This window comes from Paraliomyxa miuraensis (genome assembly GCF_026337845.1).
Lineage (GTDB): Bacteria > Myxococcota_A > Polyangia > Nannocystales > Nannocystaceae > Paraliomyxa > Paraliomyxa miuraensis.
Genome location: NZ_JAOVZF010000152.1, coordinates 287,270 through 344,940, shown reverse-complemented (window position 1 = coordinate 344,940; position 57,671 = coordinate 287,270). Strand labels below are relative to the sequence as shown.

The window sequence follows — 57,671 nt, the reverse complement described above, 5'->3', positions numbered from 1 at the left end:
CTCCCGACTGGGCGGTCATCCACCACGCCACCAGGGCACCCACCAAGAGCAGCCCCCCGAGCAGCCATGGCCACGCCCGACCGACACCCAACCCCGTGGCGATGGGCTCGGAGACCGACTCGTGCATCGGCACCGGCGTGAAGCCGCCGCTGGCCTCCACGGGAGCCACCTCGGTGCGACCGACCGCGGCCGCGCTCCAGTCGTCGGCGCTCGCCACCGCCGGCAGGGTGCCGCCTGCCGCCACGACCGGCTCGGAGGGCTGGCTCATGGTCACCGCGGGTGGATCGTCGCTGCCCACTTGCTGCAGCGCTCGAGCCATCGCCGCCATGGTGGGGAAGCGATCTTCACGGTCCTTGGCCAGCGCCCGCATCACCACCGCCTCGAGGCCCGGCGGCAGCTCCTCGGGCAGCAGCCGCCCCGACAGCGGCGGCGGCGGCTCGTTCATGTGCAGCAGCGCCACGTCGAGGAAGCCCTCGCCCTCGAAGGGCGGGATCCCGGCCAGCAGCTCGTAGAGCATCACGCCGAGCGCATAGATGTCGACGCGATGATCGACGCGCTTGCCTCGACACAGCTCGGGCGCCATGTAGACGGGCGTGCCCAGCGTGGCTCCGGTATTGGTCAAGCGCCCGCCCTGATCCACGGCAGGCCCGAGCAGCTTGGCCACCCCGAAGTCGAGGATCTTGATGAAGTCGCGGTCGTCCCCGCGGGTCACGCGAAAGCAGTTCTCGAGCTTGAGGTCGCGGTGCACCACCCCGGCCTCGTGCGTGGCCTGGAGCGCGCTGCAGATCTGCAGCCCGAGGTGCTGGACCCTCCACCACGGCAGCGGCCCCTCGCGCTCGAGCGTGGTCGCGAGCTCTTCGCCGTCGAGGTACTCCATCACGTAGTAGAGCCCCCCGCGCGGGCCCTGGGCCACGTCGCTCACCTTCACCACGTTCTCGTGCTCGATGCGCGCAATGCTCTGGGCCTCTCGCTCGAAGCGCTCGGTCGCCTTGGGAATGAAGCGATCGTCGACGAGCACCTTCACCGCCACCGGGTCTCCGGTCGTCTCGTCGTCGGCGAGGTACACGCGACCCATGCCGCCCTCGCCGAGCAAGCGGATCAAGCGATAGCGCTCCCCAAGCACCATACCGGGGCCGATGTCCGGCGCCTCGACGGCCTCGGCCTCCGTGGTCGTCATCGCCCCGCGATGGTAGCAGCCTGCGGTCCATTGCCGCGAGGAGGACCCCGCCCGTGAGCCCATTCGGATCGCTGCTGCTCTTCGCCCACGCGACCCTGGCCGCTGGAACCGCGTGGATCGGTCCCCCCCCGACCCACGACGCGCCCGTCGAGCTCGAGGGGGCCTCGGGCGAGGGCGTCGATCCGGGCGCCCCCGCCGACGGCTCCAAAGGGCCGAATCCCGAGGATCCAACGCCAGCCGAACCCGCACCGGACTTCGATCCTCTCATCCACCTCGACCGCGCCCAGGCTCTCGCGGCTGCCGGCGATCTCACCTCGGCCGAGGCCGAGGTCTCGGTGGCGATCTCGCTTGCGCCCCAAGAAGCCGCGGCCTACCTCGAGCGGGCTCAGATCCGGGTCGCGCTCGCCGAGCAGTCCGGCCGCGAGGACGCGGCCCAACGCCGGGTCCACGCCGAGCTCCTGCGACTGGCCGCGACCGACGTGAGCGCCTACCTCGAGCTCGCGGCGCTCGAGCCCGAGGGCCGGACCTGGTTCGAGGCGCGACGCGACGCCCTCCTCCGCGAAGCGGATGCCCTCGATCCCCCCGTGGTGGTCCAACGAGAGCCCGAGCCCACCGAGGATCAGACCCAGACGACGACGCCGGTGACCACCCCGAGCGGCCATGACGATCACGTCCGCCGTCCGGGCCGACGCAGCGTGGCCCTGCTGAGCATGGGTGCGCTCACCGGGGCAACCGGCGTGGCTCTGGCCACGGCCAGCCTCCAGATCGAGCAGCACTGCCCTCCCGGTGAGCCCTGCACCGCCAGCTGGCGCGCTCGTCCCTCGCTGCTGGCACCGGCGGTCGTGCTCGCGGGGGCGAGCTCCGCCGCGGTCGTGCTCGCGCTCGCCGAGGCCCCGAGCCTCGACCGCAGGCACGTGCGGGCCGGGGTGATCGGCACCACGATGGCCCTCGGCTCCGCGGCCGTGGTGTTCGGCACGCTCACCGGAGCGCTCGCCGCCTCGCGCTGGGGCTCGCTGTCCCCCTCCAACGACCATGCGCTCGGCACCGTCCAGACCCTGGGCAACACCTCCGTCGCCAGCTTCACCGCGGCGCTCCCCCTGCTGAGCGCGGGCGTGACCGCGTGGCTCCGCGGCCGCTGGTCCCAACGCACGGCCGACCGCGCCACCGCACGCCGCCAGTCCCCCTGACGGCTCACAGGCCCAGCGCGCGCCGTAGCCTACGCGCCGTCTGACGGGACACCGGGACTTCCTCGCCCGCATGGGTGACCGCCAGGTATCCCCCCGAGTCGGTCGGTCGCAAGATCGCGACCTCGTGCAGGTTGAGCAGCGCGCGACGATGCGCCCGCACGAAGCGATCGGCGGGCAGCCGCGCCCCCAGCTCCTGCAAGCTGGCGTCGGTCAGGTGCCGGCGACCATCGCGGGTGAACAGGGTGACCAACGTGCCATCGAACACCGCGTGGCTCAGCGTCATCGGGTCGAGCAGCACCACGCCCTCGCGGGTGGTCACGGGCAGCCGCGGCAGGGTGACGTCGCGCTCGCCCCCCACGTCGCTCCCGAGGCCACCCATCCCGACGGCGATCGCAGCCCCGGAGGACGCCGAGGCTCGCCGGGTCCGTACCACCGCGCGCGCACGCTCGATCGCCTTGCCCAGCCGACCCGCCTCGATGGGCTTGAGCACGTAGTCCACCGCGCCCAGCTCGAACGCCTGCACCGCGTGCTCGGGATGGGCGGTGGCGAAGATCACATAGGGCGCGGGCTGGGGCAGCAGCGCGTGCAGCTCGAGCCCCGTCAGCCCCGGCATCTGGATGTCGAGCACAAGCACGTCCACGGGCTGCTCGGCCACCGCACGCAGCACCGCATCGGCCTCGGCGTGGCACTCGAGCAGCTCCACCCCGGGCATGGCACCGAGCAAGCGAGCCAGACGCTTGCGTGCCACCAGCTCGTCGTCGGCTGCGATCACGCGCAGGGCCAAGGAGGTGTCGTCGAGGGTCTCGGTCATGATCATGGTCATCATCGCTGAGAACGAGCCGATGAGGCTCAGGTATTGGCACGCGGCCCCTCCACGTCGAGCGGCAGCTCGATGCATGCGACCGTTCGCTCGCCATGCGCGCGTACGTGGAGCGACGCCGCGGCCCCGTAGGCATGGGCCAGGCGCCGCCGAACCTGCCGCAGCCCCTCCCCGCCGACCCGCTCGCCATCGAAGCGCCCGGGGTTGTCCACCTCGATCCGTAGCCGCTCGGCTTCGGTTCGCACCCGCAGCGCGATCGGCCCGCGATGCCCCGCGTTCGGCCCGTGCTTGGCGGCGTTCTCCACCAGCGGCAGCAGGATCATCGGCGGCACGCGAACCTGGGGTGGATCATCGGCGCCCTCGATCTGCAGCGTGAAGCGCTCGGGGTCGCGGATCCGGTGGAGGTCGAGCAGCGTACGCGACAGCTCGAGCTCGCGACGCAGCGGCCAGCTCGGCTGTCGCGTCGCCTCCAGCACCGTGCGCAGCATGTCCGAGAGCCGCAGCGTGGCCTGCTCGGCCACCTCGCCATCCTCGCGACACCACTCGGCGATGGCATTGAGGGTATTGAACAGGAAGTGTGGATCGAGGTGGCTGCGCAGCGCCAGCAGCTGGGCGCGCTCGGCCTCGGCCGCCAGCCGGCGCACCCGCGCTCGCTCGAGGGCCAGGCTCGACTCGAGATCGATGTCGCGACCCAGGCCATAGCCGCCCACCCAGAACAGCGCCAGCGAGACCAACAGGCTCACGTCGGAGGTCATGAAGGTCGGGCCGATCCCCAGCCGCTGCGGCAGCGCCCACCCCACCAGCAGCACGGTGCCGGCGCCCGTGAGGCCATAGACCAAGAGGCGTCCGAACGGAGCGGCAAACGTGGGCGGGGCGTCGAGCGAGGGCGGAAACAGAGCCCGCCACGACACGGGCGCCACCAGCAGGAACACCAGGCACATCAGCGCGCCCAGGGGTGCGGCCGCCGGGTCGCGGGAGAATCGATCCTGGGCGACCACCAGCACCGCGCCCAGCAGCACGATCGGCACGAGCCGACGCGGATGGATCAACGCCCGCAGGGTGCTGCGCAGCAGCGAGCGATCCGGTGAGTCGTCCGGGGCATCCCCCGGACCAGCGAGGGAGTCGGCAGCGGCTTCGGTCGCGAGGGTCAAGGGCCAGTCACCTGCCCCATCATGCCCGCGACCGCGGACGGGTGGGACCGGGGTGGCTGCGAGCGGTCGCCGCACGCGCGCCAACGGTCGCGGACCCCCCGCCGACCGTCGCACACGTTGTTCGCCCCGCTCGCGTGCGGCATCCTGGGTCGGCGGGCGATGGGACCACACGAGCAGCAAGGGCCGTCGTCGGGCGACGACGCCGACCTCGAGGCCACCGCGCCCAGCGGCGTCGAGGACGTGTCGCCGGAGCCCGACCAGGAGGAGGTGCTGCAAAGTGGCACCAAGGCCGGCCGCTACATGGTGCTCGATCGCGTGGGCTCCGGCGGAATGGGCGTGGTCTACGCGGCCTTCGACGCGGAGCTCGATCGCAAGGTCGCGCTCAAGGTGCTGCACGCGCGGGCCAAGCCCGGGACCAACACCGACGGATACAAGCGGCTGATGCGAGAGGCCCAGGCCATGGGCAAGCTCTCGCACCCCAACGTCATCACCGTGTACGACGTGGGCACGTTCGAGGGCCGGGTGTTCATCGCCATGGAGTTCATCGACGGCCCGACCCTGCGGGGCTGGCTCGCGCAGAACCCCCGCGAGTGGACCGAGATCGTCGACGTGTTCGTGAAGGCGGGCCGAGGACTCGCGGCCGCGCACGCGGCCGGCCTGGTGCACCGCGACTTCAAGCCCGACAACGTGCTCATCGGTCGCGACGGACGCGTGTTGGTGATGGACTTCGGCCTGGCCCGCCAGGCGGCCGACAAGATCACCGACGCCCAGTCCCCGAGGGCACCCGACGACTCGACCCGGGACTCGACCCGGGACCCGGCCCGGGACTCGGCCCGAGCCGACGTCGTCCTCACCCGCACGGGCGCGGTGGTGGGCACGCCGGCCTACATGGCACCCGAGCAGCACGAGGGGTCCGCCGCCGATCCCCTCGTCGATCAATTCGGGTTCTGCGTCGCGCTCTACGAGGCGCTCTACGGCCAGCGCCCGTTCGCGGGCACCAGCGTCGCGACGCTGGCCATGAACGTGCTCGAGGGCAAGGTGCGCGCCCCTCCCAGGCACACCCGCGTGCCATCATGGCTGCACGCGGTCGTCATGCGCGGGCTCTCGGTCGATCCGCTCGACCGCTACCCCTCGATGGACGCGCTGCTCGCCGAGCTCCAGCGCGATCCTCCCCAGAACCGCCGACCGTGGCTCGGCGTGGCGGTGGCGGTGGCGATGCTCGTGGCCGTGGCGGGGGTGGGGTTGGCCACTCGCCCCCCGCCCTCCGATCCGTGCGAAGACGATGACGCGCACCTCGTCGAGGGCTGGGGCTCGGCCCAGCGCGAGAGGCTTCGGGAGGCGTTCTCGACCACCAGCCTGCCCTACGCAGACACCTCGGGTCAGACCACCGTACGCCTGCTCGATGCATGGACCGTGCGCTGGTCCCAGCACTGGCTCGACGTGTGTCACACGGAGCTGCCCGAGCCCTCGGCGGCTCCCGAGGCGCTGCCGGGCATTCGCTGCCTCGACGTGCAGCGTCGCGATCTCGACGCGCTCGTGGTACGCCTGCTCGAGGCCGACGCCGCGACGGTGACCTCGGCCGTGTCCGCCGCCTCCGCGCTCCCCGACCCTTCGCGCTGCAAGCATCCCGAGCTCGAGCTGTCGCTGTCGGACCGCAGCCCTCCCGAGTCTCTCGACGCGCGCCAGCGGCTCGAGACCTTGCGTAGCACGATGGCCCAGGCTCGGGCCCTGCTCCACACCGGCGCCGCCGCCGAGGCCGCCCGCATCGCCGAGCCCCTGCGCAAGTCGGTGGCCGCGCTCGCCGATCCGGGGCTCGAGGCCGAGGCCAGCCTCGTGCTCGCCCTCGCCCTCGACCGGCAGGACGAGCCCGGTCGCGCGGAGCGGAGTCTACGGCCGGTCGTCTTGCAGGCGGCCTCGGGCCGACGCCCCGCGCTCGAGGCCGAGGCCTGGGTCGAGATGACGAGGGTGGTCGGCGAGCGCCTCGAACAGTACGACGAGGGGCACCGGGCCGGCCTCGCCGCCGAGACCGCCATCGTGCGCGCTCACGAGCCGCCGGGGATGCGCGCGCGCCTGGCCACGTGGCGCGCCTCGATCGAGCTCGATCAGGGCCGCTTCGACGAGGCCCGCGAGCACCTCGAGCGTGCGCTCGAGCTGCTGCGCGAGCACGAGGACGATCCCGCATCCGCGCTGGCGCTGGCGCTGGCCTGGCAGAGCCTCGGCTCCGCGCTCCACGGTCTGGGCCGCTTCGACGAGGCTCAGCCCGCGTTCGAGAAGGCGCTGGCGCTGCACGAGCAGACGCTGGGCGCCCAGCACCCATGGGTGGGGGCCACCCTCGCCCGCATGGGAGGGACCATGCTCGGCGCCGGCCTGTCCCTGCAGGCCGAGGCGACCCTGCTGCGCGCGCGCTGGCTCCTCGATCCCACCCGCGCCACCGACGAGCCCCAGGGCGCGCCACCGCCGGACACCAGCCGTTGGCAGCGCAGGGAGCTCGCCGCGGTGCTCGATCGCCAGGGATTGCTCGCGCGCCAGCAGGAGGAGCTCGATCGCGCCGAGGCCCTGCACCGACATGCGCTGGCACTGCTCGAGGACACCGTCGGACAGGGCCATCGAGATCTCGGCTATCCGCTGGTCAACCTCGGGGTTGCGCTGGCGGAGCAAGAGCGGCCGCTCGATGCCATCGCCCACCTGCGGCGCGCCTACGAGATCTGGACCGACGAGCTCGATCCCGAGCACCCCGACGTGGGCATCGTCGCCCTCGACCTCGCCAACGTGCTGTGGACGCTCTCCGATCCGGCCAAGGCCCGCCAGCACTACGCCGAGGCGCTGGCGATCTGGGAGGAGGTCCTGCCCGAGGATCACCCCATGCTCGCCTATGCACTCACGGGCCTGGGCCGCTGCGACCTGGCCCTCGGCGCTCACGCGGCGGCCATCGAGTCGCTCGAGCGGGCCTACGAGCTGCGGGCACGCGAAGGCATCGACGACCTCGACGAAGCCGAGACCAGCCTCGTGCTGGCCCGTGCGCTGTGGGCCACCGGCGAGGATCCCAGCCGCGCCCGTGGGCTCGCCATGCGAGCACGCGAGCTCGTGGGTGCCGTCGAGCCATCCGACGAGGCAGGGTGGCTGCGGCTGCTCTCCGGGCAGGAGATCCCACGCCTGACCGACCAGCTCGGCCCTGCGAGCCTCGGTGCCACCAACCACGACACGCGCGGACGCTGACGAGCCGAGCGCCAGCTGGTCGAGCGCGCCATCGGCGTCGCGCCGCCCGTCGATCGCCACCTCGACGGTGCCTTGGTACGATGCGGCCGCGATGCACGAACGAGAGCTCGGCACCTTCGAGATGCTGTGGGACTGTTCCGCCTGCGGCACGCCCAAGCTGCTGGGCATCCAGCACCGCCACTGCCCCGCCTGCGGGTCCCCCCAGGATCCCTCGGCTCGCTACTACCCGAGCGACGAGGACAAGATCGCGGTGCAGAACCACGTGTATCAGGGCGCCGACCTGATCTGCCCGGCCTGCACCACGGCCAACGCCGGCACGGCCCAGTTCTGCGTGGGCTGTGGCTCGCCGCTGGGCTCCGACGCCAAGCAAGCAGCCGCTCGGACCGAGCAGCAGGCCGCGCACGGTCAGGGCTTCTCGGGCGAGTCCGTCAAGGACGCACGCGCCGAGGCCCGTGCGCGACGCGACGCCCAAGCCCAGCAAGCCCGAGCCAAGCCCGCCGCCCCTGGCATGTCCAGGGGCCTCAAGATCGGTCTCATCGTCGGCGGCGGGGTGCTCTTGCTCGGCATCATCGTGTTCGTGCTGTTCTTCTGGAAGCGCGAGGCCGCGGTCGAGGTCGAGGGCCACCGCTGGGCTCGCACCATCGACATCGAGGTCTTCGACGACGTTCGCGACTCGGAGTGGTGCGACCAGATGCCCCGCAAGGCCCGCAACGTGTCACGCCGCAAGGAGCAGCGCTCGACCAAGAAGGTCCAGGACGGCGAGGAGTGCGTCAAGAAGCGCAAGGACAACCGCGACGGCACCTTCAAGGAGGTCCAGGAGTGCAAGCCCAAGTACCGCGAAGAGCCCGTCTACGATCAGAAGTGCTACTTCGAGATCGAGAAGTGGGCCGTGCGGCGCACCGAGAAGGCCGAGGGGCAGAGCAAGGATCCCGAGCCCGCCTGGCCCGCCGTCACCCTGAGCAAGCCCGGCACCTGCAAGGGCTGCGAGCGCGAAGGCAAGCGCGTGGAGACCTACTGGCTCCGCCTGCTGCGCAAGGAAGAGGGGCAGGCCGACGAGTGCGAGGTCGAGCGCGCGCGATGGGATGGCGCCGAGGTGGGCTCGCGCTTCATGGTGAAGGTCGGCGTGGTGGGCGACGGGATCGATTGCGACTCGCTGCAACCGGCACCGTGACGCCCGGCCGAGGACGCGTGGCTAGAAGCGACCGTTGAGGCTGAGGCCGGTGTAGTCCCAGCCGAGCTGCGGAGCCAGCCGTAGCTGCGCGATGCCGGCGGCCTTGCGAAGATCGTCCTGGGACTTGCGGTGCTTCTTGTACGTCAGCCCGTACGACAGCATCCCCGCACCGCCCTGGATCGACGCCGCGGACAGCTGGGCCAGCACGAAGTGGGCCGTGAGCGGATACTTGCCGAACAGTCGCTCGATGTTCAGCTGCCGCCAGAACACCACGATGGTGGCGAGGCGACCCACCACGCCCGCGCCCAGCAAGCCCGCGCCCACCCCCACCAGCACCGGGGCATTGCGCTCCGGTGCTCCATCCCAGGCCGCCCGCACGCCGTCGTACTTGCCACGCACCGCTCCGGCCGCCGGCGCGAGCCCGTAGGTGGCCGAGTTGAGCCCGTACCCCAACAAGGTGAGCCCGAACATCGAGCCCGCGCTGCGCAGGCACTCGCCGAACGCATTGAAGGCACCGCCTCCGCCGATCACCGCCGTGCCCACCGCGTCCTGACAGCGATCGATCGCAGCCAGGCGCCCGAACACCGTGAGCCACGCCAGCCCTCCCGTCACGCCGGCACCGACCATCAACCCGATGCCCTTGCTCGGCTCCGGTCGCATGACGGGCATGAGTCCCACCGCCGGTGGCACCACACCCGGCTCGGCGGACTCGGCTGTGGGCTCGGCGGGCTCGGTGCTCGGCTCGGGTGCCGGCGCCAGCGCATCGGCGGGATCGCCCACGTCGTCGGTGGGCTCGGCCTCGGTGGTCTCGGCCTCCGTCGGTTCAGCCTCGTTCCAGCTCGGATCGGGCTGGGGTCCCGCCGACCCCGCCAGCGCCGAGCCGAAGGGATGGAACGCCAGCAAGCCGGCAACGACCAACGACGAGGCACCGAGCAGCATCGAAGCCAGAGCGTATCCGTGGCGACCCGAGCGGGTCAAACCAAGAGTACGCGTGGCGCGGGATCCTAGCCCCCCGAAGGCGGGCGAAATCGCGGCGGAGGTCGCCATTGTTCTGGTTGGCCGTCGGCCGCCGACGCAGGAGGCTCGGTCGACGTCCGGGGAGCCGGCCAGTAGCCAAGACTGGCGTCGTCGCTCGCTCCCGCGACACCTCGCCCCCCCACGGCCGGAGGCGTGAGCTTCGTGCTGCCGCCACGAGCCGGGCCCGACGCGGCCCCTCCCCCGCCGCCCTTGCCTCCGCCGCCCTTGGGCAGCGCCGCCGCCACGGGCACCCCTCGCCGCATCTGCTCGTCGACCCCCCGCAGCAGCTCGAGCAGCTCGGCCACGCGCTCGTCGACCTTGGTGGGGCTCACCAGCTGCTGGTTGGTCGTGCGCACGAGCGGCACCAGCGTGCGCTCGATGATCGCGATCTGCTGCGCGAGCAGCTCCTCGATTCCGGGCGGAGGATCCACGCGCACCTGGAGCTGCGGTCGCGCGAGGGTCCCGAGCGCTTGCTCGAGCCGCTGCAGGTAGCCACCGAGCACCTGCACCACCGCGTCGTCGGTACCGCTGCTGCGCGCGGCCGGCAGCGCCGGAGCAGGCACCGCCGCGGGCGCCTTCAGCCCCGCGCTGGCCTGTCGCAGCGTGGCCGTGAGCGTCTCGATCCGCTCGGCCACCGCATCGCTGCTGCCCAGCTCCGACAGCACCTGCTGGATCCCATCGAGCCGCTCCACGACCCCCGACAGGGCCTGTGCTTGCGCCTGCCCCTGCCCCATCGCCTGCCGGATCGCCTCGAGCCCGCTGCCGAGCCGCGCCAGGTGCTCGCCGCTGCCGACGGCCCCCTGGATCCCCTCGAGACGCTCCCCCAGCGTGGACAGCTGCGCCGTGATGCGAACCACCGGATCGTCCTCCGCGCCGCCGAGCACCCGCTGCTTCTTGAACTCCTTCTTGATCTCCTCCCAGCGCTTGCGCTGCTCGTCGCTCATCGCGCCGCGGAGCTCGCCGAGCTTCAAGAGGTTCTGCTCGGCGCCGGTGGTGAGCGTCTGCGACTCGCCGATGTAGTGGTCCTCGATGAGCGCCTCGAGCTCGCGCTGGTTCATCGCCGGCACCACCTTCTCGGCCAGCTTGTTCATGTTGCGGTAGCTGCCCTGCAGCTTGAACGGCGGCTCGTTGCGGTAGGCGTCGTCCATCGACGCCGAGGCGATGTACTGCAAGTTGACCTGCAAGAGCACCTCCTGCACGCGGAACAAGTGCTTGAGCACCGTCACGATCTCCTGCAGCTCCACCCCCGAGTAGCCATGACCGAGATCCGTGCTCGGGACCTCCTCGCCCTGGGCCATGCGCACGAGCTTGTAGATGTCCGCCTGATCGCGGGTGGCCAGCGGGGCGAGCACGGCGTTGGAGGTGATGGCGTTCTCGATGTAGCTGAGCGCGAACTGCTCCTCCTTGCCGCCGAGGATGTCCCCCAGGTTGTAGGTGTCGGCGCGGTTGGCCAGCATGTCCGGGATCGTGAACTTGTCGCCACTCTCCGTGTACGGGTTGCCCGCCATGACCACGCAGAACTTCTTGCCGCGCAGGTCGTAGGTGCGGGTTCGGCCCTTCCACACGCCCTCGATGCGTCGCTGGGCATCACACAGCGAGATGAACTTCTGCAGCAGCTCGGGGTGCGTGTGCTGGATGTCGTCGAGATAGAGCATCACGTTGTTGCCCATCTCGAAGGCGAGGTTGATCTTCTCCACCTCCTGCCGCGCCGTGGCATTGGGAGCCTCGGCGGGATCGAGCGAGTGCACCTCGTGCCCCAGCGAGGGGCCGTTGACCTTCATGAACACCAGCCCCAGGCGACTGGCCACGTACTCCATCAACGTGGTCTTGCCGTAGCCGGGTGGCGAGATCAGCAGCAGCAAGCCCATGAGATCGGTGCGCTTGCCCTCGCCGGCCGCGCCGAGCTGCTTGGCCAGGTTGTCGCCGATGAGGGGGAGGTAGACCTCGTTGATCAGCTTGTTGCGGACGAACGAGCTGAGCACCCGGGGCATGAACTCGTCGAGCCGCAGCCGCCTGCGCTCGCGCTCGAGCAGCTCCTGCCGCGCCTGGCGATAGGCGAGGTAGCCCGGAACCCGCTCGCGTGCGAAGCGGCCGAGCCGCTCGATGAACTCGTCGAGCCGCAGGGGGAGCTTCTGCTCCTGGATCCTCGCGTGCTGCCCGAGCAGGCCCTCCACCACGGCGGAGGTCAGCGCCGAATTGCTCTGCCGCGGGAGCTCGTGGCCGAGCGCCAGGACCACCGCCGCCTCGGTGATCGAGGGGCGAAGCTCCTGCAGCGCTGGATCGCTGGCGCTGGCCACCAGCCCCTCGAGCCACACCCGCGAGAGCGCCACCCGAGCGCCCACGTCGTCGTCGAGCGCACGAAGGTCCTCTTCGAACTCGTGGCGCATGGCCGCCACGTCGAGGTGCTCGATGAGCGTGTCGCGTAGCCGCTGAGCCTCGGCGCTGGTGGTGAATTGCGGACGCGTCGCGGCCAGCTCCTCGCACAGGTAGCGCGCCGAGGCCTCGGCCAGGCTCGGATCGAAGTCGAGGCGGAAGTCTCCGATGAACTCGGCGATCGCGTCCCGGAGCTCGTCGATCAAGCGGTCGCCGGACGAGCCGGCCCCGAACGCCTGCCGCAAGCGGTGCAGGCTCTGCGCGCGGCGATGCCAGCCGATCTTGCGCTCGTCCATCCGCACCGCCCAGAACAGGCACGCGAGGGCTCGCGTGCTGGGGCCGAAGCGCAGGAGCCCCGCCACCGTGTAGAGCGCCATGATCTTCTCGAGGATCAGCGCGCCATCGTGATCGTGGACCCCGCGCTCGTAGCCGTCTTGATAGCGCTCGGCGGCGTACTTGCGCACGAGCACGAACAGGCCGCCCTCGGCCCGCTCGGCATCGCGCAGCCGCTCGACGGTGAGCCCGGAGCGCCCTGCCTCGGCGTCGAACACGATGCTCGCCGCCAGGAATTCTCCCCGATAGACCTCCGGGGTCTCCGACGGCAGCTGCTGCGACCAGTACGGTCGCGTGACCGCGAATTGCTCGTCCGTGATGGGCTCGAGGAAGTCCGTCCCCGAGAGCGACAGCGCCATGCCATCGCCATGGGGAAGGATGCCGAGCTCCAGCGACTGGGTGTTGACCGAGAAGCGATGCCGCCCGAGCTTGATGAGCTTGGCCCCCTCCTCGAACAGATCCTGGCGGTCGCGCAGGCCTCGCAGCGCGTCCTGGCGAGCGGTCTTGATCTGCGCCTGGACCTCGTCGGCCTTGACGCTGTCGCCCAGCCCGAGGATCCGCTCCACGAGATCGCGGAGCTTGAGCACCATCGCATCCGACGCGAAGTAGGCGTTGAGCTCGTCGGCATCCTTGAAGGTTCGCGCCCGCCGATTGACGCCTTGCAGGATGCGCTCGGCCGCCTGCCACAGGTTCTGGACCCGCCGCTGGCGCTCGTCGAGCAGCTGCTGCTTCTTGTTGCCGAACGCCTCGTAGATCTCCTCGCGCTTGCTCGAGATCTGGCCGAGGAACTCGTCGAACTCCGAGAACTTGGCCTCGAGTTCCTCGAGCTGGACCATCAAGCGCGAGAGCTGCTCGTCGCACTTCTCGGGGGTGTCGGCCATGCCGATGGCCGACGTGACCGCCTGCCCCAGCAGGTTGAACTGCGCCGCGAACTCGGCCTTGCCCTCCGCGGACATCAGGCTCTTGCGGCGGTTGTCGATCGTCGCCCGGACCCGATTGAGGTGGGCAAACACCTCCGAGATCCCCTCGAGGATGCGGGTGCGCGCGGTGGGATCGTCGACCTGGAGGTTGGCGGAGACCTCGCTGAGCACCCCCAGCCCCTCGCTGACCTGCTCGAGGTCCTCCACCACCGGCTGGAGCTCGTGGGCCTTCTCGATCTCGCCGGCTCGCTGGAGCAGCTCCTCGAGCTTGCCGGTCAGCGGGATCAGTGCATCATCGCGCAGCAGGAAGTCGACGGTCGATCGCGACAGCGCGTCGAAGCTGCGCACGACCTCGTCCTCGAGCTCCTGGACCCTCGGCAGGTCCATGTAGCGCAGCTCTCGAAGGGTGATGAGGTGACCCCGCTGGGTACGCAGCGCGGTCAGGCCTCCCATGAACTCCTCGACCAGCGTCCACGAGTCGGGACGCAGGCCACGGATCAGCTTCTCCTGTGCCGCCGCGGCCTCGGCCAGCGCCTCGGTCGCCTTCTTCTTGATGGCAACGACCTTTTCGAACTCGTCGACCACCAGCTCCGCGGTGTCGCGGATCTCGGTGAGGACCGTGCGCAGGTCGCCGACATCGGCCTGGTCACCGATCCAGTAGTAGGCATCGATGATCCGCGTGCAGTTGGAGATGAGGTCCTCGTAGACCTGGCGCGAGGGCTTCTGATCGATGATGAAGCGGCGAACGCTCAGGCAGTCCGAGATCCCGCGAACGAGCTCCGCGTTGCCCACCTTGCCGAGGAAGCCGCCGACCTCGGGAGCCGCGGCCGCGTGCTCGTCGGAGACGAACGGGGTCTGCCACACCTGCATGGGATGGACCCGGGTGGGCTCGTCGGAGTCGTAGCGGAACACCACCATCTTGCCGTCGGGGAACAGGCTGTAGCCCGAGCACTGGATCGGGGTGCCGACCTCGCGACGGATGAGGTTGTAGGGAAACAGCGCGTACAGGCCATCACGCCGCTCGTGGAACACGTAGAGCACGTCCTCGCCGTTGGGCGAGCGCACGGCCCGATGGAACTCGTAGGCGGAGTAGTTGCCGTCGAAGACCTTGTACTGACCGTCCTGCAGGAAGTAGCCGCCGGGAAAGATGATCCCGTGGTCCTCCGGGAGGCTCCGGCAGGCCTGGCCGATCGCGTCGATGCGCACGACCTCCTCGGTTCGCGCGGAGAACACCAGATGACGCCACTGCTCCTCGCGATACGGGCGAATCCGCATGAGGATGAGCGGGCCCACCTCGCGGAACTGGAACACCGCGTCGTCGAGGGTCTGGTAGCCGTCGTCGACGGGCTCGGCGTAGATGCCCTTGCCGGTGGCGGTGTTGTTCTCGACCTTGACGGTCAGGTCGCCGCCCGTGGTCTCCACGAACACCTTGTTGCGAATCGAGACGTGGGGGTACTCGCCCTGGACTTGGTCCTCGCGGGTGAGCGTGATCCACTCGAAGTCGCGCTGGGGTGGGAACTCGTAGTCGCGCTCGCCGCGATTGTCGACGTACTCGACGCCACCGTCCGGCCGAAGGGTCCAGCGCGCGACCCTGACGTCGCTGACCTCGCCGCCGATCTGCCACGCCGCCAGCAGCTTGGTCTCGCTTCGCGAGAGCTGGATCAGCTTGGAGTCCTTGTAGAAGCGATAGAGCTCGTGGAAGTGGTCCACGAAGGTGGGGTGAGCGAGGAAGCCCTCGCCCCCCTCCGCCACCGGGATCGACGACAGGTCGACGGTGCCGTCGTCCTTGGGCTCGAAGCGGTGCAGGCTGAAGACGTCCTCGATCGCCGTCTCGGTCTTCAGCCCGAGGAACACGTTGTAGCCGAACAACAGGCGCCCCCCCACCTGCACGATGTCGCGAGGGGTACAGTTGTTCTCGGTTCGGACCCGCTCGTTGGCGACGACCGTGAGCTCGGTGCCGCCAAACACCTCTTGCCGGCGCTCGTTGAGCACCTCCGTGCGCTTGCCGAGCTCCTTGGCCTGCTCGACGAGGCGGGCGCGAATGACCTCGTAGCTTCCTCCCTCGATCTCCGCGGCGGAGCCCTGCTCCTCCGCCGCCCGACCTGCCTGAGTGTCGTTCGCGTCCGCCATCGTCGTCTCGGCCTCCTCGCGTGCCTCGCGTGCCCCGCGGGGCTACTCGAGCCCCAGTTCCTTCGCGCGTGCGAGCAGGGTCTGCACCTTGCCGCGCTGTCCCTCCCCGAGCTGTCCCATCACCTTGTGCAGGGCGGCCGAGACGCTCAGGTTCTTGATGCTCTCCGAGTCCACCGAGGAGAGCACCTCCTTGATGTCGTCGGTGAGGCTCCTGTCGCCCTCGAGGTAGCCCGACATCAGCTTGCGCGCCGTGTCGGAATTGTGGACCACCCCGTCGAGGGCCTGGCCGAGCGAGACCGCGCGGATGAACTGGTCGAAGAACTGACCGTCGCCGCCCACGATGTTGATCTTGGCCGTGCTCATGGCCGCACCGAGCACCTCGGCCTGGGCCTTGGCCACGTCGCGGCGCACCCCGAGGGCAGCCATCTCGACCTCCACCATCTTCTCGAGGCGCAGGCGGTACTCCTCGTGCTCCCGCGAGCGCTCGTCGAGCTTCTTCATGGCCTCGGCCTTCTGCTCGAGACCCTGCGCCTCGGCCAGCAGCTTCTCGCGGATCTCCACCGCCTTGGCCTGGCCCATCTTCTCGGTCGCGACCGCATCGGCCTCCTTGACCTTGGCCTTGGCCATGCCCTGCTGCTCCGAGCCCGTGGCCTCGGCGAGCATGAGCTCGCGCTTGGCCTCGGCCTCCGCCCGGCCGGTCTTGGCGATCGCCTCGGCCGTGGCCTCCTTGATCCGGACCTCGGCCAGGCCCTGCGACTCGCGCCCCTCCGCCTCGGCCTTCATCTGGCCCAGGGTCACGCGCGCCTTGGCATCGCCCTGCTTCTCGATCGCGATGGCCTCGGCCTCGCGCACCTTGACCTCGGCCAGCCCCGGCGCGGCCACCTCGGCCTGGACGCCCTCGGCGAGCCGGATCTTGGCACGTGCCTCCTTCTCCGAGGCCTCGAGCGAAGCCTCGGCCATGGTGAGCTTCTCCTTGGCCAGGTGCTTGGCCGCCTGCTCCTGCGCCTCGGCCTTCTTGATGTCCTTGACCAGCCGCTCCTGCGCCTCGGCCTCGGCGTCGATGACCTTGGCTTCCTTGGCGCGCTTGGCCGCCGCGACCACCCGCAGATCCTTGATGCGCTCCTCTTCCTCGGCCACGGTCTTGTCCACCGCGACGCGCGAGCGGATCACGTCGGCGATCTCCTTCTTCTCGACCTCGAGCGCCTTCTCCTTGGCGATGCGCTTGAGCTCGACCTCGCGCTCGCGACCGATGGCCTCGAGGTGCTGGTCCTTGAGCACGCGCTCTTGCTCCACCGCCACCACGCGCTCGCGGTTCTTCTGCGCCACCTCGATCTGACGGCGCTTGTTCTCCTCGTTGATCGCGACCTCTTCCTCGAGCTTGATGCGCGCGAGCTCGGCCTTCTTGCGCTCCTCGGCCTGGACCTTCATGGTCTCGGCCTGCTCGCGGGCCTGCACCGACGCGATCTCGCGGGCCTGCTTGGCCTCGGCGTCGGCCTGCTGGCGATCGAGCTCGAGGATGGCCTCCTTGGCCTCCACGTCCTTCTTGCGGATGGCCTTTTGCTCCTCGCGCTGGATCTCGTTGGTCTTGACCGCCTGGGCCGCGGTGATCTCGGTGATCTTGAGGATACCGCGGGCATCGAGCACGTTCTTGGGATCGAGGTTCAGCACCGGCGTCTGCTCGAGGTAGTCGATGGCGGCGTCATCGAGCACGTAGCCGTTGAGGTCCTCGCCGATCTGCTCGAGGATCTGCTCCTTGAAGTCGTGACGCCGGGTGTAGAGCTCCTCGAAGTCGAGCGCCTTGCCCACCGTCTTGAGCGCCTCGGAGAACTTGGCGTTGAACAGCTCCTCGAGCGTGTCCTGGTTGGATGCACGGGCGGTGCCGATGGCCTGCGCGACCTTCAGCACGTCTTCCTGGGTCTTGTTGACCCGTACGAAGAAGGTGACCTTGATGTCCGCGCGGATGTTGTCCTTGCAGATGAGGCCCTCCTTGCCCGTCCGTGCGATCTCGATGGTCTTGACCGAGATGTCCATGACCTCGGCGCGATGGATCACGGGGTAGACCATGGCGCCGCCGAAGTAGACCTCGACCTTGCTCATCTTGTTGACGATGAGCGCGCGGCCCTGATCCACCTTGCGGTAGAGCTTGGTGTAGAGGAAGACGCCGCCGAGCAGCACCAGCACGGCGAAGACGCCGACGACGCCAACCATGATCAGGTTGGAGGTGTCGAGCGGCTCCGCGAGCAGCGTACCCGTGGCCAGCAGGGACTGGTCAGACATTGGAACGACCTCGTTGCATGGGGTTGGGAAACGGGCTCGGACCGTCGTGGTCGAGCCAGGGGGAAGCGTTGGACGTGGGCATGGGGAGTGGATGAGCGCCAGCGTGGCTACGCCGAGACGTCCTCGTCGTCGTACGGCGCGACCTCGTAGACCTCGCGCTTGGGGTCGTAGGCCACGACCAGCGCGCTGGATCCGCGGCGCAGGCCGTTGGCCTCCATGTCGCATCGGACCTGGACGATGAGGCCCGCCCCACCGTCATCGGCCTTGGCCATGCCAAAGCGCTGGTCCACGCGACTGGTGTCGATGCGCACGATCTTGCCCACGAGGTCGCGGCGCGACACGGACTTCTCGACCTTGAGCGCGTGGGCCAGCGGCCGCACCAGCACCGACGTGATCGGGAAGGCCACGATGATCGAGGTGGCGAGCAGGGCGGTGCCAATGAGCCACTCGGGTCCCAGCTTCATGCCGAACATGAGATAGCGGGTCCCCAGCCAACACAGCACCCAGCTGACCAGGATCACCAGCGACAGCACGAGGGTCAGGGGAATCGAGCGCAGCTTGAGGGCATGGAAGATGCCGGCAAAGAGCCCGACGCCGGCCCCTTCGCTGGCGCCCTCGGCCAGGCCCTCGCTGGCGCCCTCGGCCATCCCTTCGGCGGCGCCCTCGGCCGCCCCCTCGGCGGCCCCCTCGATCGCGCCCTCGGCCACCCCCTCGGCGGCACCCTCGGCCATCCCCTCGACGGCGCCCTCGGACGCGCCATCGATGTCCACGTCCAGCACGTCGATGCCCAGGGCACCCACGATCACCATCGCCCAGTAGGCGAACACGACCAACAGCAGGCCGGTGAAGATGACGGTGGGGTAGCTCAGGCTGGCGGCAAGGAACTCTTCCATCGGGGCTTTCGACCGGGGGCGAGACGAAGGACCGGCGGGGGCGGCAACGGCCAAGAGCGGCCGATCGCCGGGCGGCCAAGCTTCGCAGAAGATCTGCCGAGCTGCCACCGTCGGGGACCTCGATTCGCTGGCCGACGTACCTCAGCGAGCCCGCTGGGTATTTCCAATCCTACGGCGCTTCACGCCCGGTGGGCTGCTCCGCCAGCCGCGTGTGGCCGAGGACGGTGTCCCAAGCCGTCGCAAACCGTCGCAAACCGTCGCAAACCGTCACAAACCTGGTTGCGCGCCGCGGCTCACGTTCCCGATGCGCGGTTCCGTGAGCCATGCCATGCTGCCACCATGCCGCGCGGTCGCGCTCGTCCCGAGATGCTGGTCTTCGCGGCCACCATGATTCTCGGGGCCTGCCTCGGAGCCGCGTGCTCGAACCCCTACCGACCGGAAGAGGCCGTCTCCTCGGGTTTTGCGAGCTCGTCGGGTGCAGTCGAGACCACGACCACGGTCGACGGCACCACGAGTACGGGCCCCGGGGGCACGACCACCACGTCCGACGCCACCGACGGCACGACCGGGACCCTCATCTTCGACGTGGCCGCGAACGATGTTCCCCCCGAGCAGGGGTGTCGCAAGGCCGACTTCCTGTTCGTCATCGACAATTCGGGGTCGATGCAGGAGCACCAACAACAGCTCCTCGCCAGCTTTCCCGGGTTCATCGATGCGATCTTGGGGTCGCTCGACGAGCTCGACAGCGTGCACGTGGGCGTCGTGACCAGCGACGCCTACGCGTTCAATGCCCCGGGATGCCAGCAGCTGGGCGCCCTCGTCACGCAGACCGGTGGCGCGAACTCGAGCCAGGCCGTGTGCACCCCGTTCGTGGGCGGCAAGCGCTTCTTCACCAACCAGGACAGCCTGGCCGCCGCGTTCAATTGCGTGGGCCGGGTGGGTACCGAGGGCTCGGGAAACGAGCTACCGCTGTCGGCCACGGTGCAGGCGCTGCAGACCGAGCTCGTGGGGGTCGGCGGCTGCAACGAGGGCTTCTTGCGCCCCGATGCGGTGCTCGTGGTCGTGATCGTCTCCGACGACCCGCCGTTTCCCGACACGCCCGACGATGCATGGCCCCTCATCGACACCATGCCCCTGCACGATGCCATCGTCGAGGCCAAGGGCGGCGTGGAGGAGTCCATCGTGATGATCGGCGTGGTGTCGTGGGACGACACCTCCTGCGTGTGCCCGTGGTGTTGCCCGGGCTACGGCTGCATGGCCATCAACGACAACGCCATCGAGCTGGTCGAGAGCTTCGGCGAGCGGGGGGTGCTGGCTAGCGTGTGCGCGGGCGACTACTCCCAGGTCTTGGCCGAGACCATCGACACCATCGACGCGACCTGTGCCGGCTTCACGCCGCCCGGATGATCGAGTCCGGCCGAGCGAGTCCGGCCGAGCGAGTCCGGCTCGGACCGCCCTACTGGCACTCGGCCCAGCGCTGGGCGAAGTAGGCCAAGTCGAGGTAGGTCGGATCGTCGAGCGCGTGAAGCTTGGGGCCTCCGCCGTGCTCGACCCCGCCGAGCGCTTCGTCGAGGGGCTTGAGCAGCAAGAGGCTCTGCATGGGCTCGTCCGCGTCGAGGTAGCCGGCTCGCTCGACCTCGTGCAGGGTTCGCAGCGAGCCGATGTTGCAATCCCCCGTACGAATGAAGGGAGGAGCGGCGTCGAAGACTTCGTCGTGCGAGTCGAAGTGGCAGGGGAAACAGCGTCCTCGCCACGAATAGACCTTCTCCCGCCACACCAGCTCGAGCGTGAGATCCGAGCAGTCGCCCGGGTCGTCGAGCGACATCGGCTCGTCGATCACCGGCGGAATCTCGCAATCGGTCGCGTCGGGCGGGCGTCCGCAGGGCTCGTCCACTGGTTCGCACAGCCGGCCCTCGCAGGCCGCCACCAGCTCGATCCACTCGAGCATGGCTTCGCGCTCGGCCGCGATGGTGTCCTCGGTGATGCCGCCCGATGGGGTCGCGCGGTCGATCCATGTGAGCACCACGCTGTGGGCCGGAGCGCTCAGGTCGACGATCCCCTGCTCCACCATGCACGCCATGGTTTCACAGGGGGTCGGCTGCAAGTACACCGCGAGGTCGATGCCGGCCAGATGGCACTGGTTGCAGGTGCTGGGGCGATCGTCCTCGAGCAGCGGAGCGATCCGTCGCTCGTAAAGTCCGAGCTGCTCGTCGGGGGTGCACACGGGCTCACCCGTGCTGCTCCCGTCGGAGTCCACCACCGGAGCTGGCAGGTCCGACGCGCAGGCGGACAAGACGATCATCCACGCAGCGGCTCGCATGCTCCACGCGTGAGGATAGGGCACTCCCCGGGGGGAGTCGAACGCTCAGACCCACGCCAGCGCGCGTTGCAGCCGATCCCCGCGCAGCCGACGACGAGGTCCGAGCACCAGCTCGACGATTCGCCCGTCCGCAGCCACTCGGCGCACTTCCGTCGTGAGGGTGCGCAGGCGATCGAAGGTCGCCGCATCGATCTGGAGCCGGCGCTCGTGCAGCGGACGAGTCCATCCCGGCGGCAGCGGACTGCGGGTCCCCGACGGCCGATCCTCGCGCGCGCTCACCACGCCACGCTCGAACACGAGCAGCCGCATGCCCGGCTCGTCCGGCAGCGCCAAGCGCAGCGCACGTGGCATGGGATACGACCGCTTGGCCTCACGAGGCGGTGGTGGTCGAGACAGCCATTGCTCGAGGGCCTCGGGTGTGCTCACCCCTTGCTCGGCGTGCAGCAAGCCCACCAGGTGACGCCATACGAAGGCGGTTGCCCGGACGTGCTCGGCACTTCGCTTGAGTTCGTCGACGCCATACCCGAAGTAGCCGGCCAACGCCCTCAGCCCGCGGCGTGGCAGCCCCGGGAGCAGACGACGCGCGATCTCGTGCGTGCACCATGGCGGCCTCAGCGGAAAGTCCTCGCCGGGGTCCGCATGTTCGTGGAGCCCCCGCAGGAACGGCAGCTCGAACCGTGAGAAGTGGATCACCACGGCATGCGAGACTCCTTCGGAGGTCGCCGCCGCTCGAAGCTCGCTCCAGGCTCGCGCGGGCTCGACCGCTCCCGCGAGGAGCCGTGGCTCGATGCCGGTCAACCGGATCACGGGACGTGGAATCGTGGCTCCCTCGGGCAGGGCGAGGAGCCGCGAGTGAACCTCGAGGTCACTCTCCGATGCGCTCGCCCGCGTGCGGGCCCACCCGAGCTCGAGCAGGTGCCCGTGGGCCGGGCTCGCCCCGGTGCTCTGCCCATCGACCACGAGCACATCGAGCATGGCGAGCGTAGTGGACATGGCGACGCGGCGAGGCCTGGCCCGTCGATGGTAGCCTCCCTCGGTGCCCTCCGAGCCCACCACGCCTGCCCTCGTCGCCGTGGACCATTGCCCCAGTTGTGGGACCAGTCGTGGGGCCAGCAGCAAGGCCACCCCGAGCAACCCCGTGTGGCCCGAGCGCGGAGGGATCGCGGTCGTTCGCTGCGCCGGTTGTGGCCTGGTGCATGCGACCGCGGGCTACGCTCCGCGCTTCCTCGACGCGCACTATACGGATCGGGCCGCACGGGCCTCGCTCGGCGCGAGCACGGGGATGGCACCGCGTCCGGGGAGCGAGCGCAAGCGACAAGCGCTCGCGCTCTACGATCGCCTGACCGGGGGCAAGCTGTGCGCCGCGCCCTCGGGAGCCGTGGCGCTCGACGTGGGCTGCGGTCAGGGCATGCTGCTCGACCTCTTGCGCGAGGCCGGCTGGCAGACCGTGGGCATCGAGCGCTCGGGGGCTGCCGCGGCCGCGATCGACGCGGGACACCGCGTCCATGCGATCGACGTCGAGGATCCCGACGAGCGCACGGCGCTGGACGAGCGGTTCGACGTGATCACCATGACGCACGTGCTCGAGCACCTGCGCAATCCAGTGGGGGCGCTGCGCTGGATCGCCTCCCACCTCCGCGAGGACGGGCTCGCGGTCGTGGAGGTCCCCAACTGGGAGGATCTCGCCAGGCCGCTCTGGGGGGCACGATACCGACCGCTCGAGCTCGGTGACCACCTGAGCTTCTTCGAGCGCCGAACGCTGACCGACCTCGCCGAGCGTGCCGACCTTCGCGTACGCACGCTGTGGAGCGCGGCCCAAGCGCGTACGCTGCTGTTTCCCTCGCTGCTGACCGGTCTCGACACCGTCGCGGAGGGACTGCGTGCGCTTCGAGGCGCTCGCCGAGCCAAGCCATCGAATGCTGGCGTTGGAGTGGCCTCCCAGCGTGTCACCCCGGGCGCCGGTCGCCTGCGCCATGCGGCCGTGACGGCGGCACTCTCGCGGCTCGACCGGCTCGATCCCCTGCTCGAGAGCCTCAGCGGTACCGGCTGGGCACGTGGCGCCAACCTCGTCGCCGTGCTGGAGCGACCGCGCTGAGGCCGTGCTCCGAACGCACGAGCGATGGCCGTTGCCAGCGCGCATGCGCGACTCCTTCCATCTCGCGCCCGGACTCGTGCGATCCTTGCCGCCCGCATGCCCGGCCCGAGAACCCCGCGACTGATGCTCGCGTTGATCCCCCTGCTTGCATGTCGTCACGACCTCGAGGCCTCGGACACTCCGCAGCATGGTCCGCTCGAGGGCGACGGCCCCGCGGGGTGGCACTACGTCGTGAGCCTCGAGTCTTCGCTCGAGCGAGCCAGTGTCCGGCTGTGCTTCGACGGAAGGCCACCCGCGAGGCTGGTCCCCACGCTCGAGGCCGCGGCCCCGCACACCCATGGCATGCGCCTCTCCACCGGGGATGCCCTTCCCCGCGAAGGTCTGGGCCATGGGCTCGGCTCCGCGAGCAACGACGCGTGCGTGGACTACGAGGTGGACTTCGTGGGCCTCGAGAACGACGTGGGCACCGGTCGAACCGTCGGTCGTACGGGGCAAAGCCTCATGGCACGCCCCACCACCTGGCTATGGCGACCCGACCCGTTGCCGGAGCGCTTCGACAGCACCGTGCGATTCACCCTCCCCGAGGGCATGGAAGCCTCGGTGCCATGGGTCACGGCCGACGGCCGACCCCGGGGCACCGCCGACACGACCTATGCGCTCGACCGTACCGCCTTCGAGTGGCTCGGCTACGGGGTCTTCGGGCAGTTCGCGGTCGATCGCTTCGAGCATGCGGGCGCATCCGTGGAGCTCGTCACGATCGACGTGCCCATCGCCTGTCCTCCCGAGGGTCTTCGTCGCTGGGTGGAGGATGGAGTCGAGACGGTCGCCATGCTGTTCGACGGCCGGTTCCCGCGCCCGCGCCTCCAGCTCATCGTGTTTCCGGTCGAAGGCGGTGGTGGGAGCACGGTGTACTTCGGCATGGCCAGCCGGGGCGGCGGCTCCAGCGTGCTGCTGTTCGTCGATGACGAGGCCGAGGCCGATGCGCTGCCCGGAGGCTGGACCACGGTTCACGAGATGCTCCACCACGGCATGCCGTTCATCCGGGAGGCCTGGATGGCCGAGGGTTGGGTGAGCTACTACACCGAGATCATGCGCACCCGAGCCGGGCACCGCGGCGAGCTCGAAGGCTGGCAGCAGCTGGTCGAGGCCTTTGGTCGCGGTCGGAGGGTGCAAGTGGACACGACGCTCGCCGAGACCAGCCGCCGGATGCACGAGACCCGCGCGTACCAGCGCGTGTACTGGGGAGGGGCCGCGGTGGCGTTCATGGCCGATGTGGAGCTCAGGCTCCGCACGCAGGGCACCGTGGGCCTCGACGACGCGATGCGGGAGCTTCGCCGCTGCTGTGGCGACGCGCCCCGGCAGTGGTCGGCCGGGGAGCTGCTCGAGCACCTCGATGCCTGGCATGGCCGTCCGCTGTTCACCGAGACGGCACAGGCCGTGCTCGAGCAGCGAGACTTCCCCGACGTCGAGACCACGATGGCCCGCCTGGGCGTCCACGTGGGACCGCAGGGCGAGGTGACGATCGACGACGACCACCCCGCCGCGGAGATCCGCCGGTCGATCATGGCCCCGGTGACCACGCGCCAGACGACCCGCCAGACGACCCGATAGCCAGCATCGTGGCTCGTGGTGCGCGTGATGCCCTATGCTTCCCCGCCATGCTCGACGCCCCCAGCCCGCCCCGCGACGTGGCGGTGACCTTCGCCGGCGGCGGCAACCGGGCCTTCTATCAGCTCGGCCTCCTCCATCACTGGGGTGAGCGACTGCTGCCGCGGCTGGGCGCGATCGCGGCCTGCAGCGCGGGTGCTTGTGTGGCGACCCTGTGGTTGGCTGGTCGTGAGACCCAGACCCGTGCGTTCTGGCGAGCGCGTCGGCAGGGCGTCGAGCGAAACTTCCAGTGGGCTCGTCTGCTTCGCGGCCAGCGGCCAACGCCCCACGGTCCCATCTATCGCGACACCTTGCTGTGTGCCTACGCCGAAGACGGACTCGCCCGCATCCAGGCCGCCCCGTTTCCGGTGCTGATCGTCACCGCGTCCCCGCCTCCCGGGATTCCGACCGGCGTCGGGGCCGTCCTGGGCTTTGCCGCCTACAACCTCGAGAAGCGCATGCGACCGGACTTCGTGCATCCGGTGCTGGGTCGCCGCCTGGGCTTCTCGGCGCACGTCGTCGACGCCCGGACCTGCACGAGCGCCGAGGAGCTCGCCGCGCTGGTCATCGCATCATCGTCCACGCCTCCGTTCACCCCCGTTGGGCGCTTCGGCGGACGCTCGCTGCTCGACGGAGGGCTGGTCGACAACGCCCCCGCATCGGCGGCCGAGCACGTGGATGGCATACGCCGCAGCCTCGTGCTGCTCACGCGCCCCTACCCTGCATCGTGCCTGGGCGAGCACGGCACTCGGCTCTACGTTGCGCCCACCCGCAAGGTACCCGTGGAGGTCTGGGACTATACCCGGCCGGAGCTGATCGACCAGACCATCGAGATGGGCGAGCGCGAGGCCACCATCCACGATCGCGCGCTGCGGCGGTTCCTGGTTCGCTGACGGGCCGCGGCGTCCGAGGAAGCACGGGCGCGCGGGCGGAGTCGTCTCGTCCCACGTGGGGGGAGCGACACGCCCCCCGAGGTCCCCAGGTCCCCAGGACCCCTGCGCCGAGAGCGGGGAGCGTGGTCACTAGCGATCGGGATCCGCGGCGGACTGACGCAAAGAGGCCGTGCCATCCCTGCCGCGCGGGGGGTCGGGCGTCGGGCCGAGGTGGAGATGCGCATCCTGGCCGGAGCCGCGTAGCTCGATGATCTGATCGGAGCGACTCTGCGTGAGGTACTGGGTGAGATCGACGCCGAGCTCGGCCAGGGTCCGAAACATGGCGAGACGGGCGTCTTGCCGCTTTTGCTCGAGCTCGAGCTCGAACGCGGCGTCTTCTTCCTTCTGCCCTCGCATGAGCTCTCGCTCGGCCCGCACCCGCTCCCGCTCGGCTTGCTGCTCGCGTCGGGCCAGATCGAGCTCCTGACTCTGGCTGGCCGTGCGATCCTGGCGCGCCTTGACCGAGCGGGCCAGGTTTCGCTCGAGCTTGAAGTCTTCGAGGTCTTGCGCTTGCTTCTCGGTCTCGCGCTGCAGGCTCAGGCGGGTCTTCGACTCCAGCGACTGCTCGTGCATCTGCTGCAAGGCCTGCGGGGCACCATAGCCGCGGTACACGATGTTGCCGATGCGGTAGCCGCACTGCTCGGCCCGACGGGTGAGCTGCTTGTAGGTGTCGATCAGGTTGAGCTTGTCGATATTGTCCCGAAACGAGTCGTAGTCATGCTTGCTGAGGAACTCGACCACATCGGAGGTCGCCGCGTTGACGAAGTCGCCGATGGGATCGTGGGTGGTGATGAGCATCCTCTCGATGTCATGGAGCTCGAAGAAGAGCATCAGACGGATGGTCAAGACCGCACCGTCGGCGGTGCGGACTTCGGGAATGTCGTGGTACATCTGGTCGGGCAAGAGCCACAGCTTCTGGAACACCAGGCCGTTGGGCATCTTGTGCAGGATGCCGTCGGGGCCGGGCTTGGAGCCGTGCCACGAGAAGGTGTGCACCCATTCGCCGGGCTCGGGCATGAAGTCTTCGGGACCCATGACGATGCGGCGCTCGACGGTGCCATCGGCCTTCTTGCCGTAGACCACGATGGCCTCGCGCTCGGCGATCTGGAACAGCTCTTCCTTGCTCACCGACGCGTGCTTGCGGCCATCGAGCCACAAGTCGGTTGGGCCGCGAACATGCTCCTGGCGGCCATCGCGGTAGCGCACGATGAGGAACTCGCCAGGATGGGCGATGTGGTGTTCCATGGCGCTGAACCGCTTGCCCCAGCGCCAGATCCTGCAAGGCCCTTCGGCCACGGTCATGGTGCCGTCGGAGTGCTCGACCAGCATCTTCTGACCCTCTTCGATGGTGTAACGGAACATACTGGCCCTGCCGTAGTAGCGGGTGGGTGAGGCGGTCGAGAGAGATTCATCGCCGGCGCGGCGAAGGGGTCGGCGCAGCGCTTGGGCCTGCCCCGACCGGTTGGCCTGAGCCCGAACCGGCGCCTCCCCGGCGAGGGCGGCGAGCTCGCTCAGGCTGAATACCGAGCTGTCGTGGGCCGCGACGTAGCTGTCTTCGTCCTCGGGGACGGACGCCGACCCCCTCACGGCCGGCGACGCTTCCTGGAGCGCGCCCTTTTGCTTGCTGTACTTGTAGCGATTCATGACCAATGGCGCGCTCTGGTCGAGGGTGATGCCACCTCGGATGTGGGCTCGGCCTCCTCGCGCTCGCGCACGACGGCCACGAGCATACACGAGAGGACGAGGACGAGGGCGCCCGCCTCCGGCGACCCACCAGGACGACGGTAATGAGGAGCTCGGGGGCACGAGCGCGCTGATCCGCGGCGCTCGCGGGTCGGTGCTCCTCGCCCCCGGCGCAAAGCGGCCCCCACGCACCAACGAGCGCATCGCTCGATCGATGCTCGATCGACGCGGCGTCCGCCACACACCGATGGCACGAGCGGGCCCGAGAGCGCGGTGTGGCGGAGAGTGGTGCTGGTGCTAGAGCGTCGAGTGGAGGAGACGTGCTCGTTCGAAAATTGATGATGTGCCGGTGCCGAAGATGGCGTCACGCCCAGTCCGGCTGCGCAGCTCCTCCTTCGAGGGCGGGCCGAGCGTGATGCCCGGGCTGCTCCTGTAGGGCTCGCCAAGCGTCGCCTGCGCTACGTGTCGCGAGCGCCCCTCGACCGTAGATGCCGAGGAATAAGGGGTTCTTGCAAAACAGCGCTCCACGTCAGGTCGCACCCCTGGGCTCCTCATCGTGATTGTGGAGAGACAGGCCACACGTGTACTTGGTCGAACCGACAAGGAAAGGCACATCCAATGAGCCACGTCAGCGACACCAGCACATCGCGCCTCATCATCACAATCTTTCATGGGTGCGATCAGCGTCGACAACCGGTTTCTCCCATGAGCCGACGAGATGCATGACATGCGATCCACCCCCCAGATTTCGACGCCCTGGTCGAGCCTCGTCGATGTCCTGCGAGCCCGAGCCAATGCCCAGCCCGATCGGCTCGCCTACACGTTTCTCGTGGATGGCGAAGGCGACGAGCTGCGCCTCACCCTCGGTGAGCTCGAAGCGCGCGCCCGGAGCGTGGCCGCTCTCCTCCAAGAACGAGGCTTGGCAGGCGAACGCGTGCTCCTGCTGTTTCCGCCCGGGCTCGACTTCATCGTCGCATTCCTCGGCTGCCTGCTCGCAAGCGTCACGGCCGTGCCGGCCTATCCTCCCGACCCGCGGCGTCTACCGCGAGAGCTGACTCGGCTGCGGGCCATCGCGGCCGACGCCCGACCTCGGGCCGCGCTCACGACCACCGCCCTGCTGCGAACGGCCCAGACAGTCGCGGCGAGCCAACCGGACCTGGTCAGCTTTCCATGGCTCGCCACCGACGACCTGCCCGCGGATCAGGCTCGGGCGTGGGAGGAGCCACGGCTGGGGCCCGACAGCAGCTCGCTCTTGCAGTACACGTCGGGATCGACCGCGAACCCGAAGGGCGTCATGTTGAGTCATGGCAACCTGCTCGCCAACCTCGCGCTGATCGAGTCCACCTTCGGCTGCACGGCCTGCAGCAGGATGGTGAGCTGGCTACCGCCCTATCACGACATGGGCTTGATCGGTGGGATCCTCGAGCCGCTCTACGCTGGATTCCCGGCGGTGCTCATGTCGCCCGCGTCATTCCTGCAGCGACCAGCCCGGTGGCTACAGGCGATCTCTCGCTTCCAGGTAACGACCAGCGGTGGACCCAACTTCGCGTTCGATCTCTGCGTGCGCAAGACGACACCGGAGGAGCGCGACCAGCTCGATCTATCGAGCTGGTCGGTGGCCTTCAACGGCGCAGAGCCGGTGCGCGCGGAGACGCTCGAGCGCTTCAGCACAGCGTTCTCCACCTGCGGGTTCCGACGCGAGGCGCTCCTTCCCTGCTACGGGTTGGCCGAGAGCACGCTCCTCGTCAGCGGCCCGCTCGACCGCAGCAACCGTCCGGTCGTGCGCACCGTGTCAGCCGACGCGCTGGCCGACGGGCGCATGCTACCGGCCGCGGGCCGAGAACCGCAGGCACGCCTCGTGGGCTGCGGTCGGCAGCTGCCGGGTCACACCATCGAGATCGTCGATCCGGAGACCGGCGAGCGTCGTCCGCCCGGACGGATCGGCGAGATCTGGGTGTCCGGTGCGAGCGTGGCCAGTGGCTACTTCAATCGACCCGAAGAGAGTGACGCGACGTTCGGCGCGCGCCTCCCAGGGGCTGGCGACGCCACATTCTTGCGCACCGGAGATCTCGGCATCATCGAGGAGGGCGAGATCTACGTGTGTGGTCGTCTGCGCGACCTGATCATCATCCGCGGTCGCAACCATCATCCGCATGACATCGAGCGTAGCTTCGAGGCCGCGCACCCGGCCCTACGACCAGGATGCTGCGCCGCCTTTGCCCTGGACGTGGAAGGACGAGAGTGCCTGGTCATCGTCGCCGAGGTCGACCAGCGGCGCGCCAGCGTCGGTGGTTCCACCGACTGGGATGCGGTCGTTGCGGCAGGGCGCGCAGCCGTCGCGGAGGCACACGGCCTGCAAACGCTGGCCGTGGCGCTGCTGCGACCGCGGACCATCCCCAAGACATCGAGCGGCAAGCTGCAGCGCCGCGCCTGTCGGCTCGGATTCGTGGCCGGCACGCTGGAAGAGGTCTTCCGCAGTGCGTTCCCCCCGGCTGCGACCACCCCCCACCTCCCGTCACCCGACGCCCATACGCTCTCACGCGCGGCACTGCTCGCCCTCCCCCGGCAGCTGCGCCAGGATCGGATCGTGGAGCATTTGACCGGCCACATCGCAGAGACGCTCGGCCTGGGCTCCGCCGAGCGCATCGACACACGCCGGCCGCTTCACGAGTACGGCCTCGATTCCCAGGGGGCAGTGGAGCTTTCGGCCTTGCTCGCGGAAGCCATCGAGGCGCCTGTCTCCGAAACGGCGGCCTTCGACTACCCACACATCGAGGCTCTCGCGGACCACATCGTCTCGCGGCTCGATCCTCCCGAGCCCCAGGCGCCCCCTCTCGTCTCCCTCCGTGGTGACACAGCGCCCGTCCATGAGCCGATCGCCATCATTGGCATTGGGTGTCGCTTCCCCGGCGGGGCCAACGAGCCCGAGCGCCTGTGGGACCTGCTCGTCAACGGTCGCGACGCCATCGTCGAGGTTCCTCCAGAGCGGTGGAACGCCGACGAATACTACGACCCAGAGCCCGGCGTAGCGGGCAAGATCGCGAACCGTTGCGGCGGCTTCGTCGACGACGCCCTTCGATTCGACGCCGCCTTCTTTGGCATCGGCCCGCGCGAGGCCATGAACATGGACCCACAGCAGAGGCTCCTGCTCGAGGTCGCCTGGGAAGCCCTCGAGCGCGCCGGCTACCCGGCACCTAGGCTCATGGGAAGCCCAACGGGGGTGTTCGTCGGCGCCAGCAGCTTCGATCACGGGCTATTGACCGCGCGCTCGACGGGTAGTGCCGGCTCGACGCCGTACACCGCAACCGGGAGCGCCTTGAGTGTCGCAGCGGGCCGGATCTCCTATGCATTGGGTCTGTGTGGGCCCAGCCTGATCGTCGACACGGCGTGCTCCTCATCCCTGGTTGCAACCTACATGGCTGCACAGAGCCTGTGGGCCAGGGATTGCGACCTGGCGCTCGCTGGCGGGGTCAACCTCATGCTCACGCCCGAGCCCAGCGTGTACCTCAGCCAGATTCGGGCGCTGTCACCCACTGGTCGCTGCCGTCCGTTTGCGGCCAGCGCCGATGGCTACGTGCGCAGCGAGGGTTGCGGCATGCTGGTGCTCAAGCGGCTCTCCGACGCCGAGCGCGATCACGACGACATCCTCGCCGTCCTGCTCGGAGGCGCCGTCAATCAGGACGGTCGCAGCAACGGGCTCACCGCTCCCAACGGGGAATCGCAGCGACAGATGCTCCGCCTGGCCACTGCCCGAGCCGCGGTCGAGCCGGCCACCATCGACTATGTCGAGGTGCACGGGAGCGGTACGCCCCTCGGGGATCCGATCGAGGCCGAGTCGCTGGCAGCGGTGCTCTGCGACGAGCGCTCCGAGCACCGTCCCTTGCTGCTCGGCGCCATCAAGTCCAACATCGGCCACACCGAGGCAGCCGCCGGCGTTGCGGGGCTGATCAAGACCGTGCTCGCCCTGCGGCACGGGGTCATCCCCCCGACCTTGCACCTCGATGCGCTCAACCCTCGGATCCGCTGGGCGGACGTGCCCCTGTGCGTGCCGACCGAGACGACGACCTGGGCGCGCGCCGATACGCCTCGTCGCGCGGGCGTGAGCGCCTTCGGCTTCAGTGGCACCAACGCACACCTCGTCCTGCAGGAGCGGCCGGCGAGCGGCCCGAGGGAGACGAACATCGAGCGCCCCTTGCACGTAGTGACCCTGTCGGCACGGAGCCAGGCGGCGCTCCGAGAGCAGGCTCGGCGGTACGCATCATTTCTCGAGGATCATTTCGAAGGCAGCCTTGCCGACCTCGCCCACACGACCATCTGCCGACGGACCCACTTCGACCAACGGCTCGCGCTCGTCACGGGCGACCGAGATCACCTCACGGGCGCGCTCCGTGCTCTCGCGGACGGCGACGGTAGACAGCGACGTCCAGTGGCAGGTGGCGCGAGCTCCCGCTCAGCGAGGAGGATCGGCTTCTTGTTCACCGGCCAGGGCTCCCAGTACCCAGGGATGGGGCGCGAGCTCTACGAGACCCAGCCAGTGTTCGCCGATGTCTTGAATCGATGCGACGCGCTGTTGCGGGGTCGGCTGGAGCATTCGCTGCTCGAGGTGATGTTCGCGGAGCCTTCCCGTGCAGTCTCGTTCCACGAGACCGCCTACACTCAGATGGCCCTGTTCGGGCTCCAAGCGGGGCTAGCAGCCCTCTGGCGCTCCTGGGGTGTGCAGCCCGAGGTGATGCTGGGGCACAGCTTCGGCGAGCTGGCAGCGGCCCATGAAGCGGGGGTGTTCAGCCTCGAGGACGCTCTGACCCTGATCTACGAGCGTGGTCGCCTGATGGAGTCGCTGCCGGACGGTGGCGCCATGGCGGCGGTGTGCGCCGAGCTCGAGAGGGTCGAGAGCGCCGTCGAGCCACACGCGGGCCTCGTGTCCATCGCGTGTCACAACGGCCCTAGGAACTACGTCATCTCGGGAGCGCGCGCCTCCGTCGAGGCCGTCTGCAGCCGCCTCCAGGCCGATGGGGCGACGACGTGTCGGCTCCTGGTGTCCCACGCCACGCACTCGCCACTGGTGACCCCCATGCTCGACGAGCTGGGCCGGGTGGCGCAGGCCATCACCCACCGGCCGCCCGAGCGCGCGCTGATTTCGTCGGTCTCGGGACGGCGGGCGGACCGAGAGATCGCGTCACCGGAGTACTGGCAGCGGCAGATCCGAGACGAGGTGTGCTTCTCGCGTGGCATGGTGGCGCTTGCAGAGACGGGCGTCGACGCGGTCATCGAGATTGGCCCGCACCCGCTCCTGCTCGGCCTCGTCACGGAGAACGTCGGCGCCCGGATCGGCCTGAGGCTACCGTCGATGCGGCAACGCAGCGGAGAGACGGAAGTGATGCTCGAGAGCCTCGCGTCGCTCTACGAGGCAGGCGTCGAGATCGACTGGGCTGCGTTCGACGCACCGTTCTCGCGCCGCTGCGTCCAGCTGCCCACGTACGTGTTCGAGCGCCGCGCGCTCGAGCCCCCGACGCGGAGCACCGCCGTGGTACTGGCCGACCCCGTCGACAAGGACCCCCGAACGGCCCACGCGCCCACGGGCTCGGCGCCACCCCCCCAACAGGAGCGGGTGGAGCCCGGGCAGGGCCCTGCGGCGGCGGACGTGACCACGAGACCCAAGCATGTGGATCGACGAGCGCGAATCGCCGCCGATCTCCGCGAGCGAATCGGCGGGCTCTTGTTGCTCGGAGCAGACGAGGTCGGCGACCAGGTTCCCTTTCTCGAGATGGGAGCGGACTCCCTCGTGCTCATCTCCGCCCTGCAGATGATCGAGCACCGATACGCGGTCAAGATACCGGTTCGTCGGCTGTTCGACGAGCTGCCCAACATCGAGGCGTTGTCGGCCTACCTCGACGAGAACGCGCCGCCGGGCGCAGTCTCGGCCCCGCGAGCCGCCGAGCCCGAGGGGCCCGGCCGATGCAACCGCCCCGGCATGGGATGTGGGGATGGCATCGACACGCCTGCCGCGTCGCAGCCGAAGAGCGGCAGCGGGTCGACGGTCGACGGAACAGTGGCGCGGATCGTCGAGCACCAGCTCCGGCTGATGTCCGAGCAGCTGAAGCTGCTCGGACACCATGCCGACGACGACGAGACCGCCCGGGCGCAGGTGGTGGTCGAGGCGAAGCAGCCCGTGATCCCAGACCCGTCGACGCTGAGGGCCGCCGGCCGTGGTCGAAGCACCGCGCCGAGTGCCGGGTCGACCCCACGGCAGCGGCAACACATCGAGGCGCTGATCGAGCGCTACACGCGGAAGACCGCGGGGTCGAAGCGTCACACCCAACGTCACCGACGCCACTTCGCCGACAATCGTGCAGTGGCCGGGTTTCGCTTCTCCACCAAGGAGATGCTCTATCCCATCGTCGCGACGCGTGCAGCGGGGTCTCGAATCTGGGACGTCGACGGCAACGAGTACATCGACCTCACGATGGGATTCGGCACGTACCTGTTCGGGCACGCGCCGCCCTTCGTGGTGGAAGCCCAGAAGCGGCAACTCGATGAGCTCGCGCAGGTCGGACCCCACACGCTCCTGGCTGGCGAGTGTGCCGAGCTGCTCGGAGAGCTGACGGGCAAGGAGCGGGTGTCGTTCACCAACTCTGGGACCGAAGCGGTGATGCAAGCACTGCGAATCGCGCGCACTGCGTCCGGGCGCGACAAGGTGGTCATGTTCGCCGACTCCTATCACGGGCACTTCGACGGCACTCTGGCGCTGCCCGCCCTCTCCGGCGAGCAGCGTGGCAGGCCGATGGCGCCCGGCATCACGCAGGGCATGATCGATGACGTCTGGGTCCTGGAGTACGGGAGCCCGGCGGCCCTCGAGATGATCGAGGCACGAGGCGACGAGCTCGCCGCCGTGCTGGTGGAGCCGGTTCAAGGCCGCCGTCCCGACCTTCAGCCCCGAAGGTTCTTGCACGACCTACGACGGCTCACGCACGACTGCGGCGCCAAGCTGATCTTCGACGAGATGATCACCGGCTTCCGCTCGCACCTGCGTGGTGCGCAAGGCGTGTTCGGCGTGGATGCCGATCTGGCCGTCTACGGCAAGGTGCTGGCCGGGGGTACCCCCATGGCGGCGGTGGCGGGCACGGCCGCGCTCATGGACCACATCGATGGGGGGTTCTGGGCGTACGGGGACGACAGCCATCCCACGGTCGAGACGACGTGGATCGCCGGCACCTTCCGGCATCATCCGCTGTGTCTCGCCGCGATGAAGGCGACCCTGACCGCTATTCGAGACCAGAGCCCACACCTCCAGCAGGAGCTGAATCAGCGCACCGAGCAGATGGCGGCGGAGCTCAACGGGTACTTCGAAGACGAATCCGTACCAATCCGCGTCGTCCACTTTGCGTCGCTGTTTCGATTCGAATTCGCATCGAACCTGGATCTGCTGTTCTTCCACCTGCTCGACAAGGGCATCTACATCTGGGAGGGGCGCAACTGCTTCGTGTCGACGGCACACACCGCCGCAGACCTCGAGACCTTCGTGCGAGCCGTGAAGGAGACCGTGGCCGAGCTTCGCGAGGGCGGCTTCCTGCCCCCGCCGCCCACGGGGGGGCACGGGGGTCCACGAGGGGGGCAGGGAGACAGCAGGCCGGAGCCAGCGACCGCCAGCCTGGGAGGCAACGCCGCGCGCACCGAAGCCTTGACGAGCAGCGTGCCGCTGACCGAGGCGCAGCGACAGCTCTGGGCGCTGGCCCAGCTCGGTGACGAGGTGTCGCGCGCCTACAACGTGCCGCTGGCGCTTCGCCTGCGTGGCCCCCTCGACGTCGAGGCGCTTCGGCAGGCGATCAACGACACCGTCAATCGGCACGAGGCGCTGCGGAGCACGGTCCTGGGCGACGGAGCCGCGCAGCGAGTCGCGCCGCCTGCGGCCGTCGACATACCGGTGGTCGATCTGACGACCGAGCCCGACGACGAGCGAGAGCGCCGGGTCACGGAGTGGCTCGAGCACCAGCGGTCTGCAACCATCGATCTGACTCGGGGGCCGCTGTTCAGGGTCGGGCTCATCGCCGTCGGCCGGGAAGAACACGTCCTGGGGTTGGTGGCGCACCACATCGCCATCGACGGTCTATCCCTGGCCGTGGTGGCGGAGGAGATCGCTGCGGCCTATGTCGCCCGTCGCAACCGCGAGCCCCCTCGCGAGGACGCCCCGCTGCAATTCCGGGAGCACGTCCGCTGGCTCGAGCGGGCGCACGAGGACCCAGTGATGCAGACGCACGAGCAGTACTGGCTCGAGCGGCTCGCCGGCCCGCTCCCGATTCTGGATCTACCGTCGGGTGGGTCTCGGCCGCCGGTGATGAGCCATCGCGGTGGCCACATCGATGTGACGATCGGTGCCGAGCTGACCACCAGGCTCGAGCGATTGGGTCGCAAGCACCACTGCACGCTGTTCATGACCCTGGTCGCGGCGTACACGCTCTGGCTTCATCGCCTGACCGGTCAAGACGACATCATCGTCGGCGTACCTCTGGCGGGTCGAGGACTCCCGGGCTCGGAGGGGCTCGTCGGCTACTGTGTGAATCTCGTGCCCCTGCGCAGTCGGCTGGCCGCCACGGAGACGTTCACCGACCATCTCACTGCGATCCGCAACGAGTTGCTCGACGCCTTCGAGCACGGCGACTACCCGTTCGCGCGCCTGATCAAGCGACTCAACCCACCCCGCGACGCCAGTCGGCCACTGGTCGTGCAGACGACCTTCAACATGGACCGGATCACCAGCGTCCCGGAGATGGGCGAGATCGATGTGACGCTGGAGCCGACCCCCACCAGCTACGAGAAGTACGATCTCAGCACCAATGTCATCGCGGTCGACGACGAGCTGCGAGTCGAGGTCGGTTTCAACGCCGATCTGTTCGATGCCGCCACCATACGGCGCTTCGTCGGGCACTTCGAGACACTGCTCGACGTCATCGTCGAGGAACCCGAGGTGCCCGCCTCTGGGTTGTCACTGCTGAGCGACGATGAAGCGCGCGAGCTACTGGCGATTTCGACGGGGAGGGAGTCACTGGCCCCCGACGTACGGTGCGCGCACGAGATGTTCGCCGAGCAGGCGCAACGCACCCCAGACGCCACCGCGGTGCTGTTCGAGGGTACCAGCCTCACCTACCGCGAGCTCGATCGCCGCTCGAGTCAGCTCTCGCACTACCTGCAGGAGCTCGGGGTTGGGCCGGAGGTGTTGGTGGGCCTCGGCGTCGATCGGTCGCTGGAGACGGCGGTCGGCATCCTGGGCATCCTCAAGGCAGGTGGTGTGTGCGTGCCGCTGGATCCGTCGTACCCAGACGAGCGCCTCGCGTTCATGATCGCCGACGCCCGGGTCCAGATCCTGCTCACGCAGCAAGCGCTCCTGGACCGAGTACCCACCTGCGACGCCACCAAGGTGTGCCTGGACGCGGACTGGGGCGAGATCGCAAAGCGGCCGGCCACGAGCCCCACGGTGACGCTCGAGCCAGACAACGCGGCGTACGTCATCTACACCTCGGGCTCCACGGGGACACCGAAGGCCGCCTGCAACCGACACATCTCGCTGTCCAACCTGATCCATGCGTCGCAGCACAGCTACCGCCTGCAGCCGCAGGACCGGGTCCTGCACAAGGCGCCGTCTGGCTTCGACGTCGCGATGTGGGAGCTTACCTGGCCGCTGGCCACCGGTGCCACGCTCGTGATCGCCCGCCCCGGAGGCCATCGCGATCCAGAGTATCTGCGGCAGGTGATCTGCGAGCACCAGGTCAGCGTGGTCCATTTCGTGCCTTCGATGCTGGAGCCATTCCTCGAGTTGCCCAGCGTGAGCGAGTGCCGGAGCCTGCGAGTGGTGCAGTCGGGAGGAGAAGAGCTCGGCGCTGCGCTTCGCGACCGGTTCCACGCGGCGCTCGACTGCGATCTGTACAATGCCTACGGCCCCGCGGAGACCGCCGTAGATGCCAGCACCCACTGCTGTGCCGACAACAGCGGAACATTCGTGCCAATTGGCCGCCCCATCGACGGAGCGTGCCTCCGAGTCGTGGACGAGTCGCTGACACTCCTACCGGTGGGCGTGGCTGGCGAGCTCTGTATCTCGGGGACCGTGCTGGGACGGGGATACCTCGGGAAGCCGGCGCTCACCGCAGAGCGCTTCATTCCCGATCCATTCAGCCTCGAGCCCGGTGCTCGCATGTACCGCACCGGTGACCGCGTTCGGTGGCTGGAGGATGGCAACCTGCAGTTCCTCGGTCGCCGCGATCACCAGGTGAAGGTGCGAGGGTTTCGCATCGAGCTGGGGGAGATCGAAGCGACAATCTCCAGGCTGCCGGGAGTGTCACGGTGCGTGGTCGTGGTGCACCAGCAGGCGGAGGGGCCCAAGCAGCTGGTGGCATACCTCGTTGCCAACGGCAGCTCCGTGAGCGGTGCCGAGCTTCGAGCGAAGCTTGGGAAGTCGCTGCCGGACTACATGGTCCCAAGTGCCTTCGTCGTGCTCGATGCGCTTCCCCTCAGTCCGAACGGGAAGGTTGATCGCAAGGCCCTGCCGGCACCCAGCGAGAGGCCGGTGACGGGCCCCCACCTGGCGCCACGCAACGAGACGGAGCTCGAGCTGGCCCAGATCTGGGCAGGCGTCCTCGGCCTGGATCTGGATCGAGTGGGCGTGCTCGACAACTTCTTCGAGCTGGGCGGCGACTCGATTCTGAGCATCCAGGTGGCCAGTCGCGCTCGCCAGGCGGGCTTGCCGCTGACGGCTCGCCATCTGCTCGAGCACCAGACGGTCGCGAGCCAGGCGGCCATCGCCGCCCGGCCTGGCCTCGCACCCGTGCAGCAGCAATGCGAAGCCGGCGAGGTCCCGCTCACGCCGATCCAGCGATGGTTCTTCGAGCAAGATCTCGCAAACCCCAACCACTGGAATCAGACGGTGTTGCTTGCGCCGCGTGAGCCGATCGCGCCGGACCGCTTGCGGCGGGCCCTGCAGGCGGTGTGTGACGCCCACGACGGCCTACGCCTGCGCTTCCATCACGACGCCGACGGATGGCGGCAAGAGTATGGAGCACCCGCAAAGACCGTACACCTGACCACGATCGAGCTGGGGGACCTGCCGGTCGAAGAACGGGACGAAGCACTCGAGAGGCACGCCAACGAGCTGCAAGCCAGCCTCTCTCTGGCCGACGGACCCCTCGTGCGGGCGAGCCTGGTGGACCTGGGCCGGCAGCGTGGTCAGCGTCTGCTGCTGGCCATCCACCACCTCGTCGTCGATGGTGCGTCCTGGAGAATCCTCCTCGACGAGCTCGAGGTCGCCCTGCGCCAGCTCGATCGTGGCTCGGCGGTTCGCGTCGGCCCGCGCACGTCGTCGTTCAAGCGCTGGGCCGAGCGAATTTGCGCCCACGTGGAGAGCGGCGCGCTCGATGGCGAGGCGACCTACTGGCGGCGGGTTGGCGCCAACCCCACGTGTGAGCTGCCCGTCGACCATGACCAAGGTCCCTGCACGGAAGCCACCACGGAGAGCGTGATGGTCACGCTGAGCGCCACCGAAACCGAGGCCCTGCTGCGCACCTCCGGCCGGGCGTACCGAACGCGCCCCGAAGAGCTGCTGCTCGCAGCGCTGGTGAAGACCCTGGCGTCATGGACCGGCCGCCAAGACGTGGTGATCGGCCTCGAGGGGCACGGCCGCGCGCCGCTGGCCGACGACCTCGACCTGTCGCGCACGCTCGGCTGGTTCACGACCATGGCCCCGGTCTGCTTGCGGGCTCGCTTGGGAGCAGGACCCGAGGAGCTGCTCAAGGCAACCAAGGAGGCGATCCGCCGCGTCCCGCAGCGCGGCATTGGCTATGGGCTACTTCGCTACCTCCACCCGGACGACGAGCTGCGCGCCGATCTAGCGCGCATCCAGCCGCAGGTCGTCTTCAACTACTTGGGTCAGCTCGACGCCCTGCTGGGAAGTAGCAGCCTATGGGCGCCAGCCGGCGAGTGCACGGGCCGCCCGCGCCACCCCGACGCCAGGCGTCCGCACCTGCTGAGCGTCGAGGCGATGGTGATCGATGGCGAGTTGCGGATCACGTGGGAAGCGAGCCGCAATCGACACCGCCGCAGCACCATCGAGCGCCTGGCGAGCCAGCATGGCCAGACGTTGCGGGAGCTGCTCCAGCACTGCCTGTCGCCGTCGGCCCGCGGCTACACACCGACGGACTTCCCGCTCGCCGGCCTCGATCAAGCAGCCATCGACCACCACCTGGGCGCGCGGCCCGAGATCGAGGCGTTGTATCCGCTGTCACCGATGCAGGCGGGCATGTTGTTCCACCGACTCTACGCCCCAGAGTCGACGATGTACATCAACCAGACCGCCATCGTGTTCCGCGCCGGGGTGAACGCCGACCTGCTCGAGGCTGCGCTTCGTGCCGTCGTCGCGCGTCACCCGGTGCTGCGAACGTCGCTGCTCTGGGATGGGCTGGAGAGGCCGCTGCAGTGCGTCCAGCGGAGGGTCTCGGTCTCCATGGAGCGTCATGTCCTGCGCGAGGGCTCGACCGAGGACGAGGCCGCGTGGCTCGACGCCTTCACACGCCAGGACCGCGAGCACGGGTTGGCGCTCGACGAGGCTCCGCTGATGCGGTTCAGCTGGATCGAGCTGCCCGCGGGCAGGGCATGTCTGGTGTGGTGCCTCCATCACCTGATGATGGATGGCTGGTCGTCCGGGCTCGTGATGGCGGATCTGAAGCAGGCCTATACAGCACTCGCGCGGGACCTGACACCGTCGTTTGCCGCTGCCATTCCCTACGAGCCATACATCGGCTGGCTCCTCGGGCAGGACCGCTCCGCGGCCGAGGAGTTCTGGAGGGCCCGGCTGGCGGGGTTCGAGCCGCCGGTCACGATTCCCTTCGCCCGGAGCAACGCCGCTCCACCCAGTGAGCCCAATGCCGCGACATCGCGTCGAACGGAGCTCTCGAAGGATACCACGGCGCGTCTGCAGGCCCTGGCGCGGCAATGTCGCGTGACCATCACGACCGTGATCCAGGCCGCGTGGGCGATCCTGTGGAGCCGATACCACGACACCACCGACGTGGTCTTCGGGATCACCACGGCGGGTCGCTCGGCAGAGATCGAAGGCATCGAGGACATGGTTGGGCTGTTCATCAACACGGTACCGTTGCGCCTCCGGGTCGACCCCCACGCGCGACTCGCCGACTGGCTCGTCGAGGTGCACGAACGGCAGTTGGAGACCACGCCGTTCGAGCACACGCCGCTGAGCGACATCCATCGCTGGTGTGAGCCGCTGGCCGGCAGGTCATTGTTCGACAGCGTGTTGGTGGTGGAGAATTACCCGATCGACGCCGCCCTGGGCGAAGACGCTGGCCCCCTGCCCGTCGAGCGCGTCGACGTCTACGAAGAGACCAACTACCCGCTGACCCTGACAGTCGTGCCGGGAGAGCGCCTGTCGCTGCGCCTCATCCATCCGTCGGGCATGTTCGAGGCCGAGGCGATGGACCGGATCCTCGGCCACCTGCGAGTCGCGCTCGAGGGCATGGCGGAGGACCCAGAGCGGACCCTGGGCGAACGACCACTGCTCACCTCTGCACAGCGGCACCAACTCTTGGTCGAGTGGAACGACACGGCAGCGGAACACCCGGCCCGAGGCTGTGCCCACGAGCTGCTCGAGGCCAGTGCGCAGCGTGCTCCCGACTCGCTGGCTGCGGCGTGCGGACGAGAGCGACTCACCTACGAGGAGCTCAACCACCGCGCGAATCGGATGGCGCGAGCCCTGGTCGCACGCGGGGTTGGCACAGAGCACGTGGTGGCCGTGCTCAGCGAGCGAGGGCTGGATCTGCTGACCACCCTCCTGGCGATCATGAAGGCGGGCGGAGCGTACCTACCGCTGGATCCGCGGCACCCGGCGTCGCGCCACTTGCAGGTGCTGTCGGAGAGCGGGGCAGGGCTGGTGCTCACCAGCGAGTCCCTGGCCGCGAGGCTGCAAGATCCGCTCGGTCGGCCGGAGATGACGGCGCAGCACGTCTGCATAGAGAGCCTGCTGGCCGAGCAGTGGGACGAAGGAAACCTCGGACCTCGTGTCGGCGGGCGCAACCTGGCGTACGTGATCTTCACCTCCGGCTCGACCGGTGTGCCCAAGGGGGCAATGGTGGAGCACGCGGGCATGGTCAATCACCTGTGGGCGAAGGTCCAGACCCTGGGGCTGAGCGAATCGGATGTAGTGGCACAGAACGCGTCGCAGTGCTTCGACATCTCGATCTGGCAGATGCTGGTCGCCTCGTTGGTCGGCGGCCGCGTCGAGATCCTCGTCGACGAGGTGGCGAGCGACCCCGCGAGGTTGCTCGCAGAAGCTGCGGCTCGGCGCGTCACCGTGCTGGAGGTGGTGCCTTCGCTGCTGCGCGCCATGCTGGCAGAGCCGAGCGACGAGTTACGGAGAGACGCATCGTCGTTGCGATGGTTGGTGCCCACCGGCGAGGCGCTTCCCATCGACCTGGTCCGCCGCTGGTTCGACCGCCATCCGCAGATCCCCTTGGTCAATGCCTACGGTCCGACGGAGTGCTCCGACGACGTGACGCAGCACCCCATGCTGACGCCGCCGCCTGGATCCACGCGGGTACCGATCGGTCGGCCACTGGCCAACACCCGCCTCTACGTCCTCGACGGCGCACTGGAGCCGCAGCCCGTCGGCTTGGCCGGCGAGCTGTACGTTGCAGGTGCAGGCGTAGGACGCGGCTACCTCGGGCGACCTGGGCTGACGGCCGCGAGCTTCGTTCCCGATCCGTTCGCCGACGAGCCCGGAGCGCGGATGTACCGCACAGGCGACCTGTGTCGCCACCTCGAGAGCGGCGTCTTGGAGTTCTTGGGCCGTGTCGATCACCAAGTGAAGATTCGGGGCTTTCGCATCGAGCTGGGTGAGATCGAAGCAGCACTCATGGCGATTCGACGAGTGTCGGCGTGCGTGGTGACGGCTCACCAGCGCGACGATGGCCCCGCGACGCTGGTCGCCTACCTGGTGCTCGAGCGTGACGCGGAGCTCGACGGCGCGGAGCTGCGCCAGGCACTGAGGGAGCGCCTGCCAGAGTACATGGTGCCGAGCACCTTCGTGGTGCTGGAGGCACTGCCGCTCGGCCCCAACGGGAAGATCGACCGCAAGGCACTACCGGCGCCCAGCGGGCACTCGACCGAGACGGCCGAGGCGCATGGTGCCCCGCAGACTCCCCATGAGGAGCTGATCTGCAGCATCATGGCGCAGGTTCTCGGCCTCGACCGGATCGGCGTTCACGACAGCTTCTTCGACCTCGGCGGCCACTCCTTGCTGGCCACCCGACTGGTGGCGAGGCTCCGTGCCGCGCTCGAGGTCGATCTCGCGCTGAGCGTCGTCTTCGAGGCCCCGAGCGCGGCCGAGCTGGTCCAGCGGCTCACCACCTCGCTGGCAGAAGGCTCTCTACCCCGGGCGACACCGATCACCCCGGTTTCCCGCGAGCAGGAGCTGCCGCTGTCTCACGCTCAACAGCGGCTGTGGTTCTTGGACCAGCTCGAGCCGAGCAGCCCGCTGTACAACCTCGCCGGGCTGCTGCGGCTGCACGGACCGCTGGACGCACGGGCCCTTCAGGAGGTGCTCTCGGAGCTCGTACGACGCCACGAGGTCCTCCGTACGACCTTCGAAGCGCCGGAGGGACGAGCCTTGCAGTGCATCCACGCGCCGCAGGCAGTGGCCATGGGCCGGGTGGACCTTCGACACCTCTCAGGAGTCGCGCTGGACGCCGAGCTCGAGCGGCGGGCGGCCGAGGAAGCGAGGAGGCCCTTCGACCTGGCGCGCGGCCCACTCTTGCGCACCGTCCTTGCGCAGTTGGCCGACGACGAGCACGCCCTGATGATCACGATGCACCACATCGTCTCGGACGGCTGGTCCCAGAGTGTCATGCTGCGAGACCTCGCGGTGCTCTACGAGGCAATCGCCAAGCACGAGCCGAGCCCGCTGCCCGAGCTCCCCGTGCAGTATGCCGACTTCGCGGTCTGGCAACGTGACTGGCTGGCCCAGGGCGAGCTCGAGGAGCAGCTGGCCTACTGGAAGGGAGAACTCGCCGATCTGCCCCGGCTCGAGCTCCCGACCGACAGGCTGCGTCCCGCTGCCCGGAGCCATCATGGCCGCTCGCTCGAGGTTCACCTCGAGCTCGGGCTCACCGAGGCTCTCGTGTCCCTCAGCCGTCGGCACGACTCGACCCTGTTCATGACGCTGCTCGCAGCTTGGCAGGTACTGCTTGGTCGTTACTCGGGCCAGACCGACGTGGCGGTGGGTACGCCCATCGCCAACCGCTCGCATCGTGAGCTGGAGGGGCTGATCGGGCTGTTCGTCAACACCCTGGTGCTGCGCGCCGACCTGTCGGGCACGCCCTCGTTCGTCGAGCTCTTGCGACAGGTTCGCGCGCGTGCGTTGCGGGCCTACGCCCACCAGGATGTGCCGTTCGAGCGCGTCGTCGATGAGCTCCGGGTGGAGCGGGACCTGGGTCGCAATGCGCTGTTCGACGTGATGTTCTCGCTCCAGGACGCCTCGACGAGCGGCGTCCGGATCGGCGGCCTGGAGACCGAGCTCTCGACCACGGAGATCAACCTCGCGAGGTTCGACCTGACGCTCGTGGTCTCGCCAACGCCGGACGGGCTGCGCGGGGTCGTGGAGTACAGCACCGAGCTCTTCGATGCATCGAGCATGGAGCGGCTGTGGAACAACTTTCGGACGCTACTGCAGGGGATCGTCAGCAACCCGGAACGCTGCGTCTGGGACCTTCCGCTGCTGAGCTCCGAGGAGCGACGTCGTGTACTGACGGAGTGGAATGACACGGCCGCGAAGGTGCCCGAGGGCGAGTGCGTGCACGAGCTCTTTGCCGAGCGAGCGCGGCGGACCCCCGAGGCCACGGCCGTCGTGCTTGGGGATGCGGCGGTAACCTATCGAGAGCTGGACCTCCGCTCCAACCAACTGGCCCATCGGCTGAGGTCGCTCGGCGTCGGCCCCGAGGTATTGGTGGGCCTCTGCGTCGAGCGGTCGATCGAGCTGGTGGTGGGGCTGCTGGGGGTGCTCAAGGCAGGTGGCGCCTACGTCCCCCTGGACCCGACCTATCCGGAAGATCGGCTTGCCGTGATGATCGAGAATGCGCAGATCCGAGTGATGCTCACCCAAGAGTCGCAGCTCGCCCGATGGCGCGGCCAGCGGTTCTCGACGGTGTGCCTCGATGCAGCGTCGGACCTGCTCGACGGGCAGCCCCAAGAGCCGGTGATCTCGCAGGCTCTGCCCGACAATGTCGCGTACGTCATCTACACCTCGGGCTCGACCGGGGCTCCAAAGGGAGTGCAGGCAACGCACCGGGGATTGTGCAACCTCGTCGAGGCGCAGCGCCTCCTGTTCGAGCTCGGACCAGGCGACCGCGTGCTCCAATTCGCGTCCTCGAGCTTCGACGCCTCGATTTGGGAGGTGGTCATGGCGCTGTGCAACGGGGCTCGGCTCCACCTGTGCGCCCGGGGTCCCTCGCCGTCGGGGCCCGAGCTCGCAGAGCTGCTGCGGGACGCCCAGATCACGCACGCCACGCTGCCGCCGTCGGTGCTGGCCGCCCTGGCCTACGACGAGGTCGCGAGCCCCCACACCCTCATCGTCGCTGGAGAGGCATGCTCGGGTGACCTCGCGGCGAGGTGGGCCAGAGAGCGCTCGTTCTTCAATGCTTATGGGCCCGCTGAGATCACGGTCTGCGCGACTGCGGCCAGGATCGTGGACGCGGGTCCCCGGCCGCCGATCGGGCCACCGATCGCCAATTCGCAGTGCTATGTGCTCGATCCCTCGCTTGCTCCGGTCCCGATTGGTGTCGCTGGCGAGCTCCATGTGGCGGGCGCCGGAGTGACGCGAGGTTATCTCGGGCAGCCGGGCCTCACAGGCGAGCGCTTCGTGCCGAACCCCTTCACCGACGAGCCTGGCGCTCGCATGTACCGCACAGGCGACCGATGCCGCTGGCTTGCAGATGGCAACCTGGAGTTCTTGGGCCGTTTGGACCACCAAGTGAAGGTCCGTGGTTTCCGCATCGAGCCGGGAGAGATCGAAGCCGCGCTCGGAGCCCTCGAGCAGGTCTCGCAGTGTGTCGTGGTGGCTCGCGAGACGGCGCCCGACCACCGGCAGCTCGTGGCCTACGTGGAGCTCGCAGCCGAGGCAACGGCGACCAGCGCGGAGCTGCGGCGGGCGCTCGAGAGATCCTTGCCGTACTACATGGTGCCCAGCCGCTTCGTCGTGCTCGAAGCGCTGCCCCTCAGTCCGAACGGGAAGATCGACCGCAAGGCCCTTCCCGCCCCCGACCGGCAGCCGGAGGTGGAGACGGACCATGTCGCACCACGAACTGACATCGAGCTCCGGCTGGCCAGCATCTGGGCCGAGGTGTTGGGTCTGGAGACGATCGGGCGGCACGACAACTTCTTCGATCTGGGCGGCGACTCCATCCTGAGCATTCGAGTCGTCAGCAAGGCCCGCGCCGCCGGCCTTGCGCTGACGGCACGAGAGCTGTTCGAGAATCAGACCATCGCCCGTCAGGCCGCCGTCCTCACCGGCCGGCGTCCCGAGGCCATGCCGCCGGGCTCCGAGGCAGGCGACGTGCCGCCGACTCCCGGCCAGATCTGGTGGTCCGAGCAGGGGCTGACGACACCTCGCGACTCGAGCCAAGCGGTGGTGTTGGCGCCGAGCCTGCGAATCGCACCGCAGCGCTTGCAGCGAGCTCTGCGGGCGCTGTGCGAGTACCACGATGCCCTGAGTCTGTGCTTGCGTCGGGATGGAGCAGGCTGGCGGTTCGCCGAAGGGCATGCCCAGGACGTCCCGCTGACCACCGTCGACGTCGGCGGGCTTCCTCCCGACGCTCAAGACCGCGCGCTCGCTCGCTGCGCCTCTTCCCTGCAGGCCGCTCCGTACCGAGCGGACGCGCCGTTGCTTCGAGCGACGCTCGTCGAGCTGGGTCCGGCCCGAGGCCAACGCCTCCTGCTCGCCATCCATGGGCTGGTGGTCGACGACGCCTCCTGGAGAGTCGTGCTCGAGGATCTCGGGCACGCTCTGCGGCAGCTCGAGCAGACCGGCACGATCGAGCTCCCGCCTCGCACGACGACGTTGAGGCGCTGGTCCGAGCGGCTGCGGGCCCACCTGTCCGAAGGCAGGTTCGACGCAGAGGTCGCGTACTGGCTCGAGGCCAGCGCCAACGCCCGTGCCACGCGGGCGCTCCCCGTCGACCATGGAACCAGGGGCAACGCTGCCATGCGCAAACTCGTGGCGCAGAGTCGGATGGACACCGAAGCCCTGCTGAACGCCGCCGGCGGGCCGGCAGGAGCGAAGCCAGGGGAGCTGGTGCTGGCGGCGCTCGCCAAGACCCTGGCCGAGTGGACCGGCGAGGACGCGACTTGGATCGAGCTCGAGACGCCGGGTCGCGAGCCGCTGGACGACGACATCGAGCTCTCACGCACGGTTGGGCGGCTGACAGCCCCCCACCCGGTTCGGCTGCCGGCTCGTGCCGAGCGCCCCGCGGCGCTCGTCCTCGCCACGATGGAGGCGCTACGCCAGGTTCCGCGGAATGGCATCGGCTACGCGCTGCTCCGCTACCTGCACCCCGACGCCAGGGTTCGCGAAGATCTGGCGGTCATCGCCCCGCAGGTGGCCTTCCGCTACTTGGATCCGCTCGTTGGGCCTGCCGACCGCAATGGCCCGTGGTCCGCGGTCGAGCCGTGTGACCAACTCGACCGGGACGCTCCGCGGACGCATGCGTTGGTGGTCTCGGCCCAAGTGGTCGGCGACGAGCTCGAGATCACCTGGAGCTACGATGGCAGCCGAGTCCAACAGAACACCGTGCGGGAGCTATCCGCACGGCTCGATGCCAGCTTGCGGGAGCTCCTCCAGGATCTCGCCGCGGACGGTCGTTCGGGCGTGCTGGGCGCGAGCCAGGCATCGGCCCACTCCGAGCCTCAGTCGTGGCTCGGGTCCCCCGTGGTGCACATGAAGCCCGGCTCTCGGGCTCCGCTCTTCTGTGTGCATCCGCTATGGGGCGTCGTCGACGGCCTCTGGAACCTCGCCCAGTGCCTCGATGGCCAGCGACCTTTCGTGGCGTTGCGGGCTCGCGGCCTCGAGCGCGGCGAGCAGCCGCTACGCAGCATCGAGAGCATGGCTCGGTACTACCTGGCGGCCGTGCGACGCGTTCGGAGCACGGGTCCGTACCTCCTTGGGGGCTGGTCGTTCGGCGGCGCGGTCGCCTACGAGATGGCTCGGCAGCTCCACGATGCTTGCGAGGAAGTGGCTGCCCTGGTGATGCTGGACTTCAGCTTCGCTGGCTGGCACGGCGCAGGTGCCGAGGACGGACGCGATCCATTCTACGCGTTGGCGGATCTGTTGCGCGACTTCGCAGAACTCGGCGACGCGGCCCCCGTCGACGTCGGCAGCACCATGACGCGACTACGGGGCCTCGGCATCCACGCCGCCACCCGGCAGGTCGCCGGTCGCCTCGGGGCGATGGGCCTCGGGCTCGACGAGGCGGCGGCGATCGGGATGGTCCAGCGAGCCCTCGCGATCTCCGAAGCCCACCGTGAAGCAGCCGAGGGCTACGAGGTAAGGCCGCTGCCCGTGCCAGTGACGCTCATCCGGCCGCACGACAGCATCACCGCTCACCCGGGTGCGGCAGGAGAGCTCGGTGCATCGGTTCCAAGCGTCGAGGTTCGTGCCGTCCCTGGCGGTCACGTCAGCATGATGCGCAAGCCACACGTGGCCGAGGTGGGACGCGTCCTCGATGACGTCCTCGAGCGAGCCGACCCAGCGCCACGCGACCGGCGTCGCAAGGATCGATAGCCATGCGTACCTTCGTGGCCATTCTCGCTGCCCAGGTCGTGTCGCTCATTGGCACGCAGCTCACCGGCTTCGGGCTAGGAGTGTGGGTCTTCCAGCGTACGGGCTCCGCGACTCTGTACGGGATCGTGTCGGCGGCCGTCATCCTGCCCAGGTACCTCGGCTCGCCCTTGGTCGGTGTGTGGGTCGACCGCTTCGACCGCCGCATGATCCTGATGGGCGTGCATGTCGGCGCCGGCTCGTGCTCTCTCGGCCTGGCGGCACTCCACGCACTCGGTCGTCTCGACGTCTGGGTCATCGTGGCCTCTACTGCTCTGGCATCGCTGTGCTACGCGGCCGAGCGCCCGGCGTTTGCTGCCATCACGACGGTGCTCGTTCCCGAAGCACGGCGAGGACGAGCCAACGGGATGTTCGAGCTCGGGGCGGGCATCTCGCTGATCGTGGGCCCCGCGCTGGCCGGTCTCCTCCTTGAGCGTTTCGGCCTCGGCCTCGTCTTGGCGGTGGACGTGGCGACGTTCGTGCTCGCGGTGATCGTCCTGGCCTGTGTATGCGTCCCGGCTGCAGCCGCGGCCGGAGCTCGCCGGCCCGTGGCCGGGACCATCGTCCAAGAGGCGCACACCGGACCCCCGAGAACGAGGAGAACAGCTCGATGACCAGCACCGACAACACTACGAGCACCTACGTGGTGGTCTGCAACCACGAGGAGCAATACTCCATCTGGCCCCTTCACAAGGAGGTTCCCAAGGGCTGGCGGACGGTGGGCAAGACGGGACCGAAGGCTGAGTGCCTGGCGTACATCGACGAGGTCTGGACGGACATGCGACCGCTGAGCCTGCGACAGCAGATGGCCGATAGGCAAGCCAACAGCGGCAACGAGAGCAGGAGACCGCGATGAGCATGCACGAATCGCTGCATGCGGTCGACGAAGGCCGCACGGTCGGGAAGGAGGACGCCCTCCGGCAGCTGAGCCGCGACACCCACGGCTTCACCCCCCTGCGGGAGCTGAGCATCACGAGCCGCAACCGTACGCGAGGGTATCGGTACCAGCCCTCCCCCATGCGGCTGCTCGAGAGGACGCTGGAGCGCCTGAGCCTGGATCCGACCGAGTATACCTTCATCGATCTCGGCTCCGGCAAGGGCCGGGCGGTGTTGCTCGCGGCCGAGCATGGGTTCCGCCGCAGCATCGGGGTCGAGTTCGCGGCCGAGCTCCATGGAATCGCCACTCGGAACCTGGCGCGGCTACGCGACCGTCACCCGGCCGCAGCGCAGAAGGTGGAGCTGCTCCACATGGACGCGACCGAGCTCGTGCCACCGCCGGAACCAACGGTCTTCTTCCTGTTCAACCCCTTCGATGACGTGGTGCTCCGCTCGGTCCTGTTCAACATCCGAGCCTCGCTCCAGGAGCATCCGCGACCACTGTACTATGTCTACCTCAACCCGGTGCACGCTCGCGTGTTCACCGAGGCCGGGGTGCCTGCGGAACGACTCCAGCTCGTCCGCATCGGCCTGCGCGACATGCCCGAACTCATCACGCCTGCCATCTCGGCCATGGGACCGGTCCGCCGAGTCAGGCACTGGCTCGACCGCCTGAGGCGCGCGGACCCCCGAGACGAGCCACCCGCCCCCGGATGACCACCACACAGGAGGAACACATTGTCACCGGATACCGAGAACACTCGATCGGTCGCCGTCGTCGGCGTTGGTAACATCGGCACCACCGTCTGCGCCGATCTGCTGCTCTGGGGCTTCGGCGTGGTGGCCGTCGACATCGACACCACTCGGCTCGAGCGCGCCCGCGTGGCCGTGGAGCGCGCGATTCGGTTCGCGCCAGCACTGCGCCCCCAGCTGCCGAGACCTCACCTCGACGAGGCCCTCGGCCGCCTCGAGATGACCACGAACCTCGACGCCGTCGGCGGCTGTGGTGTGATCGTCGAGAACGTCCCGGAGAAGTGGGAGGCAAAGGAGAGCGTCTACCGCCGCCTCGACCGTATCTCCACGGGAATCCTCGCCGCCAATACATCGTGCATCTCGATCACCAGGCTGGGCGCCTTACTGGCCGATCCGGGTCGCGTCGCCGGGCTGCACTTCATGAACCCCGCCTATCTCAGCGAAGCGGTCGAGGTCGTGCGTGGCCACCATACCACACCGGAGACGGTCGACCGCTGTACTGCCCTGGCGAGGGCCCTCGGCAAGGAAGCCGTGGTCGTGGAGGATCTCCCGGGATTTGCCTCCAATCGGGTCTCACACCTGTTCATGAACGAAGCGGCGTGGATCGTGCACGACGGCGTCGCCACCCCAGAAGCCGTCGATCGGCTGTTCTGCAAGGGCTTTGGGCACCGCATGGGGCCGCTGGCCACGGCGGACCTGATCGGTCTCGACACCGTCGTCGACACCCTCGACATGCTGGCGGAATCCTACGGAGATCCCAAGTTTCGCGTATGCCCACTGCTGCGCAAGATGGTCGACGCCGGCAGCCTGGGTCGCAAGTCGTGCCGAGGCTTCTTCGAATACCCCGCATCGTAGCACCAAAGGAGGAGATCATGTCACAGACCATCGAGCAGATCGTTTCCGAGTTCTTGCAGCGGCGCACCGCTGTCGCTCGGATCAGCCGCACCGAGCACCTCTTCGAAACGGGCATCGTGAATTCCTTGTTCTTGCTCGAGCTGCTCTCCTTCCTCGAGTTACGCTTCGACATCACGGTGTCCATGGACGATCTCGATCTCGAGGGGTTCTCGACCATCGAGCGGATCGCGAGCTTCGTCGACGAGAAGCGACGCGGGGCGACACGGGCAGCCGGCGAGCAGCCAACGCAAGGACGCTAGGCATGCACACCACGGCCAAGGAGCTCGAGCGTAGGTTCGTCGCCGCAGCGGCTGACTGGGACGCTGCCCAACGAATACCGGACGACGTCATTCGGTGGTGCGCAGAGCACGGGCTGCTCGGCGCCTGCCTGCCCAAGCGCTACGCCGGCACGGATTGCCACGGTGAGCAGCTGCAGGCGATGTTCGAGAGCCTCGGAGCAGTCGGCGGCTCTCTCGGCTCGGTGGTCAACGTGCAGCACATGGTGATCCGGGCGCTCATGTGTGGCGCCAGCGATGCGCAGAAGGACGCGCTCTTGCCGGCGCTGGCAGCGGGCGGAGAGCTCGCTTCCTTCTGCCTCACGGAACCCAGCGCCGGAAGCGATATCGAGGGGATCGAAGCCGCCTGCGACTCGACGCCGTCGGGTCTGCGGCTGCGCGGCACCAAGCGCTGGATCACCACCGGTGAGCGCGCCACCATCTTCCTCGTATTCGCGAGGATGAACGGAGCCGCGGTGGCCTTGTTGGTCCCGCGCAGCACCCCGGGCGTGCAGGTAACCCCCATCCGAGACGTGCTGGGCCTACGCTCAGCGCACCTGGCACAGCTCGACTTCGACTGCATGCTCCCCGAGTCCGCGATGGTGGGCAAGCCAGGATTTGCGCTGAGCTTCATCGCTGCCCAGGGCTTGCTCCATGGCCGGATGAACGTGGCATGGATGGCCTGCGGCATGCTGCGCGCCACCGTCGAGGGGCTCGCCCATTGGGCGAGCAGCCGCGAGCTGTTCGGCTCTCGACTCGTCGACAAGGGGCAGGTCCGAGCAGCGCTGACCCAAATGGGGGTGGACTTGGCGGCCGGCCGTGCCCTCGCGGCCCAGGCTTCGAAGGCGCTCGCTGCCAAGGATGCAACCATGAGCGATCGGGTCCTCGCGGCCAAGTACTTCTGTACACGCGCCGCGGCCCAGCACACCGCAACCGCGGTGCGCTTGTGCGGTGCGGTTGGCTGCCATGAGCCCAGTGGCCTGGCCCGGTACTATCGCGACGCCAAGGTCTTCGAGGTCGTCGAGGGCGCCAACGAGGTGCTCGAGATGCTGCTCGGCCCAGCATTCGCTCGGGAGCACACCAATGCTACGTGAGCTGCGCATTCGCCCCCCATGGGGTGCCCTCCATGGCGTGGCCAACCAGCAAGGCGTCGACTTCGACGAGCTGTGGATCACGCTCTGGGGCCTGGCCATTCACTTGCGCACCGGTGACACGGACCCCCGGCTCGAGCTTCGCCGCTCGGGCCGACCCGTCGAGGCCATCTCGGTGCACGTGGTCGACGATGCCACCATCTGGCAGCTGGTACGCGGCCTCTCCGTGGCCACCGCGGGCCCTCCCGCCGAGCTCCGGCTGGTGCTCGGTGAGGGCCCGTGCGCGGAGCCACCGGTGCCACCCGAGGTGGTGGCATCCAGCACATCCATCGACCGCGGCGATGTGGTCTACCGCTGGGACGACGAACGAACGGCTCGATCCGAGGGCCAGGCCCTGTGTCGCATCTTTGCTCGACTGTGCGCCTGGCTCACCGGGAACCCAGACGGCACCGTTGCGTCCATCGAACTCCTGGACCCCGAGGAGGCGAGACGGGCCGTGGTCAGCGGACCCTGCGTCGCCTTCGACGAGTCGACGACTCTTCACGCGAAGATGTTCGCCACCGCCGCGGCGCACCCCGATCGGATCGCCGTCCGAGCCGCCGACGGCGCCCTGACCTATGCCGAGCTGGCAGCCCGCACCCGAGCCGTTGCCCAGAGGCTCCGGGCCGCTGGGGTTGGTCGTGGCGACCGGGTCGGCATAGTCGCCCGACGCGGCCTGCCGCTGCCGATCGGCTTGTTCGGCATCATGACGGCTGGTGCGGCGTACGTGCCCCTCGACCCCACCTACCCGGCGGCGCGGCTGCGCGACATGATTCGTATTGCCCGCGTCTCCGCGGTCCTGAGCAGCGTGCCAGTACCGGGGCTCGAGACGCCAATCATCGACGTGGGTGAGCTGGAGGGCGGTGGGGCCCATGCGCTCGAGCCTCTCGACGAAGGTCGCTCCGAAGACCTGTGCTACATCATCTTCACGTCTGGCAGCACGGGGCTTCCCAAGGGAGTCATGGTATCGCACCGCTCGGTGATCAACCGGCTGAGCTGGATGCAGGCGCGCTATCCCCTCGGCGCCGAGGACGTCGTCCTGCAGAAGACGCCGGAGATCTTCGACGTCTCCGTCTGGGAGCTGTTTTGGTGGTCGCACGTCGGTGCATCCATGTACTCGATGCCGCCAGGGCACGAGCGATTCCCGCTGGCCATCGCCGAGGCCGTTGCCCGGTCCCGGGCGACGGTGATGCACTTCATCCCGTCGGTCCTCGACCCATTCTTGATCCACCTCGAGCGACAGGGGGGGCAGCAGCGCATTGCCAGCGTGCGACGTGTGTTCTGCAGCGGCGAAGCGCTGTCCAGCGCGACGGTCCGCAGGTTCTGGCGCGTCCTCGGGAGCAACGGGACCGGTCTCACGAATCTCTATGGCCCCACCGAGGCCACCGTGGACGTGACCTACTACGACTGCCCCCCGCATGGGCAGCCGCTGCCACGCATCCCCATCGGCCGACCGATCCACAACACTCGGCTCCACGTGCTGCGCCATGGTCACCCGGTACCCGTTGGAGCAGCAGGTACGCTGTTCGTTGCCGGCGCCTGCTTGGCCCGTGGCTATGCCAGCGCCCCGGAGCAGACGGCTGCGGTCTTCATCCAGGAGCCTGGCAGCGACGAGCTGATGTACGACACCGGCGACCTCGTCCGGTGGAACGACGACGGCCAGCTCGAGTTCCTTGGTCGCTGTGACGCACAGGTCAAGATCTCCGGGATGCGAGTCGAGCCAGAGGAGATCGAGCAGGTCGGGCGCGAGCATCCGGTCGTTGACGATTGCGCGATCGCGATCTCGGGCTGCGGCTCCAGTCTGGTTCGCCTCAGCGCCATCGTGGTCACGCAAGCGTCGATCACGGGTGCGGAGCTGCGGGCTCACTTTGCCTCCCGATTACCGCCTCACATGGTCCCGATGCAGTGCCTACGGGTCCACGCCCTGCCCCGAACGCCTTCGGGAAAGCTCGACCGTCGACGCCTCGCCGACCCCGTGTTCCTGAAGGATCACGCCACGCCGATGTGAACGATGGTGGCTTCGTCCTGCTCGAGGCCGCCGGATTCGGCATCAGCAGCCGCCGCTTCTCCGTCGCTCCGCCAGGCTCGCGAGCGCGTGGGATCGGTCCGAGGTCGATGGGTGGGGCGGATTGGCACGAGCAAGCCGACGAGCACACGACTGCTCGATCGCCTGCTCGCACCTGGCCATGGCGGGCAAGCCCATCCGGGCAATCCAAGAGATCGCGGGTCACACGAGGACACTGATATTTCCTACTTGCGCCCGAAGTCCGCCGGTATTTCCCCCCAGCGACGAGTCGGCCACTTGCGGATCTCGATCCCATGCAGTCGCCCCTGACGCAACCAGCGCTGAGCCCGAGTCAGCAGCTCCCACGCCGGCTCGGTCGACGCCGTGCGAGCCAAGGTGGTCTTGGCGGTCCCTCGAGCCACCCAGCCGATCGCGATCGTGGAGTCGGAGTAGAGCGGCCCCGGCCTTCGCCGAGCCTCGAGCCACGCAAGCCCGTGCACGATGGCGAGGAACTCCCCGATGTTGTTGGTCCCCGCCATGGGGCCCACTCGAAACAGCTCGTGGCCGGTGTCGATGTCGACCCCGCGATACTCCATGGGCCCAGGGTTGCCGCTGCAGGCGGCATCGACCGCAATCGATCCCGGCGGAGGACCCCCCTCGGCAAGGACCCGCGCAGGAGGAGCGGGCGAAGGCTCGTCATCGAGCGGCACCGGATCTCCACCCGCCTCGACCCAGGCCCGCTCGGCCTCGGCGGCGCTGCGATAGGAGCGATGCACCGCACCCGGGAACCCGTCGACCTGCGCCTTGCAGGCCTCCCAGTCGGGGTAGACCCCGGGCTCGCGCCCAACGAACACCACGTAGTAGCGCGCCCTCGGCACGGACGGGAAGGTACACGACCCTCGCCACGAACGTGGCGCCCGCTGGAACCGACCAAGCTAGGACGGCACCTCGCCGCATGCGCGAGGGGCGTCGACGGGCCGCGTGGTGTAGAGCGCACCCATCTCTCGGCCCACGTGCTTCTTGCCCTTGGCCATCTTCCAGTACCGCGAGGTCAGCCACACGTCCCCGGGACCCACCACGTCGAGCACCTCGGGCTTGGGCACCTTGTCGAGGTCGGGCGTGGCGGACAAGGACACCGCGTGCCAGGTCCCGTCGGCGGTCTGCATCGACAGGCTGTCGTCACCACGCCGCAGCCACGGGGTCCCGACGTCGAGGCCGTAGATCCCGTGGATCGGTGGGCCCTCGGGAAGCTCCATGGCCCGCTGCCAGCCCCCGGCGGTCCACCTCGAGACGACGTTGCCCTGGCGAATCCACGGCTCGCCATCCGGCCCTCGGTCCACCTCGTCGAGCTTGCCTCCGTCGGGCGACGGCACCGGCTGCAGCGCCCCGCTGCGCCACTGATGGATCCCCGAGTCGAGCGCGATGAACCCCTGGCCATCCTCCCCGAGCATGAGCGTGCCGCGGTGATCGTTGGGCCCCAGCTTCTGCACCGTGGGCTCGCGCTCACCCGGTGCCCAGGTGGCAAGCAACGCACCCCCGCAGCGGACCAAGGCCGTCAGTCCACCATCCCCGTGCGGGTGGACGTCGCGCACGTCGAAGTCCCACTGGTCACACTTGCCACGACGCCGTACCCGCTCGAGCGAAGGACCCTTGGGCTCTCCACGAACAACCGCGAACCGAGGCCAGACGTCGTGCTCGTCGTCGGTCACCAGCGCGAGGATGACGCCCTTGGACCACGGCCAGACCTCCTCGTAGTCGACCGAGGTCGGCAGCAGCGCGACCCGCTTCCAGCTGCCATCGGCCAGGCGATAGAGCGAACGGTAGTAGTACTCCCGCGCGGGAAAGTCCACCAACAGGTAGGGCTGTTCCGGCCAGCGTCCCCGCAGCCCTCGTATGGTCGAGTTCTCCAGGGTGCCGTAGCCGACGTCGAGCGTCTCGGTGAATCCAAACGACTCTGCCACGCCACCGCGCTCGTCCATGCGCTCGAGGTGGTTCATCCCTCCACCGTCGTAGTGCACGAAGGTCTGCCCGCCCAAGGTCGACACCCCGAGCACGCCGCAGCGACCGTAGAGGGCCAGCCGCAGCTCGGCCGGCTCGGCGTTGGGAGGGGGAGGCTCCGGCTCGACCGCGGGCGTCGGCTTGGGGCTCTCGGGGCTCGGGGTGCTCGAGGGCGCAGCGCCGTGCTCCACGACGGGAGGTCGCGACGCCGAGGGGTTCTCGACGTCGGCGGCCACCGTGGGCTCTCCGCCGGGACCACAGCCGCCGACGAGCACGAGCGCCACGAGGGGCGAGCGGAGAGAGGAAGGATGGATGCCCATGCGCGACGCCCCGACCTACCGCGTGCTCGTCGTACGACGCCGTCGGCGTGGCCGTCGCAGCGCGAGGAGCCCGAGGAGCGCCAGCGCCATCGAGCCGCCCCCGGAGCGCGCGCTCGCTCGACACGCACAGCCGCCTTCGTCTCCACCGCGCGCGCTGCCCCACTCGCCATCGAGGGCATCGTCGGCCTTGTCCTCGAGCGCATTGGGATCGAAGCCCAGCGCGGCGGGTGCGATCGCAATCGAGTCGAACGCCACCACGGTGTTGCGCTCGTCTCCCGCCGCATGAAAGGGCTCGCCCGTGGCATCGCCCAGCGACAGCGACGCGGGCAGCCCCGCGTAGAGGTTGAACCATCCTCGTGCCTCGTCGTCGCTCCCCCCGCTGCGGGTGAGCTTGATCCAGCCGCTCTCGGCGCTCTGATCCACGGGATCGAGCTCGAGATCGACGTAGCCGTTCGACAGCCGATACTTGGCATTGGTCGTCTCGGCGGCGTCGGGCACGTGGACCCAGATCTCGTAGGGCTCCGAGGTGACCACGTTCAGCTGCCAGGTCCCCACCTCGCGAGCATTGGCCTCGGCCGTGCTGTTGGAGTAGCGAAAGCCATCGCGCCCCCCCGGCAGGTCGTCGAACCAGTTCTCCCCGGTCGTCGTGAAGCACTCGCCGCTCTCCTCCACCTCGGTGCCCTCGCGCCCCACCGCGCAGCTCTCGGGCACGTAGTCGCCCACCCGGGTGATGCGAACCTGATCGAAGCCCACCAGCGTGGAGCCGGCGGCTTCGGGGGTCTCGTTGCTCAGGGCCACGTACGACTCGGTCTCCTCGCGCAGGAGGAAGCCCTCGCCCAGGACCACCCAGTCGGCCGAGTTGGCGATCTGATTGATCGGACCCACCGGCGTGCGCACGGTCCCGCTGCCGACCTCGTAGGTCACGCTCGACGAGCCCGCAGAGGCATCCCACCACGGCATCTGGACCTCCACGCGGTAGAGCCCGGTCTCCTCCACGCGGAACCGCCAGTAGCCGGTGGCGGTCGCGTCGCCGTTGGTGTTGGGAACGTACCGATAGCCGTAGGAATCGCTCGGCTCGTCGTACCGGTCCCACGTGGCAGACCCGGCCGCATCGATGAAGCACGCGCTGGAGTCGTCGATCATCAGCGAGTCGGAGGCGCCCACGATGCACGCCTGCGGCAGCTCGCAGTTGCGAGAGGTGACCCGCTCGGGGTAGCCGGG

The 57,671-nt window shown here is 69.0% G+C and carries 28 protein-coding genes (2 of these 28 running past the window's edge); 15 read left to right on the top strand and 13 right to left on the bottom strand.

The window, feature by feature from the left end; translation table 11 throughout:
- Positions 1-1,177 carry the 5' portion of a serine/threonine-protein kinase gene (locus OEB96_RS20655; RefSeq protein ID WP_266218086.1) on the bottom strand. It extends 458 nt beyond the left edge of the window, so 1,177 of the gene's 1,635 nt are visible here — the first part of the coding sequence; its start codon is at positions 1,175-1,177; its stop codon lies off the left edge, out of view.
- A 53-nt stretch (positions 1,178-1,230) separates the two neighbouring features.
- On the opposite strand from OEB96_RS20655, the gene OEB96_RS20650 reads away from it, so the two are divergent.
- Entirely contained in the window at positions 1,231-2,364 is a 1,134-nt protein-coding gene (locus tag OEB96_RS20650) for a tetratricopeptide repeat protein (protein WP_266218085.1), read from the top strand.
- A 4-nt stretch (positions 2,365-2,368) separates the two neighbouring features.
- Here the strand turns inward: OEB96_RS20650 and OEB96_RS20645 are convergent, their stop codons facing one another.
- Positions 2,369-3,175 (bottom strand): LytR/AlgR family response regulator transcription factor, encoded by an 807-nt coding sequence (locus OEB96_RS20645; protein WP_266218084.1) that lies wholly within the window; start codon positions 3,173-3,175, stop codon positions 2,369-2,371.
- A gap of 38 nt (positions 3,176-3,213) precedes the next feature.
- Positions 3,214-4,335 carry a sensor histidine kinase gene (locus OEB96_RS20640; protein ID WP_266218083.1) on the bottom strand — a complete coding sequence of 374 codons (1,122 nt, stop codon included), beginning with the start codon at positions 4,333-4,335 and terminating at the stop codon, positions 3,214-3,216.
- A gap of 159 nt (positions 4,336-4,494) precedes the next feature.
- Between OEB96_RS20640 and OEB96_RS20635 the strand changes: the two genes are divergently transcribed.
- A complete protein-coding gene (locus OEB96_RS20635) occupies positions 4,495-7,551 on the top strand; it encodes a serine/threonine-protein kinase (RefSeq protein ID WP_266218082.1) in 3,057 nt (1,018 codons plus the stop codon).
- Positions 7,552-7,642: 91 nt separating this feature from the next.
- Positions 7,643-8,722 (top strand): zinc ribbon domain-containing protein, encoded by a 1,080-nt coding sequence (locus OEB96_RS20630; protein WP_266218081.1) that lies wholly within the window; start codon positions 7,643-7,645, stop codon positions 8,720-8,722.
- A 21-nt stretch (positions 8,723-8,743) separates the two neighbouring features.
- Here OEB96_RS20630 and OEB96_RS20625 read toward each other — a convergent pair whose 3' ends face one another.
- From OEB96_RS20625 to OEB96_RS20610, 4 genes are all read right to left on the bottom strand, one after another.
- Positions 8,744-9,661, bottom strand: coding sequence for a hypothetical protein (locus tag OEB96_RS20625; protein WP_266218080.1), 918 nt, complete (start codon positions 9,659-9,661; stop codon positions 8,744-8,746).
- 65 nt (positions 9,662-9,726) lie between these two features.
- Positions 9,727-15,495: a DNA repair ATPase gene (locus OEB96_RS20620; RefSeq protein ID WP_266218079.1), complete on the bottom strand. Its 5,769-nt coding sequence runs from the start codon at positions 15,493-15,495 to the stop codon at positions 9,727-9,729.
- 42 nt (positions 15,496-15,537) lie between these two features.
- Positions 15,538-17,772 carry a flotillin family protein gene (locus OEB96_RS20615; protein ID WP_323137417.1) on the bottom strand — a complete coding sequence of 745 codons (2,235 nt, stop codon included), beginning with the start codon at positions 17,770-17,772 and terminating at the stop codon, positions 15,538-15,540.
- 107 nt (positions 17,773-17,879) lie between these two features.
- Complete coding sequence (locus tag OEB96_RS20610; RefSeq protein WP_266218078.1) at positions 17,880-18,665, bottom strand: glycine zipper family protein; 786 nt, start codon at positions 18,663-18,665, stop codon at positions 17,880-17,882.
- A gap of 339 nt (positions 18,666-19,004) precedes the next feature.
- Between OEB96_RS20610 and OEB96_RS20605 the strand changes: the two genes are divergently transcribed.
- Positions 19,005-20,072: a vWA domain-containing protein gene (locus OEB96_RS20605; protein WP_266218077.1), complete on the top strand. Its 1,068-nt coding sequence runs from the start codon at positions 19,005-19,007 to the stop codon at positions 20,070-20,072.
- A gap of 49 nt (positions 20,073-20,121) precedes the next feature.
- On the opposite strand, the gene OEB96_RS20600 is transcribed toward OEB96_RS20605, so the two are convergent.
- Positions 20,122-20,985 carry a hypothetical protein gene (locus OEB96_RS20600; RefSeq protein WP_266218076.1) on the bottom strand — a complete coding sequence of 288 codons (864 nt, stop codon included), beginning with the start codon at positions 20,983-20,985 and terminating at the stop codon, positions 20,122-20,124.
- 45 nt (positions 20,986-21,030) lie between these two features.
- Positions 21,031-21,960, bottom strand: a complete 930-nt coding sequence (locus OEB96_RS20595) for a 3'-5' exonuclease (protein WP_266218075.1) — start codon at positions 21,958-21,960, stop codon at positions 21,031-21,033.
- 61 nt (positions 21,961-22,021) lie between these two features.
- Here OEB96_RS20595 and OEB96_RS20590 point away from each other — a divergent pair, with 61 nt between their 5' ends.
- The 3 genes from OEB96_RS20590 (at position 22,022) to OEB96_RS20580 (ending at position 25,620) form a co-directional block, all read left to right on the top strand.
- Complete coding sequence (locus OEB96_RS20590) at positions 22,022-23,080, top strand: class I SAM-dependent methyltransferase (protein WP_266218074.1); 1,059 nt, start codon at positions 22,022-22,024, stop codon at positions 23,078-23,080.
- 96 nt (positions 23,081-23,176) lie between these two features.
- On the top strand, positions 23,177-24,691 hold the full coding sequence (locus tag OEB96_RS20585) for a gluzincin family metallopeptidase (protein WP_266218073.1): 1,515 nt from the start codon (positions 23,177-23,179) through the stop codon (positions 24,689-24,691).
- A gap of 47 nt (positions 24,692-24,738) precedes the next feature.
- Entirely contained in the window at positions 24,739-25,620 is an 882-nt protein-coding gene (locus OEB96_RS20580) for a patatin-like phospholipase family protein (RefSeq protein WP_266218072.1), read from the top strand.
- Between the two features lie 129 nt (positions 25,621-25,749).
- Here OEB96_RS20580 and OEB96_RS20575 read toward each other — a convergent pair whose 3' ends face one another.
- Complete coding sequence (locus OEB96_RS20575; protein WP_266218071.1) at positions 25,750-27,303, bottom strand: hypothetical protein; 1,554 nt, start codon at positions 27,301-27,303, stop codon at positions 25,750-25,752.
- 766 nt (positions 27,304-28,069) lie between these two features.
- Here OEB96_RS20575 and OEB96_RS20570 point away from each other — a divergent pair.
- From OEB96_RS20570 to OEB96_RS20535, 8 genes are read left to right on the top strand one after another with little or no spacing between them, the layout of a single operon-like run.
- A complete protein-coding gene (locus tag OEB96_RS20570) occupies positions 28,070-48,163 on the top strand; it encodes a non-ribosomal peptide synthase/polyketide synthase (RefSeq protein WP_266218070.1) in 20,094 nt (6,697 codons plus the stop codon).
- A gap of 2 nt (positions 48,164-48,165) precedes the next feature.
- Positions 48,166-48,813: an MFS transporter gene (locus OEB96_RS20565; RefSeq protein ID WP_266218069.1), complete on the top strand. Its 648-nt coding sequence runs from the start codon at positions 48,166-48,168 to the stop codon at positions 48,811-48,813.
- Positions 48,810-49,055 carry an MbtH family protein gene (locus tag OEB96_RS20560; protein WP_266218068.1) on the top strand — a complete coding sequence of 82 codons (246 nt, stop codon included), beginning with the start codon at positions 48,810-48,812 and terminating at the stop codon, positions 49,053-49,055. Before OEB96_RS20565 ends, OEB96_RS20560 begins: the two co-directional genes overlap by 4 nt.
- Complete coding sequence (locus tag OEB96_RS20555; RefSeq protein WP_266218067.1) at positions 49,052-49,792, top strand: class I SAM-dependent methyltransferase; 741 nt, start codon at positions 49,052-49,054, stop codon at positions 49,790-49,792. The genes OEB96_RS20560 and OEB96_RS20555 overlap by 4 nt, the downstream gene beginning before the upstream one ends.
- 21 nt (positions 49,793-49,813) lie before the next feature.
- Positions 49,814-50,683 (top strand): 3-hydroxyacyl-CoA dehydrogenase family protein, encoded by an 870-nt coding sequence (locus tag OEB96_RS20550; RefSeq protein ID WP_266218066.1) that lies wholly within the window; start codon positions 49,814-49,816, stop codon positions 50,681-50,683.
- 17 nt (positions 50,684-50,700) lie between these two features.
- Entirely contained in the window at positions 50,701-50,982 is a 282-nt protein-coding gene (locus OEB96_RS20545; RefSeq protein ID WP_266218065.1) for a phosphopantetheine-binding protein, read from the top strand.
- A 2-nt stretch (positions 50,983-50,984) separates the two neighbouring features.
- The gene (locus OEB96_RS20540) at positions 50,985-52,091 is read left to right on the top strand and encodes an acyl-CoA dehydrogenase family protein (protein WP_266218064.1); all 1,107 of its coding nucleotides are present in this window, start codon (positions 50,985-50,987) and stop codon (positions 52,089-52,091) included.
- Positions 52,081-54,135: an amino acid adenylation domain-containing protein gene (locus OEB96_RS20535; RefSeq protein WP_266218063.1), complete on the top strand. Its 2,055-nt coding sequence runs from the start codon at positions 52,081-52,083 to the stop codon at positions 54,133-54,135. Before OEB96_RS20540 ends, OEB96_RS20535 begins: the two co-directional genes overlap by 11 nt.
- 242 nt (positions 54,136-54,377) lie before the next feature.
- Here OEB96_RS20535 and OEB96_RS20530 read toward each other — a convergent pair whose 3' ends face one another.
- The 3 genes in view from OEB96_RS20530 to OEB96_RS20520 are tightly spaced (at most 57 nt apart) and all read right to left on the bottom strand, a layout consistent with a single transcriptional unit that may run on beyond the window.
- The gene (locus OEB96_RS20530) at positions 54,378-55,010 is read right to left on the bottom strand and encodes a ribonuclease H family protein (RefSeq protein WP_266218062.1); all 633 of its coding nucleotides are present in this window, start codon (positions 55,008-55,010) and stop codon (positions 54,378-54,380) included.
- Between the two features lie 57 nt (positions 55,011-55,067).
- The gene (locus OEB96_RS20525; protein WP_266218061.1) at positions 55,068-56,414 is read right to left on the bottom strand and encodes a hypothetical protein; all 1,347 of its coding nucleotides are present in this window, start codon (positions 56,412-56,414) and stop codon (positions 55,068-55,070) included.
- 51 nt (positions 56,415-56,465) lie between these two features.
- Positions 56,466-57,671, bottom strand: the 3' portion of a protein-coding gene (locus OEB96_RS20520; protein WP_266218060.1) for a golvesin C-terminal-like domain-containing protein. It continues 537 nt past the right edge of the window; 1,206 of the gene's 1,743 nt are visible here — the last part of the coding sequence; its start codon lies off the right edge, out of view; it ends in the stop codon at positions 56,466-56,468.

Excerpts from the sequence above, each read along its gene's own strand:
- OEB96_RS20645 (WP_266218084.1), bottom strand. The coding sequence starts at position 3,175 with ATGACCGAGACCCTCGACGACACCTCCTTGGCCCTGCGCGTGATCGCA.
- OEB96_RS20635 (WP_266218082.1), top strand. The coding sequence starts at position 4,495 with ATGGGACCACACGAGCAGCAAGGGCCGTCGTCGGGCGACGACGCCGAC.
- OEB96_RS20630 (WP_266218081.1), top strand. The coding sequence starts at position 7,643 with ATGCACGAACGAGAGCTCGGCACCTTCGAGATGCTGTGGGACTGTTCC.
- OEB96_RS20625 (WP_266218080.1), bottom strand. The coding sequence starts at position 9,661 with ATGCTGCTCGGTGCCTCGTCGTTGGTCGTTGCCGGCTTGCTGGCGTTC.
- OEB96_RS20620 (WP_266218079.1), bottom strand. The coding sequence starts at position 15,495 with ATGGCGGACGCGAACGACACTCAGGCAGGTCGGGCGGCGGAGGAGCAG.
- OEB96_RS20615 (WP_323137417.1), bottom strand. The coding sequence starts at position 17,772 with ATGTCTGACCAGTCCCTGCTGGCCACGGGTACGCTGCTCGCGGAGCCG.
- OEB96_RS20610 (WP_266218078.1), bottom strand. The coding sequence starts at position 18,665 with ATGGAAGAGTTCCTTGCCGCCAGCCTGAGCTACCCCACCGTCATCTTC.
- OEB96_RS20605 (WP_266218077.1), top strand. The coding sequence starts at position 19,005 with ATGCCGCGCGGTCGCGCTCGTCCCGAGATGCTGGTCTTCGCGGCCACC.
- OEB96_RS20600 (WP_266218076.1), bottom strand. The coding sequence starts at position 20,985 with ATGCGAGCCGCTGCGTGGATGATCGTCTTGTCCGCCTGCGCGTCGGAC.
- OEB96_RS20595 (WP_266218075.1), bottom strand. The coding sequence starts at position 21,960 with ATGCTCGATGTGCTCGTGGTCGATGGGCAGAGCACCGGGGCGAGCCCG.
- OEB96_RS20585 (WP_266218073.1), top strand. The coding sequence starts at position 23,177 with ATGCCCGGCCCGAGAACCCCGCGACTGATGCTCGCGTTGATCCCCCTG.
- OEB96_RS20580 (WP_266218072.1), top strand. The coding sequence starts at position 24,739 with ATGCTCGACGCCCCCAGCCCGCCCCGCGACGTGGCGGTGACCTTCGCC.
- OEB96_RS20575 (WP_266218071.1), bottom strand. The coding sequence starts at position 27,303 with ATGAATCGCTACAAGTACAGCAAGCAAAAGGGCGCGCTCCAGGAAGCG.
- OEB96_RS20570 (WP_266218070.1), top strand. The coding sequence starts at position 28,070 with ATGCGATCCACCCCCCAGATTTCGACGCCCTGGTCGAGCCTCGTCGAT.
- OEB96_RS20565 (WP_266218069.1), top strand. The coding sequence starts at position 48,166 with ATGCGTACCTTCGTGGCCATTCTCGCTGCCCAGGTCGTGTCGCTCATT.
- OEB96_RS20560 (WP_266218068.1), top strand. The coding sequence starts at position 48,810 with ATGACCAGCACCGACAACACTACGAGCACCTACGTGGTGGTCTGCAAC.
- OEB96_RS20555 (WP_266218067.1), top strand. The coding sequence starts at position 49,052 with ATGAGCATGCACGAATCGCTGCATGCGGTCGACGAAGGCCGCACGGTC.
- OEB96_RS20545 (WP_266218065.1), top strand. The coding sequence starts at position 50,701 with ATGTCACAGACCATCGAGCAGATCGTTTCCGAGTTCTTGCAGCGGCGC.
- OEB96_RS20540 (WP_266218064.1), top strand. The coding sequence starts at position 50,985 with ATGCACACCACGGCCAAGGAGCTCGAGCGTAGGTTCGTCGCCGCAGCG.
- OEB96_RS20535 (WP_266218063.1), top strand. The coding sequence starts at position 52,081 with ATGCTACGTGAGCTGCGCATTCGCCCCCCATGGGGTGCCCTCCATGGC.